Raw genomic sequence first — 57,097 nt, 5'->3', positions numbered from 1 at the left:
CGAGCGACCACTCCGCGTCGAGATCCTCCGCGAGGAACGGGAAGATCGTGTTCGGGAAGGCGAAGAACATCGCCGCCATGTCGATCGCGTACGTGCCGAGCAGCACCGGCCGCGACCACGCGAAACGCGCGCCCTCCGCCAGGCCCCGCAGGGACGGCTTCTGCGCGTCGTGCGCGGGAGGCGCGGGCGCGATGCGGGTGCACAGGGCCACGGAGACGACGAAGGAGAACACCGTCACCGCGTACGCGGGCGCGTGCCCGGCATAGGCGACGACCAGGCCGGCCAGGGCGGGGGCCGCGATCGCGCCGACGTTCCAGCGCAGGGAGTTGAGCGCCGCCGCGGCGGTGAGCTGGTCGTGCGGCACGATGCGGGCCATCAGGGAGTCGAGCGCGGGACGTTGCAGACCCGCGAGCGCGGAGACGCCCGCCGCCACCACGTACAGCGGCCACAGCAGCGGCTCCGGAAGGAGCGCGTTCACCAACAGGACGGCGGCCAGCAGGCCCAGCCCCGCCTCGGTCAGGAGAATCACCCGGCGCCGGTCGACCGCGTCGGCCAGCGCGCCCCCGTAGAGGCCGAAGACGATCAGCGGCACCAGCTCGACCGCGCCCATCGCGCCGACGGCGAGCGGCGAGTCCGTGAGGTCCTTGATCTGCAACGGCAGCGCGACCAGGGCCATGAAGCTGCCGAAGGTCGTGACAAGACCCTGTATCCAGAGCAGCCGGAAGTCACGCGTGGAGCGCCAGGGGGAGAGGTCGGGAAGTATCGAGGAGATGGACACGAACAGCCATGGTCAGTGCTGCTCATGAGCCGGGGCAACCGAATTCTCCGGGCGGGGCGCCTCCTGCGCAGGACTGAACCGCCGCTTCGCGGCGGATGTCTCCCGCCCACCCACCCGTTTGCCCTGCGGGGTAATCGGGTGGGTGGGGGGGGGAAGATCCGCCGCGAAGCGGCGGCTCAGTTCCCCGCAGAAGGCGCCCCCGCCAGAAACCTCACCACCGCGCCGGCGGCGGCGCCGTCAGCTGATCCGCCAGCCGTGACAGCCGGTCACGCAAGCGCCTGCGGCCCCGTGCCGCCGGAAGCGAGTTCTCCCCCGCCGCCGCGCTCACCAGATGCTGGACCATGTCCAGGTCCAGTTCGGGCGAGTCCGGCACGGTCAGCGCTTCGTGAGCCATGGCCCGCAGATCACCGTGTCCCGAACCCAGGGAGAGCACCGTGGCTCCAGCGGTGCGGGCGTCGTGGACGCGCTCCAGGAGCTCGGCCCCCGGCGACGCGGAGGGCGCGTCCGGCGCCACCACCAGGAGGGTCTCTCCGCGCCTCGCCGCCTCGATCCGGCCGAGCCCGGTCGACAGATGCGCGGGATCGCCCTCCCGCACCCGGTGGCGCACGAGCGTCGGCGTCAGTTCCGGCGTCCCGGACCAGGCCGCCTCGTCCACGAGATGCGCGGCCAGATGCCACGGCTCGTACTCCTGCGTGCCCACAAGGAGCAGCCCGCCCCCGTGCGGCACCACGGAGGACCGCAGCGCCCCCGCGAAGCGGCGCGTCGCGCCCACCCACTCGGTTCCCGCGAGCACTTCGCGCAGCAGCGCGACCCGTACGGCGTCCATGGGGTCGCATCCTGCCCCAACGAGTGAGTCGTCAGGCGGAGTTCACCTGGAATTCGTCCGGGGTGGGGACTGACCGGGGATGGCTGATGAGACAACTGTTCCCTTCCGCGCCGGACGTGAGGGCTACGCGAGCTTCCGGATCCCCGCCGTCGTACGGTCCGCCTCCGGCACCCTGCTGGCCTTCTGCGAGGGAAGGGTCGGCTCGCAGGAGGACTTCGGCAACATCGACGTGGTGCTGAAGCGCTCCGGCGACGGCGGCCGCACCTGGGGTCCGCTCCAGGTCGTCGCCCACAACGGCACCGGCCTCGCGGGCAACCCCGCCCCCGTCGTCCTGGCCACCGGCCGGATTCTCCTCGTCCACGTCCGCAACGCCGCCGCGGCGACCGAGGACGCCATCCGGCGCGGCCAGGTCTCCGCCGCGAACGGGCGGCGGATCTGGGTGCGGCACAGCGACGACGACGGGCTGACCTGGTCGGCGTCCCGGGAGATCACCGGGCAGGTGAAGAAGGCGAACTGGCGGTGGTACGCGACCACGCCGGGCCACGCGATCCAGCTGGCCGGAGGCGGCGCCCCCGGCCGTGTCGTCGTGCCCGCCAACCACTCCCTGCCCCCGACCGGCACCGACAACGGCACCGAGGGCAAGTACAACGGCGGCCACTGCCTGCTCAGTGACGACCTCGGCCAGACCTGGCGCATCGGCTACGTCGACGACAACACCAACGGCTATGTGAACGTGAACGAGACCACCGCGGCCGAACTCCCCGACGGGCGGATCTACTTCAACACCCGCAACGACTCCCCGTCCCCCGGCACCCGCGCCGACGCCCACTCCCGCGACGGCGGCCAGAGCCTGCTCAAGCCCTTCCGGCCGCAGGCCGGGCTCGTCGGCCCGGTCGTCGAGTGCAGCGTGCTGCACCTGCGTACGCCGGACCTGCTGCTGTTCTCCGGGCCCGCCGACCCGGGCTTCCGTGCCCTGATGACGGTGCGCCGCAGCCGCGACGGCGGCACCACGTGGCAGGACGCGTACACGGTGGACGGGCTGCCCGCCGCGTACTCCGACCTCGTCCGTGTCGACGACGAGACCGTCGGACTCCTCTACGAGACGGGAGACTTCAGCGCATACGAGACGATCACGTTCCGGCGCATACCGGTGGCGGCGCTCACCTGACTCGGGCGGCGGCCGGGCGGTGAGTAAGGTCGGCCGCATGACCTCCAACGACAGTGTGCAGAAGCCTCCGGCCAAGGACCCCTGGGAGCTGCCCGACGTCTCCGGGCTCGTCGTCGGCGTGCTCGGCGGCACCGGCGACCAGGGCCGCGGCCTCGCCTACCGCCTGGCCCGCGCCGGCCAGAAGGTGATCATCGGCTCCCGCGCGGCCGAGCGGGCGCAGAGCGCCGCCGACGAGCTCGGCCTCGGCGTCGAGGGTGCCGAGAACGCCGAGTGCGCGCGGCGCAGCGACATCGTGATCGTCGCCGTGCCGTGGGACGGGCACGGCAAGACGCTCGAGGCGCTGCGCGACGAGCTGAGCGGCAAGCTCGTCATCGACTGCGTGAACCCGCTCGGCTTCGACAAGAAGGGCGCCTACGCCCTGAAGCCCGAGGAGGGCAGCGCCGCCGAGCAGGCCGCCGCCCTGCTGCCGGACTCCCGCGTCACGGCCGCCTTCCACCACCTGTCGGCGGTCCTGCTCCAGGACCCGGCCGTCGAGGAGATCGACACCGACGTGATGGTGCTCGGGGAGGTCCGCGCCGACACGGACATCGTGCAGGCGCTCGCCGGGCGTATCCCCGGGATGCGGGGCGTCTTCGCGGGGCGGCTTCGTAATGCGCACCAGGTCGAGTCCCTGGTGGCCAACCTGATCTCCGTGAACCGGCGCTACAAGGCCCACGCGGGGCTGCGCGTGACCGACGTCTAGGACGTAGCGGGCATGGGGGACACTGGGTCCGGACGCCGTCGCGTACGGCGGCCCGCCCAGAACCCGGACCGACCCCCGACAGGAGCCGACCCCCATGCCCCGCCTCGCTCTCTACGCCCTCACGGTCTGCGCCCTCGCCGTCGTGGCGGCCGTCGTCTCCTTCGTCCAGGGTTACTGGATCGGCGTCGTCTGGGTGCTGCTCGCCGGGCTCTCCTCGAACATGGCGTGGTACTACCTGCGCCGCGCGAAGGCCGAGCGGGACGCGCGCGCCGCTACGGGCTGAGCGTGCAGTACTGGCTCGGGTCGCCGTCCCAGAAGCGGTAGAAGTCCTGGCCGCAGTACGTCTCCAGGTCATGGACGCCGAGGCCGCGCAGGATCGCGTCGACCGCGTCGAAGAAGGCGCCGTTGACCTCGGGAATCCACAGGATGCCGAAGACGGCGATCAGACCGAACGGCGCGAACGGCTCCACCTGACGGCGGATCTTGTGCGAGAGCCAGGGCTCGATGACGCCGTACCCGTCCAGGCCCGGGACGGGCAGCGAGTTCAGGATCGCGGCCGTCACCTGGAGCAGCGCCAGGAAGGCGAGCGCGAAGCGGAAGGTGTCCGGGACGCCGGAGAGGGCGTCGAGCCAGAAGGGCGCGGTGCAGACGACCGCGAAAGCCACGTTCGTGAGCGGCCCGGCGGCCGAGATCAGACTGTGCTTCCACTTGCCCTGGATCCGGGCCCGCTCGATGAAGACGGCACCGCCGGGCAGGCCGATTCCACCCATGATCACGAAGAGCACCGGAAGGACGATGCTGAGCAGCGCGTGCGTGTACTTCAGCGGGTTGAGGGTCAGATAGCCCTTCGCGCCGATGGAGATGTCACCGCTGTGCAGGGCGGTGCGGGCGTGCGCGTACTCGTGCAGACAGAGCGAGACGATCCAGGCCGCCGTCACGAAGAGGAAGACCGCGAGCCCGGGATTGTCCGCGAATCCAGTCCACGCGGCCCAGCCGGAGACCGCGGTGACGGCGGCGATCCCGAGGAAGACCGGGCTGATCCGCCGGTCGCTTCGTCGGATGGGAGCGGTGGTCATGGGGCGGGGCTCCTGGAGATGGCGGGCCGGTTGTCGTACGGGACCGTACCCCGGCGTACGGCGAAAACGTCTCGCACTCGGTGGGGAGTTCCGGGGAGGGTGGGGGCATGGCGCTACGGAACGTGATGTACGACGACTGGCAGATGGAGTGCTGCGGGACACCGTTCTCCGTGGGGGACGAGGTGGCGTGGCAGTTGGAGGGCGGGCCGTCGCTGTACACCGTGGAGCGGCACGGGGAAGAGGGGCCCGACACCGTGGGCAGGGTGCGGTCGATCCAGATGGCGACACAGGCGTTCGAGCCGCGGCCCGGCTCGGACGCGTTCGAGCCGGTGGAGGGGGAGCGGTGGCTCCGTCCGGTGGAGAAGTGTCCGAAGTGGTTCGTCGACCCGGTGGAAGGGAGCTGGGAACAGGGGTACTTCCGGCGGGAAGTCGGGGTGCTCGTCTCCCTGGAGGTGTCGGAGGAGGACGTATGACCAGCGGCTCTCCATTCCCGCGGACCGGATGAAACTGTCCCGCGGCCAGACCGAAACCCGGCGGACAGACGGAAACCCGCGGACAGAATGAACAGAGCCCGTCCGGTGCTTGCGGACGGGCTCGGCGAAGCCGGTGATCAGCGGTGCGCACAGGCCTGGCGCGGCACCCGGCACCGGCTCTCACCCCCACCGGAGACAATGGACCCCGTGCGCTACCGCATTCTCGGCACCACCCAGGCATTCCGCGCCGACGGCACGACCGTCGCCGTCGGCGGTTCAAGGCTGCGCGCTCTCCTGACCGTCCTCGCCCTCCGCTCCCCCCGGCCCGTCCCGGCGCCCGTACTCGTCGACGAGGTGTGGCACGGCGACCCGCCCGCCGACGCGACCGGCGCGCTCCAGGCCCTGGTGGGCCGCCTGCGCCGGGCCATCGGAGCAGAGGCGATCGTGTCCGTCGACGGCGGCTATCGGCTGTACGCCGCGCCGGACGACATCGACCTGTATCGCTTCGACCGCCTCGCGGCCGAGGGCGCGAACGCCCTCGCCGACGGTGACGCGCCCAAGGCGGCGGCGATCCTCGACGACGCGCTGGCCCTCTGGCAGGGCCCCGTGCTCGCCGACCTGCCGGACCGCACGGCGGAGGCGGCCCGGTGGGAGGCCCGCCGCCTGGAGGCCCGCCGCGCCAGGCTGGCCGCGGCCCTCGCGCTCGGCCGGGCCGAGCAGGTGCTGCCCGAGCTCGCCGCCCTGTGCGAAGCGCACCCCCTCGACGAGCCGCTCCAGGCCCTGCGGCTGCGGGCACTGCGCGACGCCGGCCGCCCGGCGCAGGCACTCGCCGCGTACGACGAAGTGCGCCGTCTCATCGCGGACCGCATCGGCGCCGACCCCGGCCCCGAACTCCGCGCCCTGCACGCAGAGTTGCTGCACGCCGACGCCTCTCCGCCCGCCGCCCGGAGCCACCCGCCGAAGCGAGCGCAGGGCAACCTGCGGGCCAGACTCACCTCCTTCGTCGGCCGCGAGGACGACATCGAGGCGATCCGGGGCGACCTGGCGCGGGCCCGACTCGTCACGCTGCTCGGACCCGGCGGCGCCGGGAAGACACGGCTCTCGCAGGAGGCGGCCGAGGCCCATGCCGACGGCGTGCCCGACGGCGTATGGCTGGCCGAGCTCGCGCCGGTCGAATCCCCGGACGCGGTGCCGGAGGCGGTCCTCACCGCGCTCGGTGCCCGCGAGACGGTGCTGCGCGGCGCGGGCGCCGAAGAGCTGCGGGCGGTCTCGGAGTGGCACGGCGACGACCCCGTCGTCCGCCTCACCGAGCACTGCGGGCCGCGCCGCATGCTCCTGATCCTCGACAACTGCGAGCACGTCATCGATGCCGCGGCCCGCCTGGCGGACCGGCTGCTTGCGCACTGCCCAGGCCTCACGATCCTCGCCACCAGCCGTGAACCCCTCGGCGTACCGGGGGAGTTGCTGCGTCCCGTGGAGCCGCTGCCGGAGCCGATCGCGCTGCGCCTGCTCGCGGACCGCGGCGCGGCGGCGCGCCCCGGCTTCCGCGTCGAGGACGACCGGGCCGCGGCGGCGGAGATCTGCCGGCGCCTGGACGGTCTGCCCCTGGCCATCGAGCTGGCCGCGGCCCGCCTGCGCATGCTCACCCCCCGGCAGATCGCCGACCGCCTGGACGACCGCTTCCGCCTCCTGACGAACGGCGCCCGCACGGTCCTGCCCCGCCAGCAGACCCTGCGCGCGGTCGTCGACTGGTCCTGGGACCTCCTGGACACCCCCGAACGCACCGTCCTGCGCCGCCTCTCCGTCTTCGCGGGCGGCTGCGACCTGGCCGCCGCGGAGGCGGTGTGCGGGGCCCCGGGCGAGTCGCCCGACGTGGCCGACGCGCTCGGCTCCCTCGTCGACAAGTCCCTTGTCGTCGCCGCCCCTTCGGTGCAGGGCGTCATGCGCTACCGACTCCTGGAGACCGTGGGGGAGTACGCGGGGGAGCGGCTCGACGAGGCCGGCGACCGCGGCGCCGCCGAGCGGGCCCACCTGGTGTACTTCCGCGAGCTGGCCCGGGTGACCGAACCGCGCCTGCGGGGCGGCGGGCAGCGGGAGGCCGTCGAACGGCTGGAGATCGAGTACGAGAATCTGCGCACCGCCCTGCGGCACGCCGTCGCCGCCAAGGACGAGCAGGAGGCGCTCTGCCTGGTCCTCTCGCTCTCCTGGTACTGGACGATCCGTGACCTGCGCATAGAGATCCGCAACTGGTCCCGCGATGTCGTCGCCCTCGGCCCCGACCCCTTCACGCGCCCGGTCACCCCGGTGGAACCGCTCTACGAACGCTGCACGGACAACCCGCCGCCCATGCGCCCCGAGGTCCTTCAGGAGGCGCGGCGCGGTGTCCACCTCATCCAGCTCTCCTGCATGGACATGAACCTGGAGTCCTGGCACACGCCGGAGGCCGTGGAGAAGCTCGCGGGCATCAGAGAGGCCTACCGGCCGGGGCTGCCGCAGACCTGCTGGTCGCCCGGGAGCCTGTGGTTCTTCGCGGTGCTGCTCGACGGTGACATCGACAAGCTGCACGACATCGTCGACGCGACCATCGCCACCTGCCGCGAGCGGGGGTACGACTGGGAGCTCGCCGCGTCCTTGCAGCAGCGCGCCAACATCCTCGCCAACCGCGCCGACCGGGCGGGCGACGCGCGCCGTGACGCCGACGAGTCCCTGGAGATCTTCACCCGGCTCGGCGATGTGTGGGGCATGGCCGAGGCGCTCTCCTCGCGGGGCGAGGCCCATGAGCGGCGCGGCCGGTTCGTCCTGGCCGCCGAGGACTTCGCGGCCGCCATCGGGCACGCGGAGCGGCTCGGTGCCCCCGCGCAGGTGAGCGTGCTCACGGCGCGGCTCGGGTCGGTGCTCGCCGAGGGGGGCGATCCGGTACGGGGCGAGGAGCTGCTCTGGTCGGTCCTGGAGCATGACGGCAAGGCCGCCGCGCATTCCGGCGAGGCCATGCCCGCCGCCCGTTTCTTCCTCGTCGACCTGCTCGCCCGCACCGGCCGCACCGCCGCGGCGCGGGAACAACTCCGGCTGCTCGAGCGAGACTTCGAGGCCGTCGAGTTCGTCATCTTCGAGGGTTTCATGCTGGGCGCCGAGGCCTGGATCGACACCGTGGAGGGCCGTCATGCCGAGGGGCTCACCACCGCGCGCGCCGCGCTCGACAAGTCTCTCGACCCGCTGGTCAAAATGATGGCGCCGCAGATGACGTCCGTCCACCTCACCACCGCCGCCCTCGCCCTGGCCGCACTCGACGACGGCCGGTACGCCCACGACGCCGCCCGGCTGATCGCGGTGGGCGACCGTGAGCTGCCGGCCGGTCACTTCGCGCCCGCCGCGGAGCGCGGAATCCGCGACGGTGCCGTGGAGTCGGCCCGCGGGGCACTGGGTGACACCGCGTACGACGCCGCGTACGCGGAAGGCGGCCGCCTCTCCGTGGAGGAGGCAGCCGCCCTCTGCGACAGGTACATCGGTTAGCGCGTCCGCACTCAGTTCTTCGTGCGGAACTTGTGGATCGCGATCGGGGCCATGGTCAGGGTGAGCACCGCCGACCAGCCGACCGTCACCCAGATGTCGTGCGCGACCGGGCCGCCCACCATCAGGCCGCGCGCGGAGTCCGCGAGCGAGGAGAGCGGGTTGTAGTCGGTGAAGCCCTGAAGCCAGCCCGGCATCGACTGGGTCGGCGCGAAGATCGACGAACCGAACTGCAGCGGCATCAGGACCAGGAAGCCCATCGCCTGCACGGACTGGGCGCTCTTCATCGTGACGCCGAGGACCAGGAAGATCCACATGATCGACGTGCCGAAGAGGGCGGAGAGGCCCACGGCGCCCAGAAGCCCGCCCCAGTTCGTGATGTCGAAGCCCACCAGGACGCCGACGATCATCATGATCGTCGTCGCGATGAGCAGTCGCATCAGCTCCACCACGATCTTGGCGAAGAGGACCGAGCCCTGGCCGATCGGCAGGGTGCGGAAACGGTCCATGATGCCGTTCTGGAAGTCCTGGTTGAAGCCGGTGCCGACGGCCATGGCGATGTTCATGCTCATCATCGCCATCATGCCCGGGACCACGTACTGCACGTACTGGTCCTGACCGCCGCCCAGCGCCTGGCCGATGGAGCCGCCGAAGACGTACACGAACAGGAGCGTGAAGACGATCGGCATCAGGACCGCGTCGAACATCGACTCCGGGTCCTGGCGGATCCACAGCAGATTGCGGCGGACCAGCGCGCTGGTGTGCCGCACGTGGTCGCGCAGCCCGATGCGGGCGTCGGCCACCGGCTGGTGGAGGGGCGGCGTGAGAGTGGTGCTGCTCATACGGCAACCTCCTCGAGTTCGGGGCGGGCGTCCTGCGGGGCGCTGGCCTTCTGGCCGGTGATGGAGAGGAACACCTCGTCCAGGCTGGGCAGTTCGGTGCCGATCGAGCCGATCGTGATGCCGCGCGCGGTGACGGCGCCGACCACGGCGGTGAGCTGCTCGTCGCTGAGGATCGGCACCAGGACCGTGCCGGACTCGGAGTCCACGGTGGAGGTGGCGAGGCCGGTCAGGCCCATGTCGTCGAGCGCGTCGGCCAGCGGGTGCAGCTCCAGCGGGTCGGCCGGGCGGATGCGCAGGGTGCGACCGCCGACCTTCGCCTTCAGCTCGTCGATGCCGCCGTTGGCGATGACCTTGCCGCGGTCGATGACGGTCAGCTCGGAGGCGAGCTGCTCGGCCTCCTCCATGTACTGCGTGGTGAGCAGCACCGTGACGCCCTCGGTGACCATGCGCTTGACCTCGGCCCACACCTCGTTGCGGGTGCGGGGGTCCAGGCCGGTGGTCGGCTCGTCCAGGTAGAGGACGGAGGGGCTGCCGATCATCGACGCCGCCAGGTCGAGGCGGCGGCGCATGCCACCGGAGTACGTCTTGGCCGGGCGGCTCGCCGCCTCGGTGAGCGAGAACCGCTCGAGGAGGCCGTCGGCCCTCGACCTGGCCTCCTTGCGGGAGAGGTCGAGGAGCCGCCCGATCATGTAGAGGTTCTCGCGCCCGGAGAGCTTCTCGTCCACGGAGGCGTACTGACCGGTGAGACCTATGACCCGGCGGAGCTGGCGGGGTTGTCTGGCGACGTCGTACCCGGCCACGAAGGCCGTGCCCGAGTCGGGGGTGACGAGGGTGGAGAGGCAGCGCACGAGGGTGGTCTTGCCGGCGCCGTTCGGGCCGAGCACGCCGAGGACGGTGCCTTCGCGTACGTCGAGGTCCACGCCGTCCAGTGCTTTGGTCTCGCCGTAGTGCTTGACCAGTCCCCTCACGGTGACGGCGCTTCCGGCGCCGCCGGGGATGTTGTCGATTCGCGTCATGCCGCAAGACTGTCAGGCACCACCGACAAACCACCGACAGCCTGCCTACATGCGGGGTGACGGGTGGGTGGGAAACATCGCCGCGAAGCGGCGAACAAAAAAGCCCGCGTCGACCCGCAGGGAAAACGGACAGCCCGTCGACGGGGGAAGTTCGACGGGCTGCCGGTGGTGCCGCTATGGCTCATACGGCGGTGAAAAACCGCCTCGCGGTACTAGTGGACCGCATGCTCCTCGGAGGGGAACGCCCCGCCCACCACATCCTCCGCGAACGCCTTGGCCGCGCCGCTCATCACGCCCCGCAGGTCCGCGTACTGCTTCACGAAGCGCGGCATCTTGCCGCCGGTCAGGCCCAGCATGTCCGTCCAGACCAGGACCTGCGCGTCGCACGCGGCCCCGGCGCCGATCCCGACCGTCGGGATGTGCAGGGAGCGGGTGACCTCGGCCGCCAGCTCCGCGGGAACCAGTTCGAGGACCACCGCGAAAGCGCCCGCGTCCTGCGCGGCCTTCGCGTCGCTGAGCAGCCGGTGCGCGGCCTCGTCGCCGCGGCCCTGGACGCGGTAGCCCATGGTGTTCACGGACTGCGGCGTGAGACCGAGGTGGGACATGACGGGGATGCCGGACGAGACGAGCAGCTCGGTCTGGGGGAGCGAGCGCTCGCCGCCCTCCAGCTTCACCGCGCCGACCCCGGCCTCCTTCACCAGGCGCGTCGCCGAGCGAAGGGCCTGGACCGGGCCTTCCTGGTACGACCCGAAGGGCAGGTCGCCGACGATCAGGGCACGCGACGTGCCCCTGACGACGGCCGCCGACAGCATGGTCATCTCGTCGAGGGTGACGGGCACGGTCGTCTCGTACCCGAGGTGGCAGTTGCCCGCCGAGTCGCCGACCAGCATCACGGGGATGCCGGCCTCGTCGAAGACGGAGGCGGTCATCGCGTCGTACGCGGTCAGCATGGGCCACTTCTCGCCGCGCTCCTTGGCGGCGGTGATGTCCCGGACGGTGATGCGGCGAGTGCTCTTGCCTCCGTACAGCGCCTTGCTGCTGTCGGTGGACTGGCTCGCGGCAGGGCCCGCAGGCTGGTTCTGGGCAGCCGGAAGTTGCGTCATCGCAACGGCTCCTTCTCTCATCTCGAGGCGCCCTGACGGCGTCCCCGGATCACCTCCATGGTGGCACCGCGCGGCGCCCGTCGGCTAGTGGCCCCTTCGGTAAAGTCTTTACAATACGAGACGGTCTCGTATCGAAATGGCTCTACGGTGGAAGCCATGACTACTCCCGCCGCCACTCCACGGATACCGGAAGCCGTCCACCGGCGCCGGTGGGCGATCCTCGGCGTCCTGATGCTGAGCCTGTTGATCGTGGTGCTCGACAACTCGATCCTGAACGTCGCCATCAAGACGATCTCGACCCCGGAGCCCACGGGCCTGGGTGCCACCCAGGGCGACCTGGAGTGGGCCATCAACTCCTACACCCTGGTCTTCGCGGGGCTCCTCTTCACCGCGGGCCTGCTCGGGGACCGGCTCGGCCGCAAGAAGGTGCTGCTCGCGGGCCTCGCCGTCTTCGGCATCGGCTCGGCGCTCGCCGCGGAGTCCGGCTCGCCCGTCCAACTCATCCTGTTCCGCGCGGTGATGGGCTTCGGTGCCGCCTTCGTGATGCCCGCCACCCTCGCCGTCCTGATGAACGTCTTCGAGCGCGAGGAGCAGCCCAAGGCCATCGGCATCTGGGCCGGCGGCGTCGGCCTCGCCATCGCGATCGGGCCCATCACCGGCGGCGTACTCCTCGACCACTTCTGGTGGGGGTCGGTCTTCCTGGTGAACGTGCCGATCGTGATCGTCGCGATCGGCCTGATGATCTGGCTCGTGCCCGAGTCGCGCGACCCGAAGCCGGGCCGGATCGACCTGGTGGGCGTGGGCCTGTCCGTCGTCGGCCTCGTCCTGCTCGTCTACGGCATCATCAAGGGCGGCCAGCTCGCCGACTTCACCGACCCCGCCGTCGTCGCGACCGTCGTCGCGGGCCTCGCCGTACTCGTCGGCTTCGTGCTGTACGAGAAGCGCAGCGACCACCCCTCCATCGACATCTCGTACTTCAGGAACCGCGTCTTCTCGGCGGCGATCAGCAGTCTGGCGCTCGTCTTCTTCGCGCTGATGGGCGTGACGTTCTTCGCGGTCTTCTACACGCAGAGCGTGCGCGGCTACTCGCCGCTGCAGACCGGCCTTCTGATGCTTCCGCTCGCCGCGGCGCAGCTCATCTTCGCGCCGCGCGCCCGCCTCGTCGTGGACCGCTTCGGCGTCCGCGCCGTGTGCACGGGCGGGCTGCTGCTGCTCGCCGCGATGCTCGCCGCCTTCACGATCCTGGAGGCCGACACGCCGATCTGGATCCTGGAGGTCGTCTTCTTCCTGATGGGCACCGGTATGGCGCACATCATGACCCCCGCCAGCGTCGTCATCATGCAGGCCCTGCCCCGCGAGAAGGCGGGCTCCGCCTCCGCGCTGAGCAACACCTTCCGGCAGGTCGGCGGCGCCCTCGGTATCGCGGTCCTCGGCTCCGTGCTCTCCGCGGCCTATCGCAGCGGCGTCGAGGACAAGCTCACCCTCCTGCCGGCCGACGCGCGGCACGCGGCGGGCGAGTCCATCGAGGCCACCCTCGGCGTCGCCGCCGAGCTCGGCCCGCGCGGCGAACCGCTGGTGACAGCGGCCCACGACTCCTTCCTGCACGCCATGCACGTCACGGCGCTCTGTGGCGCGGGCGTCGCCCTGATCGGCGTCGTGGTCGTCGCCCTGTTCCTGCCGGGCCGCGCGCCCCAGGAGCCGGAGGCTCAGCGGCCGGAGGCCGACCCGGTGGGCGCGGAGCGCTGATCGGAGCAGGGGAGAATCGGTCCGGCAGAGCGCCGGACGACCAGAGACGGAGTTGACGTGGGCCACATCGCCAAAGGCGTCCGGGGGCGCCCCCGCAGCGAGGCCGTGGAGCGGTCGATCGTCGAGGGCGTCCTGAAGCTGATCGAGGACGGCGTGCCCCTGGCCGATCTCTCCATCGAGCGGATCGCACGCACGGCGGGTGTCGGCAAGGCCACGATCTACCGCCGCTGGAGCGGCAAGGAGGAACTCTTCGTCGACATCCTGCGGGGCATCGACGAACCGCCGCCCCAGCCGGCGGGGGAGTCGATGCGCGACGACATCATCATCCTCCTCGACCACCTGCGCAGGCGCGGCGTGAACATGAGGTCCTCCGCGTTCCTGCACAACGTGTTCGCGCAGATGAAGAGCCTGCCGAAACTGTGGGAGGCGTACCACGCCACCGTCGTCGAGCCCCAGCGCCGCGTCATGCTCGGCGTGCTGCGCAGGGGCGTGGAGAACGGCGAACTCCGCACCGACGTGGACATCGCCTTGGCCTACGACCTCTTCGCCGGCCCCATGCTCGTACGCACCGTCCTGCGCTCCGACGCGCCGCTCGACGAGGACCTCGCCGAGCGGATCGTGGACACCGTCCTCGCGGGGCTGCGGCCCACGGGGTGAATGTGCGCGTTTTGTCACAGCGGCCCGTTGTGCGGCGAGACGCGGAACCCGCCGCGCCGCACCACTCGTCCTCGTCCCGTACGGCCGTCACGGACGGCGGAAAGGACACCCGATCATCGCCTAGGGTTTCAGGGGCGAGGACGGTTGCACGGCACCAGTGAGGCGACGAGCGTATGGCGCAGGCTTATGTGACGGAGACGGGCAGTGGCGCCCCGGAACCCGGCCGCCAGGGGTCTCGGTTCCGGCGCCTGGTCGACGGCTGGCGGGGCGACCGGGGCATCTGGCGGCGCGGGCTCGTCACGGCCGGGGTCGCGGTGCTGCTCGCGCTGGTGATGCTCTTCCACGCGCAGATCCCGAACGGCGTCGGCAACCTCGGCAGCCTCATCGAGACGTTCCTGCCCTGGCTCGGCGTCCTGATCCCGGTGCTGCTCGTCATCGGCTTCGTGCGCAAGTCCGCCGTCGCGCTGATCGCCGTGCTGCTGCCCGCGGTCATCTGGGTGAGTTCCTTCGGCGGCCTGATCAGCGACAAGTCGGGCGCGGGCGGGGACCTGACGGTCGCCACCCACAACGTGAACGCGGACAACGCCGACCCGGCGGGCACCGCCCGTGACGTCGCCGCTTCCGGCGCCGACGTCGTGGCCCTGGAGGAGCTCACGGCGGACGCCGTCCCGACGTACGAGAAGGCCCTCGCAGGCACGTACAAGTACCACTCGGTACAGGGCACGGTCGGCCTGTGGAGCAAATATCCCCTGACCGGCACCAAGCCCGTCGACATCAAGCTGGGCTGGACGCGCGCGATGCGCACGACGGTCGCCAGCCCCAAGGGCGAGGTCGCCGTCTACGTCGCCCACCTGCCGTCGGTGCGGGTGAAGCTGGACGCGGGCTTCACCGCCAACCAGCGTGACGACAGCGCGGACGCGCTGGGCGAGGCGATCGCCGACGAGCAGGTCTCCAAGGTCGTGCTGCTCGGTGACCTGAACGGCACCATGAACGACCGCGCCCTGAACGCGGTCACCTCCCAGATGCGGTCCACGCAGGGCGCGGCGGGCGACGGCTTCGGCTTCAGCTGGCCCGCTTCGTTCCCGATGGCGCGGATCGACCAGATCATGGTGAAGGGCGTCGAGCCGACGTCGTCATGGACACTGCCGGAGACGAGCAGCGACCATCTGCCGGTCGCGGCGCGGATCGAGTTGTAGCGCGTTGCCGCCGGTGGGGCCGGTGTTTCTTGGCGCGCCGCACATCTGCTCTTAACCTCACGGAATACTGGGCCGGAGAGACTTTGTTCCGTACGTAAACTTACGGAACACCCATCCCTCATGCGCTCCACCGGAAGGTTCTTCATGCCCCTGGCCCTGCTCGCCCTAGCCGTGGGCGCCTTCGGCATCGGTACGACCGAGTTCGTGATGATGGGCCTGCTGCCCAACGTCGCGGACGACCTGCACATATCCATCCCCACCGCCGGACACCTGGTCTCGGCGTACGCACTGGGTGTCGTCATCGGCGCCCCGCTGCTCGCCGCGGTCACCGCGCGCATGCCGCGCCGCCGGGTCCTCATCGGCCTGATGGTGCTCTTCGTCGCGGGCAACGCGCTGTCGGCAGCCGCTCCCGACTACCACTGGCTGATGGCCGCCCGCTTCCTGAGCGGCCTCCCGCACGGCGCGTTCTTCGGCGTCGGCGCGGTGGTGGCCACGGGGCTCGTCGCCCCCGAGCGCAAGGCGCGCTCCGTCTCGCTCATGTTTCTCGGCCTGACCGTCGCCAACATCGTCGGCGTGCCCGTCGCCACGGCGATGGGACAGCAGCTCGGCTGGCGCGCGACGTTCCTCGCGGTCAGCGCGATCGGTCTCGCGGCCATCGCCGCGCTTGCCTTCCTCGTCCCCGCCGACCAAGCCCACAGCGAGAGCGGCGGGCTGCGCGGGGAGATCCGGGCGCTCGGCAGCGTCCCGGTGTGGCTCGCGCTCGGCACGACCGTCGCGGGCTTCGGGGCGCTGTTCTCCGCGTACAGCTATGTGACGCCGATGCTGACCGACGCCGCGGGCTACACCGAATCCAGCGTTACGTTGCTCCTGGCGCTGTTCGGCGTGGGCGCGACCGCGGGCAACCTGCTCGGCGGCAGGCTCGCCGACCACTCGCTGCGGGGCACGCTCTTCGGCGGCCTCACGGCGCTTGTCGTGGTCCTCGCCCTGTTCCCGGTCCTGATGGGGACGGCGTGGAGCGCGGCGCTCGCGGTGACGCTGCTCGGCATGGCGGCGTTCACGACGGGCTCGCCCCTGCAGCTCATGGTCATGGAGAAGGCGTCGGCGGCCCCGTCCCTGGCCTCCTCCGCCAACCAGGCCGCGTTCAACCTCGCCAACGCGGGCGGCGCGTGGGTCGGCGGCCTCGCCCTGGCCGCGGGCTTCGGCGTGACGTCACCGGCCGTGGTGGGCGCGGGGCTCGCGGTGCTCGGCCTCGCCGTGGCGGGCGTGGCGTATCTGGTGGACCTGCGGTCGCCCGTGTCCGCCGGTGGCCGTCTGGTGGCGGCGCACTCGGTGTCCGACCGCGAGACGTCTCACGTTGGGTGACCAGGTGACCAGGTGACCGAGTCACCGGGTTATCGGGTGGAGGGGCGGGACCGGTCCGCCGCCAAGCGGCGGTACGGAGCGGTCCCGGCCCACCCCCGGGTCAGACGGACTCCCGCCAACGATTGGTGATCGGGAGCCGACGGTCCTTGCCGAAGCCCTTCGCGGAGATCTTCGTGCCCGGCGGGTACTGCCGCCGCTTGTACTCGGCGGTGTCCACCATCCGCAGGGTCTTCACGACCAGCTCCTGGTCGTAACCGGCCGCGACGATCGTGTCCGCGCCCTGGTCCCGGTCGACGTACATCTCCAGGATCGCGTCGAGGACGGGGTAGTCCGGCAGCGAGTCCGTGTCCACCTGGTCGGGACGCAGCTCGGCGCTCGGCGGCTTGCTGATGGAGTTCTCCGGGATCGGCGGCGTCTGGCCACGGTCGACGGCCGCGCGGTTGCGCCAGTCGGCGAGCCGGAAGATCAGGGACTTGTAGACGTCCTTGATCGGGCCGTACGCCCCGACCGAGTCGCCGTAGAGCGTCGAATACCCCACCGCCAGCTCGGACTTGTTGCCCGGGGCGAGGACGATGTGGCCCTCCTGGTTGGAGAGGGCCATCAGCATCGTGCCGCGCAGCCGCGACTGGAGGTTCTCCTCGGCGAGCCCGGTGAGACCCAGCGACCCCATGTAGGCGTCGAACATCGGGGCGATCGGCACGGTACGGAAGTTGAGCCCCGTACGCCGGGCCAGCTCCTCGGCGTCGCTGATGGAGTGGTCCGAGGAGTAACGGGAGGGCATGGCGACGCCGTACACGTTCTGCGCGCCGAGCGCGTCGCAGGCGATCGCGGCGGTGAGGGCGGAGTCGATGCCTCCGGAGAGACCGATGAGGACGCTGCTGAATCCGTTCTTCGCGGTGTAGGCACGCAGCCCGACGACCAGCGCCGAGTACACCTCTTCCTCGTCGTCCAGCCGCTCGGCGTACCCACCGGTGAGTTCCGGCACGTACGCGGCGAGGGGCTCCTGCGAGACGGTGACGTGCTCGATGCGCAGCCCGTCGTCCACGATGCCCGACGGCGGCTCCGCGGCGGCGGCCGGCAGGTCCAGATCGAGGACGATGCAGCCCTCGGCGAACTGCGGCGCGCGCGCGATGACTTCGCCGTCCCGGTCCACGACGACCGAGTCACCGTCGAAGACGATCTCGTCCTGGCCGCCGATCATGGCGAGGTAGGCGGTGGTGCAGCCGGCCTCCTGCGCGCGCTTGCGCACGAGCTCAAGGCGTACGTCGTCCTTGTTCTGCTCGTACGGCGACGCGTTGATGGACAGCAGCAGCCCCGCGCCCGCGGTCCGTGTCGCGGGGACACGGCCGCCGTCCTGCCAGAGGTCCTCGCAGATGGCGAGCGCGACGTCGACGCCGTGCACCCGCAGGATCGGCAGGGTCTCACCCGGCACGAAGTAGCGGAACTCGTCGAAGACGCCGTAGTTCGGCAGGTGGTGCTTGGAGTACGTGAGGACGGCCTCGCCGCGGTGCAGTACGGCGGCGGCGTCACGCGGGGCCCCCGCGGGCTGGCCGTACTTCGGCTTGGCCTCCTCGGTGCGGTCGAGATAGCCGACGACGACGGGAAGCTCGCCGTACCCCTCGTCGTTCAGCCGCACGGCCAGCGCGCGCAGCGCCTCCCGTGAGGCGTCGACGAAGGACGACCGCAGGGCGAGGTCCTCGACGGGATAGCCGGTCAGCGCCATCTCGGGGAACGCGACGAGGTGCGCTCCCTGTTCGGCGGAGTGCCGGGTCCAATGGACGATCGCCTCGACGTTCCCGGCGAGATCGCCGACGGTCGAGTCGATCTGATTCAGGGCGAGGCGTAGTTGAGGCACGAGGTTCAGTGTAATCGTCAGAGAGACGCGATGCCCTGCGGGGCGGGGGGTGGGGCGCCCCGCCGGGGGCGCCCCACGGTCTCGCCGCCGGTCAGCCGCGATGGACCGGCGGCGAGACCGCGATGGACCGGAACGGTCAGCCGCGACGGCCGGGGACGGTCAGCCGCTACAGCCCGCGACGGTCAGCCGCGGTAGCCCAGGACCGTCATCATTCCTGCCTCCGAGTGGTACACGTTGTGACAGTGGATCATCCACAGGCCCGGGTTGTCGGCCTCGAAGTCCACGGTCAGGGTGCCGTTCGGCAAGACGACCGCGGTGTCCTTGCGGGGGCCGCCCGCCGCGTTCGCCAGGGCGAACGTGTGGCCGTGCAGGTGGACCGGGTGCCACATCGCCGTCGAGTTGGCGAAGACCAGGCGGACCCGCTCGCCCGCGCGGACCGGGTGGCGGCGGTCGGGGGAGTAGGGGCTCTTGTCGAAGGCCCAGTCGTACTTCGCCATACCGCCGGTCAGTCGCAGCCTGATCGTACGGTCCGGCTTACGGGCCGGGAGGGCCACCGACCGTGCCGCCCGGAGCTTGTCGGCCGTCAGAAGGCGGCCCTTCAGCTCCTTGGGGCGCGTGGCGGGAGCGGGCGCCGCGCCGCCGCCCGTGCGCAGGATCGCGAGTGCCGCCGCCTTCTTGCCCTCGGCCGCCGCGGTCAGCGGGAAGGCGCCGTCCTTGGCGGTGACCAGGACGTCATAGCGCTCGCCCATGCCGAGCAGCAGTGCGTCCGTCTTCGCGTGCTCCACCGGGAAGCCGTCCGTGTGCGTCACGGTCATCTCGTGGCCGCCGAGCGCCACCCGGAAGGCCGTGTCCCCGCCCGCGTTGATGATGCGCAGGCGGATGCGGTCGCCGGGGCGGGCCTTGAACGAGGACGGGGCGTCCGGTGTGCGGCCGTTGATCAAGTAGTGCGGGTAGGCCACGTCTCCCGCGTCGCCGCCCAGCAGGTCGCTCCTGGCGCCCATCATCATGCGGGAGGGGGCGCTCGACGTCGCGGAGGGATTCGGCGTCGCGGCCGTGCGCAGCGCCATGCCGGACATGTCGTGGCCGCCGTGGTCCATGCCGCCCTCGCCGGAGCTGCCTCCTTCCTCGCCGTCGCCGCCCATGTCATGCCCGCCCATGCCCTTGCTGAGCTCGGCGAGCACGGCGTCCGGGGCGGAACCGTCCACCCCGTCGACCCAGTCGTCCAGGACGACGACCCACTCCTTGTCGTACCGCAAGGGCTCCTCGGGGTCCTCGACGATCAGTGGTGCGTACAGGCCGCGGTCCTGCTGGGTGCCCGAGTGGGGATGGAACCAGTACGTCCCCGGGTGCGGCACCGCGAAGCGGTAGGTGAAGTCCGCGCCGGGTTTGACGGCCCTCTGGGTCAGGCCGGGGACGCCGTCCATGTCGTTGCGCAGCGCCAGGCCGTGCCAGTGCAGGGACGTGGCCTCGGGGAGGTGGTTGGCGAGCGTGAGGGCGAGGGTGTCACCCGCGGTGACGCGGACCTCCTTGCCGGGGAGCCGGTCGCCGTACGCCCAGGTCCTGACCGTGCGGCCACCGAGGTCGAGCCTGGCCGCCGTGGCCGTGAGCTTCACCTCGCGGACCGTGCCGCCGCCGGCTCGCTTCTTCTCCGCGGCGGCGACTTCCTTGCCGGCGGGGTCGACATAGCCCTCGGGCTCGGAGCCGCCGCCGTGCCCGGCGTGTCCGGAGTCCGCGCCGGAGCCGGTGCAGGCTGTCAGGATTCCCGTACCGGCGACGGCTGTCACGGCGCCGAGCAGGGCACGGCGCGAAGGGGTGCGCAGGGGGTGAGTGCGCAGGGGTTGAGTGCGCATGGCTGAGTACACCTCGTCGTAGTGGTGCGTGCGAATGGGCGCATCTGCCGCCTCTGACGCGCCGCTCGACGCCCGGCGGTTCCCATCGAGGTCCCACCAGGACGCGGGCAGCGTGAAGCAGCCGGTGCGCCGGCCTAAATGCGCAGCACCGAGAGACGGGAGAGGAGTATGCGGGGCGGCGGCTCGGCCCGCGGCCCGCCGAGCAGCCGGGCGAACGGACGCGTGGGGACGACGAAGCCGCCGGGACGCAGCAGGCCCGCCTTCAGGAGCAGTACGAGGACGAGTGCGGTGAGGACCGCGAGGCAGACGGACAATGGGTCCATCCCGTCCATCCCGGCCGGGGCGTCCACGGCTGCCGCCACGCGCGCGTGGCCGGTGACTCCGGGCATGCCCGGCGGTGCTGAGTCGCGCACGCTCATCTCACGCTGCCCGGCAGCCTTTTCGGACCCGCTCGGGAGGCCCGACGCGTGGCCTGTCGTAGAGCGCGACATGTGCTGCGGCGGGTTACCCGTCGCAGGGTGCGACATGTGCTGCGACGAGTGGCCCGTCGCGGTGCTCGGCACCTGGTTCGGCGAGTGGTCCGTCGCGGTGCTCGACACCTGGCTCGACAAGTGGCCCGTCGCAGGACTCGACGCGTGACCCGTCGGGTGGCCCAGCGTATGCATCGTCACGATGCCGAAGAGCAGGGCGGCGAGCAGCAGGAGCTGCCTGCCGTTCACTGATCTCCTCGTGGCCGCCATGGACGAAATCTTACCCCCGGCGGGTATGGGACGACATGCGGACCCCCGGTGCTCCACTGATCATGAATCTATGACAAGTACGGACAAAGCCGGGCGCGGAGTGGTGATCGCGGACGGCGGGGGCGCGCGTGCCGTCGCCGTCTAGCGCCGTCCGCCCCGCCGCGCCGACCACACGGACGAAGCCCTGCCCCGCCCGTGCTCGCACTCGCACTCGCGCCGTCACCGTAGCGGCGCTCCTGACGCTCGGCGCGGTCGCCTACAGCACATGGCTCCTCGAAGCCTTCCTCGGCACGGGACTGTCGCCGCTGAGTTCGTACGTCAGCGAACTCGGAGCCCGGGACCAGCCGTACGGCACGCTCTTCCGCACGGCCGACCTGACAGCGGGGCTGCTCGTCCTCGTGGGCGCGGCCGGCGCCCTGCTATGGCTGCCGCGTCGGTGGAGCACGGTCGTGGGGTGGGCAGGGCTCGCCCTGTTCGGGGCTGCCACCGCGGTCGACTCCCGGCTGCCGCTGAGCTGCGCGCCGACCGCCGACGCGGCCTGCGTGGCCAGGGAGCGGGCGGGGCTCGTCCCCACGGCGCACGCGGCGCATGCGGTGAGCAGCAGTGTCGCGGTGGCAGGGGCGCTGGTGGCGCTGGTGGCGCTGACGTTCGCGGCGCGCAGGCACGGGCTCCTGCCGCCCCTCGCGGGCAGCCTCGGCCCGCTCGTCGTACTCCTCGAACTAGCCGCGACCGCCTGGACCTTGACCGCGATCGCCGCCTTCGACGCCGGGCACGGCACGTGGGCGCTGGGGGCGGGGCAGCGGTTCCAGGTACTGCTGATCGCCGTCTGGCTGGGGCTGCTCGCGCGTGCGGTGGTGCGGCGCGGGTGAGTTTCGTACGGATCGGGGGAGTGCCGCATCACGTGCGGGTGACGGGGCGCGGGCCGGTGTGCGTGCTGAGCGCGGGGCTCGGGCTCGCGTGGTTCGACTGGGACGCGGTGGTGGAGCGCCTCGCCCCGTGGCGGACCGTCGTGCGCTTCGACCGGCCGGGGGCGGGGCTGAGCGGGCACGCGCGCGTGGCGCCCACGCTCGCGGGCGAGGCGGAGCGGATCGCGCGGATGCTGGACGCGCTGGGCCTCGCCGGAGCGGCCACCGTGGTGGGGCACTCCCTCGCGGGCTTCCACTGCGAGGCGTTCGCCCGCCTCTTCCCGGGACGTACGGCGGGCCTGGTCCTGGTCGACTCCAGCGTCGAGGAACAGCCGAGGGTGCGGGTCCCGCGCCGCCTCCGGGTCGGGGTGGCCCGGGCGAGCGGGGCGGTACTGGGCGCGGTGGGGCTGCCGCGGGCGATGGGGCCCTCGGCGCGGAGGCTGGCGGTGCGGGGTGACGGGGCGTCGGCGGGTGCGGTGAGGCAGGTGTACGGGGCGAGCCGGGTGCTGCGGGGCGCGCTGCTGGAGTACGCGACGTACGGCGACCTGGCGATCGAACTCACCGCCTTGCGCCGGGAGTCCCCCCTCCGCGAAGGCCTCCCTGTGACGGTACTTGCGGCGTACTCGCGCTCCACGACGACCTGGCTCACCCGGCAGCGGAATCTCGCCGCGTCACTCGAAGCGACCTTCCGCGTGGCGAGTCCCTCGGGGCACCTCGTCATGCGGGACGCTCCCGGGGCCTTGGCGGAGGCGATTCTCGGCACCGCCCACTGAAGCAACATGGGCCCGCCGCTGCGCGACGGCTCTCTCCCGCTCACGTGGCAGCGGGTCCGCGCCCGCCCGGTTGTCCGGCAGGGGTGGGTGTTTGGGTGCGTGGTCGGCTGTCGGTGGTCTCTGGCCGCCGCTTTGCGGCGGGTTTTTCCCGCCCACCCGCCCGGTTGCCCGGCAGGGGTGGGCGTTTGGGTGCGTGGTCGGCTGCCGGTGGTCTCTGGCCGCCGCTTCGTGGCGGATCTTTCCCGCCCACCCACCCGATTACCCCGCGGTGCGCGTTCCGCCGCCGCACTCCTGCCTGGCGCACGCGGATCACGCAAGCGGCCACCTCGCCGATGCGGGGCAATCGGGTGGGTGGGCGGGAGACACCCGCCGCGAAGCGGCGGTTCAGGGGATACCGCCGGGTCACTGGGGAGCGGCGTGTCTCCATGCTCGGGGATACTGCCGGGTCACTGCAGAGTGGCGTACCTCCGGGCCCGGGACTCGCCGAGTCACAAGGCAGCGGCGTACCCTCAGGCTCCCCGGCCCCGCCGAGTCACGAAGAACCGCAGCCCCCCGGGCCCCCGGCCCCGCCGAGTCACGAAGAACCGCAGCCCCCCGGGCCCCCGGCCCCGCCGAGTCACGAAGAACCGCAGCCCCCCCGGGCCCCCGGCCCCGCCGGGTCACGAAGAACCGCAGTCCCCCCGGGTCCCCCGGACCCCCCGCACGCTCTCCCGGATCACGATGTGCGTCCCCAGGAGATGCCTCTCCTGCCCTGCCCTGGGCGTCCCCGCCAGAGCGAGGCGGACCGCTGTGCGGCCCATTTCCTCCGCGGGGATGTGCACCGTCGTCAGGCCGGGGGTGATGTCCGCCGCCACCGGGTCGTCGTTGTAGCCGACCACCGAGATGTCCTCCGGGACCCGGAGCCCGTGCTCCCGCAGGGCGATCACCGTGGCCGCAGCCACCCTGTCGTCGCCCGCGAACACCGCGGTGAAGTCAGGCCGGCCGTCCGCCTTCTTGAGGAGGTCCTTGATCGCCTCGTACCCGTGATTCTGACCGAAGCCGATGCCGTGCAGGATCGCCTCCTCGCGCGGCACCCCGTGGTCGGCCAGCGCGCGCAGGTACCCCGCGACACGGTCCTCACCCGTGGTGTGGCCGGGCTGGTAGCCGATCAGGGCTATCTTGCGGTGCCCTGCGCCCAGCAGGTGGCTCGTGATCGCGTACGCGCCCGCCTCGTTGTCGTACTCGACGACCAGCGCGGGGACGTCCGGCGCCGGCGCGGGACGCCCGCACAGGACAAGCCGGGAGCCCGCCGCGGCGAGGGCCTCCGCGTACCGCGCCATCCGCTCGCGGTACTCGTCGTCCTCGACGACCCCGCCCACCAGGACCACCGCCTCCGCGGCCTGCTCACGCATCATCTGGACCAGGGCCAGTTCGCGGGCCGGATCGCTGTTCGTGGACGAGATCAGCGTGAGCCGCCCCCGCTGGGCGGCCTCCATCTCCACGCCCTGCGCGACGTGGGCGTAGAAGGAGCTCACCACGTCGAACATCAGCACCGCGATCGTCTTGCGGCCCGCACCCGCCAGCGCCCGCGCGTGCGCGTTCGCGACGTAGTCGAGGTCCTTGACGGCCCGCAGCACCTTCGCGCGTGACGCCGTCGACGTCGGGTAGTTGCCCGCGAGAACCCGCGAAACGGTCGCGACCGAGACGCCCGCCCGCGCCGCCACATCGCGGATGGTGACCCGCTCACCCACTGTTTCTCCCTCAAGTAGCAGAATCCGGGGCGGCGTTGCCCCACGGCAGCCCGTGCTCCACAGCTGCCCGCCCCGGACCATCATCCCGCGCCCGCGCCGGATCAGTGCGCGGCTTCGTACTCCTTCGCGAACTCCTCGCGTGCCTTCTCGCCGCCCTGCGTCTGCCACTTCTTGTAGACGGCGTCCCAGTCGGACAGCTTCTTGCGGCCCGAGACGATCGCCGTCACACCGTCCTCGATGACCTGCTGCATGGACGCGCCCTGGCGGTTGTACGTGTCCGACATCAGACCCCAGTGATCGTCCCGGACGAGGTTCGGCACGACCGCCTTCTGCCAGGTGTGCAGCCGCTTGGTCAGGTCGGGGAAGCCGGGGTAGTACAGCGGCTGCGGCGCGTCCATGAGGTAGGCGAAGGGGAGGTTCGTGCGGTTCTCCACCAGGCCGAGCGAGGTCGGGATCGGGTCGCCGTTCTTGTCGTACTCGAAATGCTTGCCCTCGACGCCCGAGTGCATCAGCTCGTACTCCTTGGAGCCGAAGGGGGACGCCAGCCAGTCCAGGACCCGCAGCATCAGCTTGACGCGGTCCTTGGACGCCTTCTTGATGACGGTGTAGCCGAAACAGCCGCGGTTCTGCTGGTAGACGGGCGTCGCGCCGTCCACCACGTACGGCACGGCGGCGTCAAGGGTGAACTCGTCCTTGATGCCCTGCGCGTTGGAGATGACAGCGCCCCAGCCGTCCGTCATCGAGCGGACCGTGCCGTTGTAGAACTGCGTCTTGAGGTCGACCTGGGAGATCGAGGTGGCGTCGGAGTTGTACGAGCCGGCCTTGCGCATCTTGGACATGTACTCCAGGGCGGCCTTGAACTCGTCGGTCCCGAACATGTCGGTGACCTTGCCGTTCTTGATCTGCCACTGGTTCGGCGCGCCGTGCCACATCGCGTGGTAGAGGTAGCCGAAGAAGCCGACCGAGGAGGCGCCGAGCGCGTACTTCTTGTCCCGCGAGGCCTCCCTGGCCATCGCCTGGAAGTCGGCCGCCGCCATGCCCGGCTGGTAACCCGCCTTGTCGAACGCCTCGCGGTTGATGAACATCGCGCCCTGCACCTTGGCGCGCTCGACCGGGAGGCCGTAGATGCGGCCCGCGACGCGGCCCATGCCCTCCCAGGCGTACGTGGGGATGTTGGCGAGGTTCGGGTAGTCCTTGACCGCGTCGCCGGACAGGTGCTCCGAAAGGTCCGCGCAGCGCGCCTTCACGAACTGCGACTCGCGCGGCAGGACGTACCCGCCACCGAAGTTGATCATGTCGGGCAGGTCGTCGCCGGACATCAGGGTGGACATCTTGGAGCGGAAGTCCGCGTCCGGCACGACCGAGAACTCGACCTCGACACCGAGGGCCTCGTTCATCGCCTGCCAGAACTTGTTCGATCCGACCGGCTTCGGCGGGGTGCCGTAGGTGATGGTCATGACCTTGATCTTCTGCTTGCCGGTGCCCGGCTTCTCGGCCGTCGCGGCGACCAGCTTCTGCGGGTACTCGGTGAACCCGGGCTGTACGCCCGCGGCGGACGGCGCGAGGTCGGGCTTGGGGCCCTTGGCGGGCGTGAACGTCGGCCAGGGCGCCGCCTTCTTGTCGGCGTTGCTGACCGAACCGCCACCACCCGAGCCGGTGGAGCAGGCGGTGAGCAGGGAGGGGGCCGCGACCGCGGCCCCGCCGACGGCTATGGAACGCAGCAGCGTACGGCGCGACATCGAGGAACCGGACACAGTGTCAACCTTTCGGAGTTTCGGGGGAGTTGGCTCAGCTCTTGATGGCGCCCGTGAGCACGCCCTTGGTGAAGTACTTCTGCAGGAAGGGATAGACGATCAGGATCGGCACGGTGGCGATCACCAGGACGGCCATCTGCATCGTCTGCGGGGCCGAGACGTTCGCGGCGTCGCTCAGGCCGGTGTCCGCGATCTGCGAGCCGCCCATGACGTACGTACGCAGCACCTGCTGGAGCGGCCAGTGGTCGGACTCCAGATAGATCGAGGCATGGAACCAGGCGTTCCAGTAACTCACCGCGTAGAAGAGGCCGACCACCGCGAGGGCCGCCTTGGAGAGCGGCAGCACGACCCGCCACAGGATCTGCCAGTCGTTCGCGCCGTCGAGCCGCGCCGCCTCGTACAGCTCTTCGGGTACACCCTGGAAGAAGCCGCGCAGGACGACCAGATTGAAGACGTTGATGAGGACGGGGACGATCAGGGCGCTGTAGCTCTCCAGCATCCCCGCCCCCTTGACCAGCAGGAACGCGGGGATCATGCCGGGCGGGAAGAGGAACGTGAACAGGACGATCAGCAGGATCGGCTTGCCGCCGTACACCTTGGGGCGGCTCAGCGCGTACGCCAGGAACGTGGTGCAGGCGAGGGAGGCGAGGGTGCCGATGACCGTGATGCCGGCGCTGACGCCGAGCGCCTTGGTGACGATGCCGCCCTCGAAGACCTGCTCGTAGGCGCGCAGGGTCGGGTGTGTCGGCCACAGGACCCAGCCGCCGTTCTCGATGACCTCGCGGTTGGAGGCGAACGAGGTCGAGACGATGACCAGGAACGGCACGAAGACCATGGCCAGGATGGTGACGATGGCCAGCGCCTTGGCCACCTGGGTGACCGGCTTCGGCTTCTCCATCCAGGAGGGGCGTACGGGGCGTACTGGGCGAGCGGAGTTTCCGGGGTGCGTGGGGCTTGGACGTCCGGGGCGTATCCCGGCGGTTTCCGTGCTCACTTGTAGACCCCCTGCTCGCCGAGGCGATGGGCGACCTTGTTGGCCGCGAAGACGAGAATCGCGCCGACCACGCCCTTGAACAGGCCCGCCGCCGCGGCGTATCCGGTGTCGCCGCCGACGATGCCCTGCCAGAAGACGAAGGTGTCGAGCACCTCACCGGCCTCGGGCCCCACCGACTGGCGTTGCAGCAGCATCTGTTCGAAGCCGACGGAGAGGATGTCGCCGAGCCGCATGATCAGCAGCAGGATGACGACCGGCCGGATCGACGGCAGCGTCACGTGCCAGAAGCGGCGCCAGGGACCCGCCCCGTCGATGGCGGCGGCCTCGTACTGCTGCTCGTCCACCTGCATCAGCGCGGCGAGGAAGATGATCGTGCCCCAGCCCGCGTCCTTCCAGACGACCTGCGCGACGACGAGCGCCGGGTAGGCGTCCGGGTTGCCGATGATGTCGACGGAGTGCAGGCCCGCCTGCCCGAGCACGGAGTTGAGAAGGCCGGTGTCGGCGAGCACCTGCTGGAAGAGGGCGACGACGATGACCCACGACAGGAAGTGCGGCAGATAGACCACCGACTGCACGAAGCGGCGCGTCAGGTCCGAGGTCAGGCTGTGCAGGAGCAGGGCGAGGCCGAGCGGAACCGGGAAGAAGAAGACCAGTTGGAGCACCGCGAGGAAGAGCGTGTTCCAGGTCGCGTGCCAGAAGTCCGGGTCGCCGAACATCCGGTCGAAGTTCTCGACGCCGACCCAGGGGCTGGCCCAGAGGCCGTCGAAGGGGACGTACTCCTTGAAGGCGACGGCGTTCCCGATGAACGCGCCGTAGTGGAACACCAGGAAGTACGCGACTCCCGGAGCCATGAGCAGCAGGAGGACTCGCGAGGAGTGAAACCGTTTCCATCGCTCATCACGCTCTGGTTTGTTGCCATTTGGCCTATTGCTGCGCTTGCCGGGCGGCTTCACCGCCTCGGTTTCCGTCCGGTCCTTCGTCACCGCTGACACGGCAGCCCCTCCGTTGTCGGAACAAGGTGACCGGAATCTAAAGCGGTTACTAACCCCGGTCAACCCCCTTGCCCCGGCGATCTCTTGACCACCGTCCCGACTTCGGCCTAGCCTCCAGGCGCTGTTGGGTAACCGGTTACTACGAGGGATGGTCACGCGTGGCAGACCAGGCAGAGTTGAGAGGCCGACCGAACGCGGTGCTCGCCATGAGCGCGGACGTGGCGCAACGGGTCTTCGCCCCCGACATCCGTGAACGGCTCGCCCGCAGCGTGGCGCTGGCGCCCACCCTGCTCACCGGGCCGCTCACCGGAGCCGAGGCGCTCGCGGTGCTCGCCGAGGCGGAGATCCTGGTCACCGGCTGGAACTGCCCGCCCGTCACGGCCGATGTCCTCGCCCGCGCCCCTCGGCTCCGGGTCCTGGTGCACGCGGCCGGATCGGTGAAACCCGTGGTGACGGACGCGCTGTGGGACCGGGACGTGGTGGTCTCGTCGGCGGCCGACGCCAACGCGGGGCCAGTCGTGGCCTACACGCTCGCCGCGATCACCTTCGCGGCGAAGGGCGCGCTGTCGACCGCGGCGGGGTACGCGGCGGGGTGGCCGCCCTTCGCCGAGCGGACCGGCGCCGACGCCCGCACCGTCGGCATCATCGGGGCGTCCCGCATCGGCCGCGGGGTCATCACCGCGCTGCGCGCGTCCGACGTGGGGTGGCGCGTCCTGCTCACCGATCCGTACGTCACCGGGGAGGAGGCGGCCGGACTCGGCGTGGAACTGGTCGAACTCTCGGAACTGTGCCGCCGCAGCTCGATCGTGAGCGTCCACGCGCCCCAACTCCCGCAGACGCGGGGCATGGTGAGCGAGGAGATGCTGAAGCTGATCCCGGACGGCGGCACGGTCATCAACACGGCACGCGGCTCACTCGTCGACACGGAGGCGCTGGCCAGGGAGTGCGGGGCGGGGCGCCTGGACGCCTTCCTGGACGTGACGGACCCGGAGCCGCTGCCCGCCGGACATCCCTTGCTGGTGCTGCCGAACGTACTGGTGACTCCCCATGTCGCCGGGGCGCAGGGCAGCGAGGTGCGCAGGCTGGGGGAGTTCGCGGTGGGGGAGGTGGAACGGTATCTGGCGGGGGCGCCTTTGCGGGGGCGGCTCCGGAGGGAGGAGCTTGCGCGGCTGGCGTAGGGCGGTTGCCGGCCCCTGGGCCCTGCTGGTTCGGCCCTGCTTGCCCCCCCCCGGGTGCTGCTTGCTCCGGGTGCTGCTTGCCCCCGGGTAGTGCTTGTCCCGGGTAGTGCTTGTCCCGGATCCTGCTTGTCCCGGGTCCCTGCTCACCCGGGTTTGCGTCCCCGCATCACCGGCTGCGCCGAGCTCGTCCTCAAACGCCGGACGGGCTGAAACTCGCCGACCGGGCCGAGAGCCGCTGGCTGAGGCGACACTTCACCAGCCGAACCACCTCGCCCCGACCGCAACCGAAACTCTCCCGACCGCAGCCGAGCCGAACCCCCGGCCGAAGGCGCCCCTACCGCAGCCGAAACTCGCCCCGACCGAAAGCGCCCCCGCCCGAAAGCAACAGTCCCGCCGCCCCCCCCGGCCCGGAGCTACGGCTTCGCGCCCCGCGCTCTCAGCAGGTCCGTCATCAGCTTGATCTCTGACTCCTGCGACTCCACCATCCCCCGCGCGAGCCGCACCTCCGCCCCCACCTCGCACCGGTCCACACACCCCTCGGCCATGTGGACCCCGCCCTTGTGATGCTTGATCATCAGTTGCAGGTAGCGCACCTCGGCGGCCCGCCCGTTCAGCTCGCCGAGCTTCTTCAGCTCCGTGTTCGTCGCCATCCCCGGCATCAGGGCGCCGTCCTCACCCGGCGGCATGTCCCCCATGCCCATCCACTCCATCGGACCCTTCTCGGGCACCTTCGGCAGCTCCCACAGGTCGAGCCAGCCGAGCAGCATGCCCCGCTGGTTCGCCTGGGTCTGGGCGATGTCGTACGCGAGGCGACGGATCTCCTCGTCCTTCGTGCGGTCGCGCACGATGTACGACATCTCCACGGCCTGCTGGTGATGCGTCGCCATGTCCCGGGCGAAGCCGGCGTCGGCCGACTCCGTCGTGGGGGAGGACGTGCCGGACGAGCCGTCCGACGACGCGACCGCGACCGTGATCCCGCCGGCGGCCACGGCGACCGCGGCGACGGCCCCCACCACCCAGCGGGAGCGCCGCCTCACTGCGACTTGCCGCCCGTGCAGGCGGCCCCCGGCTCAGGGGTCTGCTTGCCCTGCACGTAGGTGGAGAAGAAGGAGTCGACCTTCGGGTCGGACGCGCCGGTCACCGTGCGCTGGTGGCCCCAGGCCGTCAGCGTGATCGGGTCCTTCTGGTCCTTGACGGGACTCATCATCGAGTACGGCGTCTGCTTGACCTTCGCCTCCAGCTTCTTCAGGTCCGCTGCCTTCGCCTTGTCGTTGTACGTCACCCAGACCGCGCCGTGCTCCAGGGAGTGCACGGCATGGCGGTCCGGGAGCTCGTCCTTGTAGACGTCGCCGTTGCAGTTCATCCACGCCTGGTCGTGGTCGCCGCCCACCGGCGGGGTCATCGCGTAACTGACGTCCTTGGTGACGTGCGTGCGGCCCAGCTTCTTCGCGTCCCAGACCTTCTCGCCGTCCGCGGTCGTCCGAAACGTCGGCGCGGACTTCGCGTCGGCGGCCGAGTCGGAGTCGTCGGACTTCTGGAAGAGGACGACACCGCCCACGGCGAGCGCGGCGACCACCACCGCGCTCAGGGTGATCGTGATGACGCGGCCACGGCGGTCGCGTGCGCGCTCTGCCCGGCGCATCTCCTCTATTCGGGCCTTGCGGGACGAGCTGCTCGTGTTCTTGGCGGAACCCATGATGTGTCCTTCGGCGATGCGGCGATACGACGGAAAGGGCGGGACGCGCGTTGCGGAACAGTGTGGAGCGGTTCGCTGATCGTAATGGGCGAGCCCGGCTGGCTGTAGGGCCAGTCTGAGCCGCCCGCTGTTACGGGCGCGCCGATCAACAGGCACTATGGGCACAGGGCGGCACATGGCCCGCAACGTGCTCGAAACGGTGTGGTGGGATGCTCATGTGCCCCGATGTGTCCCCGGACGAGAACACGGCGTGAACACAGCGCGAGCAAAGGCGCGGACGCAGGCGGCCTGACCAGCAAGGATGGGTGGAAGCGGAAGATGGACAAGCAGCAGGAATTCGTGCTCCGGACACTTGAGGAGCGCGACATCCGGTTCGTACGCCTGTGGTTCACGGATGTCCTCGGCTTCCTGAAATCGGTCGCGGTGGCTCCCGCGGAGCTGGAGCAGGCCTTCGACGAAGGCATCGGCTTCGACGGCTCGGCGATCGAGGGTTTCGCCCGGGTGTACGAGTCGGACATGATCGCCAAGCCGGACCCCTCCACCTTCCAGGTGCTGCCCTGGCGCGCGGAGGCCCCGGGCACGGCCCGCATGTTCTGCGACATCCTGATGCCGGACGGCTCGCCGTCCTTCGCGGACCCGCGTTATGTCCTCAAGCGCGCCCTGGCGAAGACCTCCGACCTCGGGTTCACCTTCTACACCCACCCCGAGATCGAGTTCTTCCTCCTGAAGGACAAGCCGCTGGACGGCTCGCGACCCACCCCCGCCGACAACTCCGGCTACTTCGACCACACCCCGCAGAACGTCGGGATGGACTTCCGCCGCCAGGCGATCACGATGCTCGAATCCATGGGCATCTCGGTCGAGTTCAGCCACCACGAGGGCGCCCCCGGCCAGCAGGAGATCGACCTCCGTTACGCGGACGCGCTCTCCACGGCCGACAACATCATGACGTTCCGCCTGGTCATGAAGCAGGTCGCGCTGGAGCAGGGGGTCAACGCGACCTTCATGCCCAAGCCCTTCTCCGAGCACCCGGGCTCGGGCATGCACACGCACCTCTCCCTCTTCGAGGGCGACCGCAACGCGTTCTACGAGTCCGGCTCCGAGTACCAGCTCTCCAAGGTCGGCCGCTCCTTCATCGCGGGCCTGCTGCGGCACGCCGCGGAGATCTCCGCCGTCACCAACCAGTGGGTGAACTCCTACAAGCGCATCTGGGGCGGCTCGGAGCGCACGGCGGGCGCGGGCGGCGAGGCACCCTCGTACATCTGCTGGGGCCACAACAACCGCTCGGCGCTGATCCGCGTCCCGATGTACAAGCCCGGCAAGACCGGCTCGGCACGGGTGGAGGTCCGCTCGATCGACTCGGGCGCGAACCCGTACCTGACGTACGCGGTGCTGCTGGCCGCGGGCCTCAAGGGCATCGAGGAGGGCTACGAACTCCCGCCGGGCGCCGACGACGACGTGTGGGCCCTGAGCGACGCCGAGCGCCGCGCGATGGGCATCGAGCCGCTGCCGCAGAACCTGGGCGAGGCGATCGCGCTGATGGAGCGCTCGGAGCTGGTCGCCGAGACGCTCGGCGAGCACGTGTACGACTTCTTCCTGCGCAACAAGAAGCAGGAGTGGGAGGAGTACAGGTCAGAGGTCACGGCCTTCGAGCTGCGGAAGAATCTTCCGGTGCTGTAGGGCCTCTGCAAGGGGCGCGGGGAACTGCGTGCTCAGCTCACGAAAGGCCGCAGACGCATCTGCCAGGTTGCTCGGCAGATGCGTCTGCGGCCTTTTTGTGGTTGCTCGCGCAGCTCCCCGCGCCCCTTACGGGGCGCTGACGATCGCTTCCCGCAGCGGCGTCTTCGCCCGAACCGTGTACTCCTGGATCGCCCAGCCGTTGCCGTCCGGGTCCTTGAAGTACATGAACGTCCCGCCGTCCTGCGGCGCGTGCGCCACCGGCTCCGAGACGTCCAGGCCGCGCGCGGTCAGCTCGGCGTGCGCGGCCTTCGCGTCGGCGACGCACAGCTGGAGGCCCTGGTAGGAACCGGGGGCCGGGGTCGGTCCGTCCATCGTGTCCCAGAGGGTGTCCGCCAGGGCGATGGAACAGCCGGATCCCGGCGGGGTCAGCTGGACGATGCGCATGCCCGGCATGACCTCCGTGTCGATGTCGACGTGGAAGCCCAGCTTGTCGCGGTAGAACTCCTTGGCCCGGTCGACGTCACTGACGGGGAGCGGGATGACCTCGAGTGTGTATTCCATGGGCCGAGTAGATCAGGGCTCACGGCCCCTGTCAGCGTTCCGCCACACCCCGCGTCACCGCTCGGAAAGCGGAGTTGGCGCCTCCTGCACCGACCGGCTCGGCCCGCGCCGCCACCCGGGGCGACCACGCTGTCGGTCGGGTCCCCTCGGTGGCTTGTCAGGCCTCTTCTCAGGCCTCTTCTCGTGTGTCCGTGAAGCGCCAGCGCGTCTGGCTGAACGGTTCGCCCTTGCCGAAGCCGAACGCGGTGCGGGGGGCCACCTCGAAGACGTACGCGTGGCCGGGGCCGTGGTGGAAGCAGCCGTCCCGCACCTCGTAATGCCAGAAGCTGCCGTACTTGTCCTCCCAGGCCACCGCGAGGCGCCGCAGCCTGTCCTCGTCGGTGATCCGGACCGCGGCGCCCTCGACGACCAGGTCGTGGCCCTTGTCCCAGAGGTTGACGCCCGTGGTCAGGACGGTCTCGGGGTTGGCCGCCAGATTCCGGGCCTTGCGCTCCTGCGGGCCCGTGCAGAAGTACAGCGCGCCGTCCAGCCAGACCGCGGGGAGCGGGGTGACGTGCGGGCGCCCGTCGGGGCGTACGGTCGAGATCCAGAAGAGCTCGGCCGCCTTGAGCTGCCGCACGGCGTCGGACCACGAGGTGGCGACGGCCCCCGCACTGCTGTACCGGGCATCGAGTTCCGTACGGGGTTCCTTGCTCGGCATGGTCCGCCTCCTGAAGTCGCCATCGATGCTCCGTCCAAGTACGGACTCCGAGCGCGGGCAGAACTCATCGGTCAGGCCGTAGGCTCGGGCCAGGAATGATCGAACGGAGGCGCGGGGATGACGGTGCCGCAAGGGCGCAGAAGCAGTACGTTCACGCGGCTGCTGCGGCATGGCTTCACCGATCCGTCCGCGGCGGAGCGGCTGCTCGGCGCCCCGGAGCTGTCCGCGGTGCGGTCCGGCCCGGTGCTCCTGGACGCCCTCGGCGCCGTCGCGGACCCGGACCTGGCACTTCTGGGCCTCGTACGCCTGGTCGAGGGCCAGCCCGACGACACCAGCCGCCAGGAGCTGCTCGACACCCTGGTCAGCGCCAAGCCGCTGCGTGACCGGCTGCTCGGCGTGCTCGGCGCGTCGGAGGCCCTCGCCGACCACCTGGCCCGGCATCCCCGCGACTGGCAGGCCCTGGTCACGTACGAACTGGCCGACCTGCACCCCGGCGTCGAGGAGTTCGAGCGCGGCCTCGCCGATGCCACCGACCCGGTCTCGCTCCGCGTCTCCTACCGCCGCTGCCTGCTGGCCATAGCGGCCCGTGACGTCTGCGGCACCACCGACCTGGCCGAGACGGCCGCCGAGCTCGCGGACCTCGCCACCGCGACCCTGCGCGCCGCGCTCACCATGGCCCAGCGAGACGCCCCCGAGGACGCCGCGCTGTGCAGGCTCGCCGTCATCGCGATGGGCAAGTGCGGTGGCCACGAGCTGAATTACGTGTCGGACGTCGACGTCATCTTCGTCGGTGAGCCCGTGGAGGGCACGGACGCCGCGGACGAGGCCAAGGCGATCCAGGCCGCCACCCGGCTCGCCTCGCACATGATGCGGATCTGCTCGGAGACCACGGTCGAGGGCACCATCTGGCCGGTGGATGCCAACCTCCGCCCGGAGGGCCGCAACGGCCCCCTGGTGCGCACCCTCAGCAGCCACCTCGCCTACTACCAGCGCTGGGCCAAGACCTGGGAGTTCCAGGCGCTGCTCAAGGCCCGCCCGGTCGCCGGTGACCTGGAGCTCGGCGCCGCGTACGTCGAGACCCTCGCGCCCCTGGTCTGGCACGCCGCCGAGCGCGACAACTTCGTGCCGGACGTGCAGAAGATGCGCCGCCGCGTCGTGGAGAACATCCCGGCGGGGGAGGTGGACCGCGAGGTGAAGCTGGGCCCCGGCGGGTTGCGGGACGTCGAATTCGCCGTGCAGCTCCTGCAGTTGGTGCACGGCCGCGGTGACACCTCGATCCGCAGCGGCTCGACCCTGGCGGCCCTGGAGGCGCTCGCCGCCGGCGGCTATGTGGGGCGGGTGGACGCGGTCCAGCTCGACGACGCCTACCGCTTCCTGCGCTCCCTGGAGCACCGCATCCAGCTCTTCAAACTGCGGCGCACCCATCTGATCCCGGAGGACGACGCGGACCTGCGGCGCATCGGCCGCTCCCTGGGCATGCGCACGGAGCCGATCACCGAGCTGAACCGCGCGTGGAAGCGGCACACCTCGGTCGTGCGCCGCCTGCACGAGAAGCTCTTCTACCGCCCGCTCCTGGACGCCGTGGCCCAACTGGCCCCCGTAGAAACCAGGTTGAGCACGGAAGCCGCTCGCGAACGCCTGGTGGCTCTCGGCTACCACGACCCATCGGCCGCCCTGCGTCACCTGGAGGCCCTCGCGTCGGGCGTCACCCGCAAGGCAGCCATCCAGCGCACCCTGCTGCCCGTCCTCCTCGGCTGGTTCGCGGACTCGGCGGACCCGGACGCGGGCCTCCTGAACTTCCGCAAGGTGTCGGACGCCCTCGGCAAGACCCCCTGGTATCTGCGGCTCCTGCGCGACGAGGGGGCGGCGGCCGAGAACCTGGCCCGCGTCCTGTCCGCCGGGCGCCTGGCCCCCGATCTCCTCCTGCGCGCCCCCGAAGCGGTGGCCCTGCTCGGCGACCAGCGCGGCCTCGAACCGCGCGACCACGCCCACCTGGAGCAGGAGGTCCTGGCCGCGGTGGGCCGCGCGGACGGCGCCGAACAGGCCGTGACGGCGGCGCGGGGCGTGCGCCGCCGCGAGCTGTTCCGTACGACGGCGGCGGACATCATCGGCTCGTACGGCACGGAGGAGAAACCCGTGGCCGCCGATCCCGGCGCCCTCCTCGACCGGGTGGGCGACGCGGTCTCCGACCTCACGGCGGCCACCATCGCGGGAACCCTGCGCGCGGTGGTCCGCGAGGGCTGGGGCGACACGCTGCCGGTGCGGTTCGCGGTGATCGGCATGGGCCGCTTCGGCGGCCATGAACTGAGTTACGGCTCGGACGCGGACGTCCTGTTCGTCCATGAGCCGCGCGAGGGCGTCGGCGAGCAGGAGGCGGCGAAGGCGGCCGCCCAGGTGGTCTCCGAGATGCGCAGGCTCCTCCAACTCCCCACCGCCGACCCGCCGTTGCTGATCGACGCGGACCTGCGCCCGGAGGGCAGGAGCGGCCCGCTGGTGCGCACCCTCGGCTCGTACGAGGCCTACTACCGCCGCTGGTCAATGGTCTGGGAGTCCCAGGCGCTGCTGCGGGCCGAGCCGGTCGCGGGCGACGCCGAGCTGGGCCGGGCCTTCATCGAGCTCGTGGACCCGATGCGCTACCCGGCGCAGGGGCTGCACGAGGACGCCGTCCGCGAGATCCGCCGCCTGAAGGCCCGCATGGAGGCGGAGCGCATGCCGCGCGGCGCCGACGCCACCCTGCACACCAAGCTGGGCCGCGGCGGCCTCTCGGACGTCGAGTGGACCGTCCAGCTCATGCAGCTGACCCACGGCTGGGCCGAACCGGGCCTGCGTACGACCCGCACCCGTCAGGCCCTCGCCGCGGCCTGCGCGGCCGAGCTGATCCCGACCGAGGAGGCGGCGATCCTCGACGAGGCGTGGGTCCTTGCCGCCCGGGTGCGCAACGCGGTGATGCTGGTACGCGGCCGGGCCGGCGACACGTTCCCCTCGGACGGGCGGGAACTGGCGGCGGTCGGCCGGTATCTGGGATACGACCCCGGCCATGTGGGAGACATGCTCGACGACTACCGAAGGACCACACGCAGGGCACGGGCCGTGATGGAGGAGAGGTTCTACGGGTCGTAGAGGACCGCGCTCAGGCCTTGAACCTGGCCCTGACCTTGGCCGGCAGGAGCGAAGGCCGGTCCTCCTGCGGCGCGACGTCTCGCGGCAGCCTCTGCGGCATCGCCCCGTACCACGCCCAGGCCACCGCGATGCCGAACGCCAGGCAGATCATGCCGCCCACCGCGTCCAGCCAGAAGTGGTTGGCGGTGGCCACGATCACCACCAGCGTCGCCGTGGGGTAGAGCAGGCCGAGGATCTTCGCCCACGGCGCCGAGGCCAGAGCGAAGATCGTCAGGCCGCACCACAGGGACCAGCCGATGTGCATCGACGGCATCGCCGCGTACTGGTTCGACATGTGCTTGAGGTCGCCCGAGGCCATGGAACCCCAGGTCTGGTGGACCAGGACCGTGTCGATGAAGTCGTGGCCGTTCATCAGGCGCGGGGGAGCCAGGGGATACAGGTAGTAACCGAGCAGGGCCACCGCCGTGGTCGCGAAGAGTACGGTGCGCGTGGCCGCGTAACGTCCCGGATGGCTGCGGAACAGCCAGACGAGGACACCGAGAGTCACCACGAAGTGCAGCGTCGCGTAGTAGTAGTTCATGCCGACGATGAGCCATGTCACCGAGTTCACGGCGTGGTTGACGCTCTGTTCCACGGCGATCCCGAGGTGCTGCTCCGCCTGCCAGATCCAGTCGGCGTTGCGCAGGGCCTGGGACTTCTGTTCCGGCACCGCGTTCCGGATCAGGGAGTACGTCCAGTAACTCACCGCGATCAGGAGGATCTCGAACCAGAGCCGGGGGCGCCGGGGCGTGCGGAGGCGACGCACGAATGTCCGCCCATTGCGGTCTTCCTGCTCGCCCGCGATGGGTGATGTGGTGGGCCGCTGCTGGCCTTCCAGTGTCGTCACAGTCATCTCACCCATAGGCACAGAGTCTGCCAGATACCGACCCTTCGACCGATCATCCCAAGGTCTGGTTCGGGTCGCATTCTCTACGCCCTACGGACGAGTCCGTCCCCGAGGGGCGGAGGCGGTTGAACCTCGAACGACCAGCTCCGGCATGAAGACGAATTCGCTGTGCGGCGCGGGGGTGCCGCCGATCTCCTCCAGGAGCGTTCGCACCGCCGCCTGCCCCATCGACGGAACGGGCTTGCGCACCGTGGTCAGGGGCGGATCGGTGAACGCTATCAGCGGGGAGTCGTCGAACCCCACCACCGATATGTCGTCCGGGACCTCGAAGCCGCGCTGCCGTGCCATCCGTATCGCCCCCAGGGCCATCATGTCGCTCGCGCACACCACCGCCGTACAGCCGCGGTCCATCAGCGCGGACGCCGCGGCCTGCCCGCCCTCCAGCGTGTACAGCGAGTGCTGGACGAGCTCCGACTCGATCTCCTCGGGGGTCAGTGCCAGCTGGTCCTGCACCGTGCGTACGAAGCCCTCGATCTTCCGCTGTACCGGCACGAACCGCTTGGGGCCGAGGGCGAGTCCGATGCGTGTATGACCCAGGGAGACGAGGTGGGTGACGGCGAGGCGCATCGCCGCCCGGTCGTCCGGTGAGATGAAGGGCGCCTGCACCTTGGGGGAGAAGCCGTCCACCAGGACGAACGGCACGCCCTGCGCGCGCAGCTGCTCATAGCGCTGCATGTCGGCGGAGGTGTCCGCGTGCAGGCCCGAGACGAAGATGATGCCGCAGACGCCGCGGTCCACGAGCATCTCCGTCAGCTCGTCCTCCGTGGAGCCGCCCGGTGTCTGGGTGGCGAGGACCGGCGTGAAGCCCTGCCGGGTCAGGGCCTGCCCGATGACCTGGGCGAGCGCGGGGAATATCGGGTTCTCGAGCTCCGGCGTGATCAGCCCGACCAGGCCCGCGCTGCGTTGGCGCAGCCGCACCGGGCGTTCGTAGCCGAGCACGTCGAGTGCGGCAAGCACTGACTGACGGGTGGCCCCGGCGACGCCCGGTTTGCCGTTGAGCACCCGGCTGACCGTCGCCTCGCTGACCCCCGCCTGCGCTGCGATGTCGGCCAGTCGCGCGGTCACAGGATTGGACTGTACCGGTCACATCTCAGGCTGCCCACCAGACCGTTGAATCCGCGGGGAGGATCGTCGCGTCGGTGCCGGGCTCGGCGTCGGCGCTCGACACGAGCACGGTGCCGGGGGTGGGGACGGCGACGGGGCCGGCGGTGAGGTTCACCGTGCAGACCACCGCACCGCGCGGGGACGTGCGGCGGAAGGACAGGACGCCCTCGGGAGCGTCGAGCCACTCCAGGTCGCGGCCGGCGCCGAGCGCCGGATGCTCGCGGCGCACGGCGAGCGCGCGGCGGTAGAACTCCAGGGTCGACGCGGGGTCGCCCTCCTGCGCCTCGACCGAGAGGTCCTTCCACTCCGCGGGCTGCGGCAGCCAGCTCGGGCCGCCCTCGACCGGCCCGAAGCCGAACGGCGCCCGCTCCCCGGACCAGGGCAGCGGCACCCGGCACCCGTCCCGCGTCCCGTCCTGTCCCGTGCTGCGGAAGAACGCCGGGTCCTGGCGCACCTCGTCCGGCAGTTCGGTCACCTCGGGCAGGCCGAGCTCCTCGCCCTGGTAGATGTAGGCCGAGCCGGGCAGGGCCAGCATCAGCAGCGTGGCGGCCTTCGCCCGGCGCAGACCGCGTGCCGCGTCGCCGTCCGCGAGGCGGGTGGAGTGGCGTACGACGTCGTGGTTGGACAGCACCCAGGTGGCGGGCGCCCCCACGGCGTTCATCGCGACGAGGGAGCGGTCGATGACGGCACGCAGCGCGCCCGCGTCCCAACCGGTCGTCAGATACTCGAAGTTGAACGCCTGATGCAACTCGCCCGGGCGCAGATACCGCGCGCTGCGCTCCACCGTCGGCGTCCACGCCTCGGCGACGGCGATCCGCTCGCCCGCGTACTCGTCGAGGATCTGCCGCCAGTCGCGGTAGATCTCGTGCACGCCGTCCTGGTCGAAGTAGGGGACGGACTGCATGCCCAGCAGCTTCACCTGTTCCTCGTGGCCGATGTCGGGCAGACCCGCGGCCTTGACAAGCCCGTGGGCCACGTCGATGCGGAAGCCGTCGATGCCGAGGTCCAGCCAGTAACGCAGGACGGAGCGGAACTCGTCGCGCACCGCAGGGTGATCCCAGTTGAAGTCGGGCTGCTCGGGCGCGAAGAGGTGGAGGTACCACTCGCCGTCCGACACCCGCGTCCAGGCGGGACCGCCGAACACGGACTCCCAGTCGTTGGGCGGCAGTTGGCCGTCCTCGCCCTTGCCGGCCCGGAAGTGGAAACGTTCGCGCAGCGGCGACCGCCTGCCGTCGCGCAGCGCCTGCCTGAACCACTCGTGCTGGTCCGAACAGTGGTTCGGCACCAGGTCGACGATCACCCGCAGGCCGAGCGCGTGCGCTTCCCGTACGAGATCGTCGGCGTCCGGCAGGGAGCCGAACATGGGGTCGACCGCGCGGTAGTCGGCCACGTCGTACCCGGCGTCGGCCTGCGGCGACGCGTAGAACGGGGAGAGCCAGACGGCGTCCACGCCGAGCCGGTGGAGGTAGGGGAGGCGGGACGTGACGCCCGGCAGATCGCCCATGCCGTCGCCGTTTCCGTCGGCGAAGCTGCGTGGATAGACCTGGTAGATGACGGCATCGCGCCACCACTCGTGGCGCGCGGAGCCGTCGGCCGATGCGTCTGCGGGAAGGGCGGTGGTGACGTGCTGGGTCATGAAGTCCTCGGGAGTACGGGGGCGGGCGGCACTTTGTTGAACGCCGCGCGGAAGGTGAAGGTCACGAGGATGTCCTCCTCACCAGTGGTGTGCTGTCCGGGTGGCCCGCGGATCGCCCGTCGAGGAGACGCGGAGCCCGTGCCGCGAGCCGCTGGCGACGCGTGCGGTCGGCCGCGGGCATCGAGAAGGGCAGCGAGAAGGGCATCGGGCCCGCCGCCACGCTCTTCACGCAGGCCGAAGCCAGAAATTCTACTGCCGGGCACGCCGCGTGTGAGGGCTGATCGCCGACCTCCACCGGTCCGGGTAGTACTGCCGCGGTCTTCTCCCGGCGTGCGCCGCAGCGCGCTAACTTGATGAGGCAGGCACGAGTCGGCCTGCCCCGTTTTGCGCCGAGGGGCTGTCCCGCGTGAGCGTCAAGGGCAAGGCAGTGAGCACAGTGAGTACGGTTCTGGTGGTCGACGATGCGCCCGCCAGCAGGTACGCGCTGAGCGCCGTCCTGCGCAGGGACGGCCACCGCGTCCTGCTCGCCGCGAGCGCGAGCGAGGCGCTCATCGAACTCGACGTGCGGATGCGGGCCGGTGATCTGCCGGACGTCGCGCTCGTCGACGTGGGGCTGCCCGACATGAGCGGCTATGAACTGTGCCGCCGCATGAAACAGTTGCCGCCCATCGCCGGCCTGCCCGTCGTCCACTTCTCGGCGGCGGCCCGCCCGCCGGCCGACCGGTGCCGGGGACTCGACGCGGGCGGCGAGTCCTACCTGACGGTGCCCGCGGAACCCGAGGAGATCCAGGCGGTCGTACGGGCCGCCGCGCGCGGGGCCCGTTCCCGCACTGACGCCCAACTCAAGGCCGGACGGCTCGCGTTGCTCGCCGGGACGATTCTGGCCGTGCAGTCCGCACGCTGTCTCGGCGAGCTGGCGGACGCGGCGGCCACCGGCACGGAACGGCTCACCGAGTGCCCCGCGACGGTGTTCGTGCTCGGCGGGGACGGAGAGATCCACCGGGGGCTCTCCCGGCGCCGGGCCGCCGCCTCGCTGCCGGACCCCGAGGCGCACGACGCGGTGGCACGGCTGATGCGGCGCGTGATGTCGGGGCGTACGGGCGTGCGCCGTACGGTCGTGCCCGCCCCGCTGTGGCCCGCGGGATTCTTCCGCTCGGTGGGAGGCGCCGGGCAGTGGGGCGAAGGGGGTCCGGAGGAGGCCGAGATCGTCCTCGCCCGCCTCGGCGAAGGGCGCACGCTCGTGTGCCTCGCGACGCCCTCGTACCGGGAGGGCCTCTGTGACGAGACGGGACACCTCGTCGAGCGGCTCGCCCACGCCACCGCGCTGGCCGCGGAACCGCTGCAGATGTACGAGAAGGAGCGCCATGTCGCGCTGACCCTCCAGCGCAGCTTTCTGCCGTCGAGGCTGCCGGAGCTGCCCGGCACGGACGTCGTCGTCCGCTATGAACCCGCGTCGCGCCAGGCGGAGATCGGTGGTGACTTCTACGCGGCGCTTCCCACGCCCGCCGGCGTCCTGACCGGCATCGGTGACGTCGTCGGGCATTCACTGGAAGCGGCCACCGTGATGGTCGAGATCCGGCACGCGCTGCGCGCGTACTGCGTCGAGGACCCCGACCCCGGCGCGCTCGCCGTACGCCTCGACCGGATGCTGCAGCACTACCACCCGGGCGTGACGGCCACGATGTGCCTGAGCCTGATCGAACCGGCCACCGGACGCGTCCGGATCGCCAACGCGGGTCACATCCCGCCGATCGTGGTGCGGGACGAGGGCACGGCCGGGTACGTCGACGTGCGGGGGCCGCTGCTCGGCCTTGGCCTCTCCCGGCCGCGGCCGAGCGAGTTGGTGCTGCGACGGAGCGAGCGACTGCTGATGGTCACGGACGGGCTCATCGAGACGCGGGGCATGGATCTCGCGGTGTCGATGGAGCAGCTGCGGATCGCGGCGGCGGGCGCGCCGCGGGGCGTCGCCGACCTGTGCGACACGCTCCTCGCGTGCTTCGGCCACGAACGCGAGGACGACATCGCGCTCCTCGCGCTGCGCAGGACGAACTGACCCTGACGCCGCCCGGCGTCCTGCGCCGGGCCGGGCCGGGAAAATCAACCGTCGCACGGACCTGTACCCGTGCGCCTACCCGTCAGTACATTGACGCCATGTCTAATACGCAGAGCCGGGAGCCGAAACCCCTCGCGTCCGAGCACATACCGCTCAAGGCGCGCAAAGTCTCCTTCTCCTGGGAGGACACCCCGCTGCACTGGGTGCCGGGCGACCCCTTCGCCACGCACACGATCAACGTGCTGCATCTGCTCCTGCCGGCGGGCGAACGCTGGTTCGTCCACGTGTACAAGCAGATCCTGCCGCACATTCGGGACGACCGGCTCCGCGAGGACGTGATCGGCTTCATCGGCCAGGAGGCCATGCACGCGCAGGCCCACGACGAGGTCCTGCCGCACCTCAAGGAACAGGGCCTCGACCCCACGCCCTACACCGCCCAGGTCGACTGGCTCTTCGAGAAGATGCTCGGCGACAGGACGCTGCCGCCCGGCAAGGCCCGCACATGGTGGCTGATGGAGCGCGTCGCGATGATCGCGGCCATCGAGCACTACACGGCCTTCCTCGGCAACTGGGTCCTCAACGCGGACGAGCTGGACCGCAGGGGCGCCGACCCGACGATGCTGGACCTGTTGCGCTGGCACGGCGCCGAAGAGGTCGAGCACCGGTCCGTCGCCTTCGAGGTCTTCATGCACGTCGACGGTGGTTACCGCCGCCGCGCACGCACCTGGGCCACCGCCTTCACCGCCCTGGTCTTCCTCTGGCAGCGCGGCGCACGCTTCTTCATGGAGAACGACCCGACACTCATCGGCGGGAAGGCGTCGTTCAAGGACTTCTACCGGGGCGGCAAGCAGGGCACGCTGCCCACGACACCGGACATGATCCGCTCCATACCCCGCTACTTGAGCCGCTCCTATCACCCCTCCCACGAGGGCAGCACCGCACAGGCCGTCGCCTATCTCGCCTCGTCCCCGGCGGCCACCGCCGCCGAGGCCGCGACGCTCCCGCCGCACGAGGGAGCGCGCTGACATGCCCCGCATCCGCACCGTCCTGCTCGTCACGGGCGCCGCCCTGCTCGCCAAGCGGGCGATGCGGCGCCGCATCGACGCCTCCCCGTTGTGGCCGCTGCCCGCCCTGGAGGAACCGGTCTCGGGCCGTCCGCGCTCCCGCGCGCTGCGCCTCGTCGTCACCCGGCGCGAGACGGTCGCCGACGGGGTCGTACAACTGCGCCTGGAGGGCGACCACTTGCCCGCCTGGAAGCCGGGCGCCCACCTGGACCTCGTCCTGCCATCCGGTCTCGTCCGCCAGTACTCGCTGTGCGGGGACCCCGAGGACACCTCCTCGTACACGGTCGCGACCCGCCTCATCGGCGAGGAGCAGGGCGGCCGCGGCGGTTCGCGCGAGGTGCACGAGCAGCTCCAGGAGGGCCGGGAAGTCGAGGTGCGCGGCCCGCGCAACCGGTTCCCGCTGGCCGACGCCGACGCGTACACCTTCGTGGCGGGCGGCATCGGGATCACGCCGATCCTCCCCATGCTGCGGGAAGCCGAGGCCGCGGGCCGCGCGTGGCGGCTGCTGTACGGGGGGCGCTCCCGGGCCTCGATGCCGTTCCTGGAGGACGTGGAGAAACTGGCGGGCACCACACCGGACCGGGTCACGGTCGTCGCGGAGGACGAGGACGGCCGCCCGGATCTCGCCACGTTCCTCGCCGACCTGGCGCCCTCCACCGCGGTCCATGTCTGCGGCCCCGAGGGCCTGATGGAGGCGGTGGCCGCGACGCTGCCGGACGGCGCCGAGCTGCGTCTGGAGCGTTTCGCGCCGCACACCTCCACGGAGGGCAACGGCACCTTCGAGGTGGAACTGCGCCGCAGCGGGCGGACCCTCACCGTGGCCCCGGACACCACGGTCCTGGCCGCGGTGCGCGCGGAGCTGCCCCATACCGCCTACTCCTGCGAGCAGGGTTTCTGCGGTACCTGCCAACAGCGGGTCCTGGCAGGGGAGATCGACCACCGGGACGAACTGCTCACGGACGCCGAGCGCGCCGACTCGATGCTGATCTGTGTGTCGAGGGCGGGCGGTGACCGAATCGTCCTGGACATGTGAGACAGGGGACGAGAGATGTGAACGGTCGGGTGGTCCAGCCCCTTGGACGGCTGGATCTGCTCGGTAAGGTGTTCGCATGACTACCGGGGTGCGTCGCAGGATGGGTGTCGAGGAGCGGCGGCAGCAGTTGATCGGGGTCGCGCTCGACCTGTTCAGCCACCGCTCGCCCGACGACGTGTCCATCGACGAGATAGCGGCGGCCGCGGGCATCTCGCGACCGCTGGTCTACCACTACTTCCCGGGCAAACTCAGCCTGTACGAGGCGGCGTTGCAGCGGGCCGCCGACGATCTCGCCGACCGCTTCGTGGAGCCGAGGGAAGGCCCGCTCGGCGCGCGCCTGCTGCGGGTGATGGGCCGCTTCCTGGACTTCGTGGACGGCCACGGCCCCGGCTTCTCCGCACTGATGCGCGGCGGCCCCGCCGTCGGCTCGTCCACCACCAACGCGCTCATCGACTCGGTGCGCCAGGCCGCGTACGTCCAGATCCTCACGCACCTGGGCATCACCGACCCGCCCACCAGGCTCGAACTGGTGATCCGCTCCTGGATCTCGCTCGCCGAGTCCACGGCGCTCATCTGGCTCGACGGACGCCGCATTCCGCGCGCCGAACTCGAACGGCAACTGGTGCACGACTTCGCGGCGCTCGCGGCGGTGAGCGCCGCGTACGACGAGGAGATGGCCGCGATCCTGCGCCGCATCCTCGCCGAGGAACCGCCGGAAGGCCCGTTCGCCGAGCTGATCACCCGCCTGATCGCACTCGTCCCGCAGGAGCAGAGCAGTTGACCCACCGCCTGGCCGACGAGAACGACATCCCCACCCTCGTCGCGCTCTACGACGGGGCCGCGCACTGGATGCGGGCCCGGGGGATCGAGCAGTGGAAGCCGGGCGAGAAGGGCGCGGAGCACTTCCGCGGGCGGATCGCGTCGGACGAGGTGTGGCTCGCGTACGACGGCGAGATGGTCACCGGGGCGTACGAGGTGTGGTGGGCGGACGAGCCGGCCTGGGGCGAACAGCCGCCCGTCGCGGGCTATGTGCACCGTCTGATGACACGACGCGGCGCCCCGGCGGGAACGGGCCGCGCGATGCTGGCGCGGGCGGAACAGCGGATCGCGGAGGCGGGCCGGGACCGTTGCCGCCTGGACTGCGTGTCGTCCAACCCGCGGCTGCGGGAGTACTACGAGGCGGCCGGGTATGCGGTCGTGGGGGAGCTGCCGGGAAAGGTGGCGGCGGACGGGAGCACGTACGGCGTGATGCTCCTGGAGAAGGATCTGCGGACCCCGCTCCCGTCCGACGCCTGAGGCTCAACGCAGCGTCGACACCTTCGTGCCGTCCGCGAGCCGCCCGGTGAGACCGGCGCGAGCGCCCCGCTCCACGGGCGCGGCCACGGTGTTGCCGGGGGTCCGGGACCCGCCGGAAACCCTGACCGAGACGACGTCCTTGCTGCCGGCCCCCAGCAGGTACCAGTTCCCGCCCCGGGACTTCCACCGCACTCCGGCGAGCACCGACGGCTGCCGTGCGCCGCACGCCGCGGAGTCCTGTGCCTTCGCCGCGACCGCTGCCGCGCCCGCCGCCTGGAACTGCGCGAGCGCCAGGCCTCCGTCACCACGCCAGGTGTCGGCCCGGGTGCAGAGCCAGGCCGCGGCGCCGTTCGCCTCGGGCAGCGCCTGGCGCGCGTACTGCCAGGAGTTGACGGAACGCACGCCGTTCGAGCGTGCGTCGGCGAGCGAGCAGGCGGCCGACGACCAGCTCGCGGCCGTGGCCTCGCGCGGGGCCTGCGGGCGGCCCGCGGTGAGATGGGCGGGGACGAGTTCCCCGAGGTCGGTGGAGAGACGGTTCACCCCCGCGTTGTCCCGCAGCTGCAGGGCGTTCCAGGAGGTGCACGCGCGGGCCTGCGCCGGACTGGCGAACGGCTCCGTGACACCCTCGGCGTCCCGCTTCAGGGCGTCGGCGTTCCCTTGCGGTTTCAGCAGGTCGCGTACGGCGGCACCGTCCACCCATGGCGCGGTCAGATAGCGCACGTTGCCGTCGACGCGGCTCACCACCAGGGCTCCCGCCTCCGCGCCGGTCGCGCCGTCCACGCGCGCGAGGTCGAGTCCGGCTCCGCCGGTGCCCTCCTTGGGCTCGGCGTACCGCACGATGCGCAGTCCGTCGTACAGCAGCACGACCCGTGCCGCGTCGACCTCACCGGCGAAGAGCAGTTGCGCGGGGCCGGGGGGCGCACCGGCCGCCGTGCCCGGCGTGGCGGAGACCTGCACCGATTCCCCGGGACGGGCCCAGACGGCCAGGGCGCGCCGCAGCAGGGCGTCGTCGCCGGTGAGCGTGCCTCTGGCGGGCCACACGGAGAAGTCCGCGCGGGCGGACCGCTTCCACGTACCGGCCGCGACCTTTGTCAACTTCCCCGGGTCGAGGGCGGCCTGCCCCGCCGGATTCCTCGCGTACGCGGGCGCGGCGGGCCCGTCCGGACCCCAGCCGTCGCCCGGCAGACCGAGCAGCGCACCGCAGACCAGGGCGGCGGCCAGCGCGACACCCGCGGCCTTCATGTGCTGCCTGCGGCGCATCAGATCGGTGGGGCGCGCCTGCACCGAGCAGGGGTCGAACTCGGGGGACCTGAGCAGCCCGTAGGCCGCGGCCACGCCGTCCGCCTCGGCGAGCGCTCCGGCCGGGTCGTCGACTCCGGCGGCGGCGAGCACCTTGCGTACGTCGTCGTCGGCGAGTCGCTCAAGACCGCGTAGCACGTACGCGGCTCGTGCGGGGGCCGAGAGCGCCGAGAGCCGCTGGTCCAGGGCGAGTTCGTCGGCGCCTCCAGACCGCGGGAAGAGCCTCAGTCCCCAGACCTGGGGCAGCAGCGGCGGCAACTGCGCGCGCTTGGGCCAGGCCTTGCGCCGCAGCGGGAGGCCCGCGTCGAGCGCGGTGCCGACGACCCGCAGCCGTACGTACGCGTACCCGGGGTCGCCGTTGCGTCCGTTCCCCGAGCGCTGCTCCGGGATGACCTCCGCGTCGCCCGTCCTGCGGCTGCGGGGCAGCGCGCGCTGGGTCAGGGCGTGGGCGGTCAGGACCCGCCGGTTGCGCCCGAGGCTGGGCGGAAGCACCAGGTAGGCGAGGCGCACCAGGCGTGGGTAGTGCTCGACGAGGGCGGCCTCGGCCTGCTCGACGTCGACTACGGCGGAGGGATCCCGCGGCGGGGAGGGGGACTTCACATTCGACGACACGTTCAGCAAAACGAGCGAATCGTCCGATGGTCACCCGTCTGTGAGCTGTCGAGCATAGTTGCCCATTGACCGCTGGTAGCGCGGGAGGTGGGGCGCGAGGGCGCCGAGGACCAGCGCCAGGCCTTCGCGTTCGCGCCCGAGGCTGGCGAGGCAGAGGGCGAGGGTGGCGCGCACGGCGTCGTCCAACTCGTCGCTCGGGGCGTCGAGTTCGGCTTCGAGCAGCGTTACGCCTTCTTCGGGCTGCCCGATGTTCCGTAGGGAGCTGGAGAGTTGGATGGCGGTACGCCGCCGCCGGTATCCGTCGAGCCCTTTCTCCAGGGCTTCCCGGTACAGGGGGACCGCGCGGTCCGAGTGTCCCGTGGAGTCGAAGGCGCAGGCCCTTTCGAAGGGGGCGACAGGGCTTTCGTCCGGCAACTCCGCGACGAGCGTGTCGATGATCTCCCGGAACTCCGCGCCCCGGTCGTCGTACTCCTCGACCGAGGCCCACGCCTTGGCCAGGCGCTGCTCCCACGCAATATCCATGGCCACACTTTCGCATGGCGTCACCCCGCCCCGCTGACGCCTCCGCGAACCGTGCTCCCCACAGGCCCCGCGATTCACTTCCCCCGCATCAACCTCTGGCCGAACAGGCCTTTCCCACCCACCCGCCCGATTGCCCCGCAGTGACCTCTGGACGAACAGGCCTTCCCGCCCACCCGCCCGATTGCCCCGCGGTGTTGGGGGTGGGGCAGGGCGGGGAGTGCACGGTCGGGGTGGAGCTCTAAGCCTCAGCCTTGGGGCCGGACCCTGCGCATCGGCAGTCGGCAGTCGGCAGTCGGTGGTCGGCAGTCGGCGACGAGACGTGAGGGGACGTGTCGGTTTGTCCGCCCGGAGCACGGTTCGCGGCGCTCCGGCGCCGAAGCAACCCCACGGCCACCGGACGATAGCGAGGACGGACACACCGGCGCGGCCCCGCCCCACCGACGGACCAGCCCCGCGGCCACCGGACGATAGCGAGGACGGACACACCGGCGCGGCCCCGCCCCACAGACGGACCAGCCCCGCAGACCACCCCAGCCCCCAGCTCCAGCCCCCGGTTCGCGGCGCTCCAGGGCCGAAGCAGCCCCGCGGCCACCCGCCCCCCCCGGTTCGCCGCACTCCGGGGCCGAAGCAGCCCGCAGAACCGCCCCAGCCCCGCAGGGAACCCTCAAGCAACCCCCCACCCACTGAACTCCACCGTCCCCCGCCCCCCATCGCCCCCATTGGTCGCGCTCATGAACAACCCCACATCCTGCGCCGCCGCAACCCCCGGCATCGCCACACTCGCCACCACCCGCCAACTGCCCCCGCCGTCCGTCGAGCACGAGCCCGTCACCGAGTCTCCCGACCGTTCGAGGCGCAACAGCACCGGCGCCTTGATTCCCGTGATGCGCTGGTACGTGTCCAGGGTTCCGTCGCCGTTCGTGTCGTACGACAGGACCACTCCGTTCGACGGCGTGACCGCGAGGTCGACGAAGCCCCGGGAGCCCGCGACACCCATCTCGTTGCGTGCGATCAGGCCCGCCCTCGCCCATGGGCCCGTCACCGCCTGGCTGTCGACGCGGACCGTCACCGAGACGCCGTCGCGCAGCGCCCCCTGCCGGTACAGCGTGCCGAACTCCGTGGTGCCCTTCCACAGGTCCGCGCCCCCGCCGTTGATCGCTTGACGGCCGTCCAGCTCGCCGAAGACGGCGGCGTTGTTGCTGTACTTCTTCCAGTCCGCCCCCACTGGGCCCGCCTCGAACAGCACGCCCTCGTGGACCGCCTCGATCCTCCGCTCGCCCGCCGGGCCGTACCGCACGGCGATCTCGTACGGAAGCGGCCGCAACGGACGGTCCAGCGGCGTTCCCGGCGCGCTCACACGCCACGCCACCTTGCCCGTGCCCGCGGGAGCGACCCGGGGCAACGACTGCGGGCCGGAAGGCGTCGCGTCGACGCCGGTCAGCCGGAAGTCGACACGGCCGGTGGCCCGCAGGCCGTTGACGTTGCGGAAGACCGCCTCGACACGTGCCTGCCCGCCGGGCGGCAGCGACGGCGGGTCGGCGTCGACCTCCAGGGACCCCTGGTAGGGCGCCCGTGCCAGCACGTCCCGTACCCGGGAAGCGGTGCGGTACGGATCGCCGATCCCCCGCAGGGGATAGTCCTTGCGCTCCCGGGTCCACGGCTCCTCCACCGCGAACCAGTCCACCGCCCGCGGCTCACGCCCCGCGGCCAACGCGTCGGCCAGCTCGTCTAGCCACTTCTGCCACCGGGGCACGTAGAAGTCGGCCATCAGACCGGACCACTCCCGGTTCCCGTACTCGTGCAGCCTCCCGCCGTCGGACGTCGCCCGGTCGCCCCACACCGTGATCAGCACCTTGGCGGTCCGTTCGAACTCCGCACGCTCCGCCTCGGTCGTACCCATCCTGCGCGCCGAATCGATCCAAGGGCCCAGCAGGAAGGCCGAGTTGGTGGCCGTCAGATCGTCCGAGAGCCGCATCAGCCGCAGCCACAGCGTCGACAGCGTACGGAAGGTGTCCGTGTCCTTCCGGCGGTACGCGGACCGGAGCTGCGGCAGCAGTTGCCGGCTCCGGTGCGCGAGCGCCTGCCGGGCCACGTCCACCAGGTCGTACCGGTAGGCCGCACTGCGCCGCAGCTCGCCACGGACCCCGAGCAGCCCGGCGAACGCCGCGTCGAAGCGGCCCGGGTCGTACGTCAGCGCACGAGGCGCGTACTCGGCGGCGCGGTTCGCCGCCAGATCGGGACGGGCCGCGAACAGGGAGTCGTGCGGGTCGCTGCGCTCGACGGCGGTGTGCCGATACGCGGTGTCGTGCAACGCCCGCCACGCGCCCCGGGCATCGGCGTCCCGCCCGCCGTAGCGGAAGCCCGCGTAGCCGTCGAACCAGCTTGCCAGGTCCAACTTCGTCTTCGACCAGGCGAGTTCGGAGAACAGCTCGAAGGCGGCCGGGTCCCGGTCCGTCGCCTCCGGCATGAACGCCGTGCCGACGAGCGCGCTGCCGCCCTTGTCCCGCCACGCGAAGAACTTCTCGTTCCAGATGTGGGCGCGGGCGCCGATCGTCGTACGGCCGCCGAAGTTCGGGATGGTCCCGAACGCGTACGGAGTGCCGCCCCAGTCCTTCTCGCGGTCGGTGACGCTCGTGAACCGGTCGGACACCCCGTCCACGATCAGCATCCGCCGCCGGTCGATCGCGTCGAGCAGCTCGGGCAGCGGATTGGCCTCCCAGCCGAGGATCACCCAGGTCGCACCGGGGCGGGCCTTGCGCAGGGCCGCCTCCACGCCGCGCGCCGCGTCCGGCACCGGGACGTCCCCCGGGGTGCCGCCCTCGTGCAGCAGGTCCATCTTGAAGTTGTCGGCGGCCCCGAAGAGCTGCTCCTGGTGCCGGTAGAAGGAAGCGGCGACCTTGGCGAAGGACGAGGTCCGGGGGTCGAGCCAGTCGGGGCGTTTGAACCCGTGCCAGATCCCCTGCGGCACCACCCGCGCGTCCCCGCCGTTGCGGGCGACGAACCCGTCGGGCACGTGCCCGTAGTAGCCGGGGAGCACCGGCGCCATCCCCAGCGAGCGCAGCCGGTCCACGATCTTCGCGCCAAGCTCCGCCCGGTCCGCGATGACCGCGGGGGACAGCGGCCCGCCGTACCCCGACAGGTTCTGCAGCAGCCACCACGCCTGGTGCGAAGGCGCCGGCAGCCACGCGCGTGCCTCCGCGTCGCTGTAGCCGAAGTCCTGGAGAACCCGGTGGTAGACGGCCTCCGCCCCCGCGATCACCAGGACCTCGTTGCAGCCGTGCAGCGCGAGGACGTCGATCATCCGCTCCCAGTACGCCCAGTCGGCGTACGGCGCGGTGTACCCGTCGTTCGTGTCGTTCAGGGCGAACCGGTGCGCGAGCGCGGTGGACCGCTCCAGGGGGCGCGAGGGCGCGGGGAGTCTGCGCGGCAGGTCCAACTGGCTGCCGTTCCAGGTGATGTGGGCCCCGCACACGTACTTCAGATACCAGTGGACCCCGGTGAGCAGCACGGCGGGCGTCGTGCCGGACACATCGATGCGCCCCGTCGTGCCCGAAACGCGGAAACGGTCCGTGCCGCCCTTCGCGGGGACGAGTCTGAGGCGGAACTGTTCCGCGTGTTGCGGCAGGAGTCTGTTGAGTGCTGAGCGCGCGGAATCCGTATCGAGGGCGACGGCGGGGCCCTGGACGGGCCCCTCGGCGGCGTGGGACGGAACGGCCACCCCGCCGACGGCGGCACCGAGGCCGATGGCCCCGGCGGTGCCGAGCACGGAACGTCGGGACGGATCGGTCATGTGTACCCCCTGGGTCGAATGGTGCGGCGCACGGTATCCGTGCGGCGCCCGGTGCTCAACGGTGCATGCGGAGATGGCGAGTTCACCTCGCCTGAAGGGACTGGTGGGGCGATGAAGGCAGCGCGAAAGACGCTTGCGGGCGTGAGCATGGGCATGCGCGGACGCAGGCGGGTGGGCATGCGGCCGGGCATGGGGGTGGGAATGGGTGTCGGACTGCTGATGATGCTCGTGGCGTGCGGCTCGGACGGCGACGACGCACAGCCGGACACGGCGAGCGGCAGCCTGGAGCAGCTGGCGGCCAAGGCGCGCTGCAAGCCCGACATCCAGACGGATGCGGCCGAACTGCGGCAGGCCACCTGTGACAAAGGTGCCCGCCGCTACGTCCTAGTAACCTTTACAAACGCCCGTGGCCAGGCCGAATGGTTCGACGAGGCGACCGATTACGGCGGTACGTACCTCGTCGGCGAGAAGTGGATCGCGGTCGGCGACGAGAAAGTGGTCATGCGGCTGCGCGGCCGGCTCGGTGGGACGGTGGAGAAGTCCTCGCACCACTCGGGGAGTAGCGGTGGTGGGGATCACGAGGACAAAGGCCCGGGGCACTCGGGCCACTCCGGTCACCACACGAGCTGACCGCGCAGCGGTAGGGGGGTCGGCCTGCGGTACTGAGCCGGAGAGCTCGGCTCAGTACCGCTCACGCCGGGTCACTTGCAGCGCTGACCGCTGTTGATGCACTTGGCCATGCGGTTCATCAGCCTCTCGTCGAAGACGTTGATGAAGTCACCGTGATCGGTGATCGGCTTGTGCAGCTGCTCGGGGAACGAGTCGACGGCGAACCCCGGCCCCGGCGGTACGTCGTACACGATGCGCTGCACCAGCTGCGGAATGGCCTTGAAGCCTTGCGGGCACGCGCCGGTCCGCGCGTCGGCGAAGGCCACATGCGTGCGGTGATTGGCGCTGTCGGTGTTCTGGCCGTCCCAGCAGCTCTGGAAGTTGAACGTCCGGACGACCTGACTGCCCTCGGGGCAGATCGGGTACTTGTCCTTCAGCTGCCGGTTCTCGAAACCGGTGCAGCTCCAGGACGCGTTGGCGTTCGCGTCACCGTTCGTCAGCGACTTCGCGTCACCGGTGATGATGCGCAGGAACCGCGGCATCGCGACGACCTTGCCCGTCGGATTTCCGGCGAACTTCAGCGTGACCGAGGTCGGAGTCTGGATCTGGCCGACGTTCTGGTCCTTGCCTCCGCCGTCCGCGTCGGCGTCGTTCTCGTCCTCTCCGTTCTGCAGCCTCAGAACCGGCCAGTAATAGGTCGACTTGTCCCCTTGATTGCGGCACGTGGTGTCGCCGTTCGCGAGGTCGTCGTCGCCGGAGAAAGCGTCCGTCGCCTGATTTCCGACGTAATCGTGCATGTGGTGGGCGCCATTGCTCACGCCGGGCGCGGCGATGACATTGTCCGGATTGAACTTGCCGTTCTCGTTCGTCCCGCATTTCGTGGTGAAGGTGCCGCGCGACGCGCCGCGCCGTTTGTCCGGGCGGTCGACGTTGGGCTGGACGGATTGGATGTCGACGAAGTCGGCGGCCTCGGGACCGTTGCCGTTCTGCTGGTCCGGTGGCTGCTGCGCACCGTCGCCGGGCGGCTGCTCACCCCCCTCGCCGTCGCCGGGCGGCTGTTCGCCCCCGTCCCCGTCCTGCGGTGGCTGCTGCCCGCCGTCCCCGTTCTGGGGAGGCTGCTGCCCGGCCGAGTCGTCGGCCCGCATGGTGCACGGCGCCATGCCGTCGATGCCCTGCGGCGGCTGTCCGCCCGCCTGGTCGATCGACGATCCGATGCCTTCGATGATCGGCCGCCGCTGCTCCTCGAGGGGTTTCAGCACGGCCTCGGCCTGCTCGGTGTTGGCCGCGTCGGCGAACTTCTCGTACGCGGCGGTGATCTGGGTGTCCAGCTCCGCGAGCCGCCGGTCGACGTCCTTGCGGGCGCCGTCCGGTACGTCCGAGAGCTGGGTGCCCACGTCCGGGCAGCTGATGGTCGCCATTCCCACCCCCGGCCCGCCGCCCTGCTCGCCTGCCTGGGTCCTGGCCGACGGCGAACCGGAGCTTTCCCCGGCGTTCGCGTAGACATTCACCGCGACCATTCCGCCGCCGCCCAGGATGAGCGCAGCCGAGGCGGCGATCGCGCGCCCGGCGAGTTTTGATCGTTTTCGTGATGTGCGTCGTGGTGTGCGTCCCATGGGACTACGTACGCAACAGGAGTCGGCCCCGTTCAATCAGGCACGGAATTCCCCCGGCAATCTCCCCGGCGATCTTCGGGTTTCCGCTCAGCGTTCTTGATCCAGATAGGCGAGTACGGCGAGAACCCGCCGGTTGTCGTCGTCCGAGACCGAAAGGTCCAGCTTCCCGAAGATATTGGACGTGTGCTTGGCGATCGCCCGCTCCGTCACGACGAGCTCCGCCGCGATCGCCGCGTTCGACCGCCCCTGCGCCATCAGTTCGAGCACCTCGCGCTCGCGCGGGGTCAGCTTGCCGAGCGGCTGGTCCGCCGACCGGCGCGACAGGAGCTGCTGGATCACCTGCGGGTCCATCGCGGTGCCGCCCGACGCGACCCGGCGCACGGCGTCGATGAACTGTTCGGCGTCGAAGACCCGGTCCTTCAGGAGGTAGCCGACCCCGCCGTTCCCGTCGGCGAGCAGCTCGCGCGCGTACAACTGCTCCACGTGCTGGGAGAGCACGAGCACGGGAAGTCCCGGCCGTGCCCTCCGCGCGGCGAGCGCGCACTGCAGTCCCTCGTCCGTGTGGGACGGCGGAAGCCGGACGTCCACGACAGCGACGTCCGGCTCCAACTCGGCCAGGGCCTTGGTGAGTTCGGGCCCCGTCTCGACCGCTGCGGCGATCTCGAAGTCGAATGCCTCCAGCATCCGGACCAGGCCGTCACGCAGCAGGAAGAGATCTTCGGCTAGGACAACTCGCAAGGGATCTCCATGGTCACCATGGTCGGGCCGCCCGCGGGACTGCTGACGGCCAGTACGCCGTCGAATGTACCGAGTCGGCGTTCGATCCCGCTCAGCCCGGACCCCGCCCCGATGGACGCGCCGCCCTTGCCGTTGTCGGTGACCGCGACGCGCAGCATGCCCTGCGCGTGGTGGATGTCCACCCAGATACGGTCCGCGCCCGCGTGCTTGATGGCGTTGGTGAGCGCCTCGCTCACCGCGAAGTACGCCGCCGACTCCACCGGCTCCTCGGCCCGGCCGAACAGCTCCACGTCCACCTCTGTCCGCACCGGAAGCCGCAGGGCGAGGGCCTTCACCGCATCGCCCAGGCCGCGCTCGGCGAGCACCGGCGGGTGGATGCCGCGGACCAGGTCACGCAGCTCGGTCAGTGCCTCGCCGGAGTTCTGCCGGGCTTTGGCGATCATCTCCTTGGCCTTCGCCGGGTCCTTCTCGATCATCGCCTCGATGGTGCCGAGGTCCATGCCCATCGCGACGAGCCGGGCCTGCGCCCCGTCGTGCAGGTCCCGCTCGATGCGGCGCAGTTCGGCGGCGGAGGTGTCCACGGCGTCGTTGCGGGTCTCGGTCAGCCGGTCGACGCGCCGGGCCAGTTCACGCTCCCGCATGGAGGAGGTGGGCGCGAGCAGGGTCCGGGCCAGGAGGAAGTGGCCGCGCACGATGGAGGGGTTGGCGAAGACGCCGGTGATGCCGAGCGCGGTGCCGAGCAGGGCGGCCATGTTGGCGGAGCCCTGCGAGGTGACGTGGATGAAGGCGTACCACTCGCCGCCGCCCGCGTTGTAGATCGGCTCCCAGACGCCGAAGGCGAGGACGTACCCGTACAGCATGTACAGGAGCAGCGCGGGCGCGAAGATCACCGTGACGAACCCGGCGGTCATGTCGACGAGCAGCCACTGCAGATCCCGCCAGGTCGCCGGGTCCTTGAGCATCAGCGAGGTGCGCTCCACCTGCCCGGTGACGCCGCTGCGCAGGTCGGCGGGGAAGGGGCGGTAGGGAGACGGGATGGTGACGTCCGACCACGCCCCGGCCTGGGCGCGGCGCAGGTCCGCCCACTTGCGTACGCCGGTCAGGACCGCCGGGGTCGTGAAGACGCCGATGCCCAGCAGGATGAAGGCGATCGAGAGCACCGACAGCACGAAGAGCGTGATCGAACCGGCGAGCGTGACGACCGCCAGATAGAGCCCTCGGGCTCCCGCGATCACGGATTCACGGACCCTCGTCATTTTCTGATCCCCATCTCTTCCAGCGGCATGAACACATTCTCTCCGCTGGGCTCCGCGCCGGTCATTGGGTCGGGCACCCGAGCAGGGGGTGTACCTGACGACACCCCTGTACCTCGCTCTGTGCTTCGGACAGTGGGGGCTTGTGCGGCTGGGTGGGACGGCCCCGGATTTCTAGCGTTGTCCTCGTCATCAACCGGCTTATCCGTTGCTTACTTATGGGGGCGAAACGCCATGAGGCCAAACCTCGCGGCACGACTCGGAGTGTGGAGCGCACACCATCGCAAGACGGCCATCCTCGGCTGGCTGCTCTTCGTCGTGCTCGCCACGACCATCGGCGGGGCCTCGGGCATGGTCACCGCGTCCGACGAAGAGATGGGGGTCGGCGACTCCGGCCGGGCCGCGACGATCCTCAAGGACGCGGGCGTCGAAGAGCCCGCCGGCGAGCTCGTCATGGTCAGCTCCAAGGCCGCGGACGGCTGGCGCGACGCGGCGAGCGACCTCTCCAA

General features: G+C 71.1%; 47 protein-coding genes (2 of these 47 cut by a window edge). 21 read left to right on the top strand and 26 right to left on the bottom strand.

All coding sequences use genetic code 11. The annotated features are described in order from the left end of the window. Both AB0I94_RS01535 and AB0I94_RS01530 read right to left on the bottom strand, forming a co-directional pair. Positions 1-772, bottom strand: partial view of an MFS transporter gene (locus AB0I94_RS01535; RefSeq protein WP_363307725.1) — the 5' portion only. Its footprint begins 488 nt before the window's first position; the window shows 772 of its 1,260 coding nt (coding positions 1-772); it begins with the start codon at positions 770-772; its stop codon lies off the left edge, out of view. A gap of 217 nt (positions 773-989) precedes the next feature. Then, positions 990-1,604 carry a hypothetical protein gene (locus tag AB0I94_RS01530; RefSeq protein ID WP_363307332.1) on the bottom strand — a complete coding sequence of 205 codons (615 nt, stop codon included), beginning with the start codon at positions 1,602-1,604 and terminating at the stop codon, positions 990-992. A gap of 79 nt (positions 1,605-1,683) precedes the next feature. Between AB0I94_RS01530 and AB0I94_RS01525 the strand changes: the two genes are divergently transcribed. From AB0I94_RS01525 to AB0I94_RS01515, 3 genes are all read left to right on the top strand, one after another. Then, the gene (locus AB0I94_RS01525; protein ID WP_363307331.1) at positions 1,684-2,772 is read left to right on the top strand and encodes a sialidase family protein; all 1,089 of its coding nucleotides are present in this window, start codon (positions 1,684-1,686) and stop codon (positions 2,770-2,772) included. 37 nt (positions 2,773-2,809) lie between these two features. Then, a complete protein-coding gene (npdG, locus tag AB0I94_RS01520) occupies positions 2,810-3,514 on the top strand; it encodes an NADPH-dependent F420 reductase (RefSeq protein WP_363307330.1) in 705 nt (234 codons plus the stop codon). A 94-nt stretch (positions 3,515-3,608) separates the two neighbouring features. Continuing rightward, positions 3,609-3,797 carry a hypothetical protein gene (locus tag AB0I94_RS01515; RefSeq protein ID WP_363307329.1) on the top strand — a complete coding sequence of 63 codons (189 nt, stop codon included), beginning with the start codon at positions 3,609-3,611 and terminating at the stop codon, positions 3,795-3,797. Here the strand turns inward: AB0I94_RS01515 and AB0I94_RS01510 are convergent. Further along, positions 3,787-4,590, bottom strand: coding sequence for a site-2 protease family protein (locus AB0I94_RS01510; protein WP_363307328.1), 804 nt, complete (start codon positions 4,588-4,590; stop codon positions 3,787-3,789). The genes AB0I94_RS01515 and AB0I94_RS01510 overlap by 11 nt on opposite strands. Positions 4,591-4,697: 107 nt before the next feature. On the opposite strand from AB0I94_RS01510, the gene AB0I94_RS01505 reads away from it, so the two are divergent. After that, complete coding sequence (locus tag AB0I94_RS01505; protein WP_363307327.1) at positions 4,698-5,063, top strand: DUF6578 domain-containing protein; 366 nt, start codon at positions 4,698-4,700, stop codon at positions 5,061-5,063. Positions 5,064-5,261: 198 nt separating this feature from the next. Next, the gene (locus tag AB0I94_RS01500) at positions 5,262-8,573 is read left to right on the top strand and encodes a BTAD domain-containing putative transcriptional regulator (RefSeq protein ID WP_363307724.1); all 3,312 of its coding nucleotides are present in this window, start codon (positions 5,262-5,264) and stop codon (positions 8,571-8,573) included. A gap of 11 nt (positions 8,574-8,584) precedes the next feature. Here the strand turns inward: AB0I94_RS01500 and AB0I94_RS01495 are convergent, their stop codons facing one another. The 3 genes from AB0I94_RS01495 to panB all read right to left on the bottom strand — a co-directional run bounded on the left by AB0I94_RS01495 (position 8,585) and on the right by panB (position 11,531). Continuing rightward, entirely contained in the window at positions 8,585-9,412 is an 828-nt protein-coding gene (locus AB0I94_RS01495; RefSeq protein WP_363307326.1) for an ABC transporter permease, read from the bottom strand. Continuing rightward, on the bottom strand, positions 9,409-10,428 hold the full coding sequence (locus tag AB0I94_RS01490) for an ATP-binding cassette domain-containing protein (RefSeq protein ID WP_363307325.1): 1,020 nt from the start codon (positions 10,426-10,428) through the stop codon (positions 9,409-9,411). Before AB0I94_RS01490 ends, AB0I94_RS01495 begins: the two co-directional genes overlap by 4 nt. Positions 10,429-10,640: 212 nt before the next feature. Next, complete coding sequence (gene panB, locus AB0I94_RS01485) at positions 10,641-11,531, bottom strand: 3-methyl-2-oxobutanoate hydroxymethyltransferase (RefSeq protein WP_363307324.1); 891 nt, start codon at positions 11,529-11,531, stop codon at positions 10,641-10,643. A gap of 156 nt (positions 11,532-11,687) precedes the next feature. On the opposite strand from panB, the gene AB0I94_RS01480 reads away from it, so the two are divergent. The 4 genes from AB0I94_RS01480 (at position 11,688) to AB0I94_RS01465 (ending at position 16,492) form a co-directional block, all read left to right on the top strand. After that, complete coding sequence (locus AB0I94_RS01480; protein WP_363307323.1) at positions 11,688-13,277, top strand: MFS transporter; 1,590 nt, start codon at positions 11,688-11,690, stop codon at positions 13,275-13,277. A 57-nt stretch (positions 13,278-13,334) separates the two neighbouring features. Then, a complete protein-coding gene (locus AB0I94_RS01475) occupies positions 13,335-13,934 on the top strand; it encodes a TetR/AcrR family transcriptional regulator (protein WP_363307322.1) in 600 nt (199 codons plus the stop codon). A gap of 173 nt (positions 13,935-14,107) precedes the next feature. Continuing rightward, positions 14,108-15,130 carry an endonuclease/exonuclease/phosphatase family protein gene (locus tag AB0I94_RS01470; RefSeq protein ID WP_363307321.1) on the top strand — a complete coding sequence of 341 codons (1,023 nt, stop codon included), beginning with the start codon at positions 14,108-14,110 and terminating at the stop codon, positions 15,128-15,130. A 144-nt stretch (positions 15,131-15,274) separates the two neighbouring features. Next, positions 15,275-16,492 (top strand): MFS transporter, encoded by a 1,218-nt coding sequence (locus AB0I94_RS01465; RefSeq protein WP_363307723.1) that lies wholly within the window; start codon positions 15,275-15,277, stop codon positions 16,490-16,492. Between the two features lie 100 nt (positions 16,493-16,592). Here the strand turns inward: AB0I94_RS01465 and AB0I94_RS01460 are convergent, their stop codons facing one another. From AB0I94_RS01460 to AB0I94_RS01450, 3 genes are all read right to left on the bottom strand, one after another. After that, positions 16,593-18,347: an NAD+ synthase gene (locus tag AB0I94_RS01460; protein WP_363307320.1), complete on the bottom strand. Its 1,755-nt coding sequence runs from the start codon at positions 18,345-18,347 to the stop codon at positions 16,593-16,595. 182 nt (positions 18,348-18,529) lie between these two features. Next, entirely contained in the window at positions 18,530-20,167 is a 1,638-nt protein-coding gene (locus AB0I94_RS01455; protein WP_363307722.1) for a multicopper oxidase family protein, read from the bottom strand. Positions 20,168-20,331: 164 nt separating this feature from the next. Then, positions 20,332-20,610, bottom strand: a complete 279-nt coding sequence (locus AB0I94_RS01450) for a hypothetical protein (RefSeq protein WP_363307319.1) — start codon at positions 20,608-20,610, stop codon at positions 20,332-20,334. A gap of 563 nt (positions 20,611-21,173) precedes the next feature. Here AB0I94_RS01450 and AB0I94_RS01445 point away from each other — a divergent pair. Both AB0I94_RS01445 and AB0I94_RS01440 read left to right on the top strand, forming a co-directional pair. Then, positions 21,174-21,806: a DUF998 domain-containing protein gene (locus tag AB0I94_RS01445; RefSeq protein WP_363307721.1), complete on the top strand. Its 633-nt coding sequence runs from the start codon at positions 21,174-21,176 to the stop codon at positions 21,804-21,806. Then, on the top strand, positions 21,803-22,615 hold the full coding sequence (locus AB0I94_RS01440) for an alpha/beta hydrolase (RefSeq protein WP_363307318.1): 813 nt from the start codon (positions 21,803-21,805) through the stop codon (positions 22,613-22,615). The genes AB0I94_RS01445 and AB0I94_RS01440 overlap by 4 nt, the downstream gene beginning before the upstream one ends. A 659-nt stretch (positions 22,616-23,274) precedes the next feature. Here the strand turns inward: AB0I94_RS01440 and AB0I94_RS01435 are convergent. From AB0I94_RS01435 to AB0I94_RS01420, 4 genes are all read right to left on the bottom strand, one after another. After that, on the bottom strand, positions 23,275-24,345 hold the full coding sequence (locus tag AB0I94_RS01435; protein WP_363307317.1) for a LacI family DNA-binding transcriptional regulator: 1,071 nt from the start codon (positions 24,343-24,345) through the stop codon (positions 23,275-23,277). A gap of 101 nt (positions 24,346-24,446) precedes the next feature. After that, positions 24,447-26,084 carry an extracellular solute-binding protein gene (locus AB0I94_RS01430; RefSeq protein ID WP_363307316.1) on the bottom strand — a complete coding sequence of 546 codons (1,638 nt, stop codon included), beginning with the start codon at positions 26,082-26,084 and terminating at the stop codon, positions 24,447-24,449. Between the two features lie 49 nt (positions 26,085-26,133). Beyond that, positions 26,134-26,997 (bottom strand): carbohydrate ABC transporter permease, encoded by an 864-nt coding sequence (locus AB0I94_RS01425; RefSeq protein ID WP_363307315.1) that lies wholly within the window; start codon positions 26,995-26,997, stop codon positions 26,134-26,136. Positions 26,998-27,089: 92 nt separating this feature from the next. Further along, positions 27,090-27,944: an ABC transporter permease subunit gene (locus AB0I94_RS01420; RefSeq protein ID WP_363307314.1), complete on the bottom strand. Its 855-nt coding sequence runs from the start codon at positions 27,942-27,944 to the stop codon at positions 27,090-27,092. 347 nt (positions 27,945-28,291) lie between these two features. Between AB0I94_RS01420 and AB0I94_RS01415 the strand changes: the two genes are divergently transcribed. Beyond that, on the top strand, positions 28,292-29,263 hold the full coding sequence (locus AB0I94_RS01415; RefSeq protein ID WP_363307720.1) for a hydroxyacid dehydrogenase: 972 nt from the start codon (positions 28,292-28,294) through the stop codon (positions 29,261-29,263). 413 nt (positions 29,264-29,676) lie between these two features. On the opposite strand, the gene AB0I94_RS01410 is transcribed toward AB0I94_RS01415, so the two are convergent. Then, positions 29,677-30,300 (bottom strand): DUF305 domain-containing protein, encoded by a 624-nt coding sequence (locus AB0I94_RS01410; protein WP_363307313.1) that lies wholly within the window; start codon positions 30,298-30,300, stop codon positions 29,677-29,679. Then, entirely contained in the window at positions 30,297-30,959 is a 663-nt protein-coding gene (locus AB0I94_RS01405; RefSeq protein ID WP_363307312.1) for a DUF3105 domain-containing protein, read from the bottom strand. Before AB0I94_RS01405 ends, AB0I94_RS01410 begins: the two co-directional genes overlap by 4 nt. 318 nt (positions 30,960-31,277) lie before the next feature. On the opposite strand from AB0I94_RS01405, the gene AB0I94_RS01400 reads away from it, so the two are divergent. Continuing rightward, positions 31,278-32,639 carry a glutamine synthetase family protein gene (locus tag AB0I94_RS01400; protein ID WP_361200875.1) on the top strand — a complete coding sequence of 454 codons (1,362 nt, stop codon included), beginning with the start codon at positions 31,278-31,280 and terminating at the stop codon, positions 32,637-32,639. 126 nt (positions 32,640-32,765) lie between these two features. Here the strand turns inward: AB0I94_RS01400 and AB0I94_RS01395 are convergent, their stop codons facing one another. Both AB0I94_RS01395 and AB0I94_RS01390 read right to left on the bottom strand, forming a co-directional pair. Continuing rightward, on the bottom strand, positions 32,766-33,200 hold the full coding sequence (locus tag AB0I94_RS01395; protein ID WP_363307311.1) for a VOC family protein: 435 nt from the start codon (positions 33,198-33,200) through the stop codon (positions 32,766-32,768). Between the two features lie 169 nt (positions 33,201-33,369). Next, positions 33,370-33,900 carry a pyridoxamine 5'-phosphate oxidase family protein gene (locus AB0I94_RS01390; RefSeq protein ID WP_363307310.1) on the bottom strand — a complete coding sequence of 177 codons (531 nt, stop codon included), beginning with the start codon at positions 33,898-33,900 and terminating at the stop codon, positions 33,370-33,372. Between the two features lie 117 nt (positions 33,901-34,017). Here AB0I94_RS01390 and AB0I94_RS01385 point away from each other — a divergent pair, with 117 nt between their 5' ends. Next, positions 34,018-37,020 carry a bifunctional [glutamine synthetase] adenylyltransferase/[glutamine synthetase]-adenylyl-L-tyrosine phosphorylase gene (locus AB0I94_RS01385; protein WP_363307309.1) on the top strand — a complete coding sequence of 1,001 codons (3,003 nt, stop codon included), beginning with the start codon at positions 34,018-34,020 and terminating at the stop codon, positions 37,018-37,020. A gap of 10 nt (positions 37,021-37,030) precedes the next feature. Here the strand turns inward: AB0I94_RS01385 and AB0I94_RS01380 are convergent, their stop codons facing one another. The 3 genes from AB0I94_RS01380 to AB0I94_RS01370 form a co-directional block, all read right to left on the bottom strand. After that, positions 37,031-37,921 (bottom strand): phosphatase PAP2 family protein, encoded by an 891-nt coding sequence (locus AB0I94_RS01380; RefSeq protein WP_363307308.1) that lies wholly within the window; start codon positions 37,919-37,921, stop codon positions 37,031-37,033. A 75-nt stretch (positions 37,922-37,996) separates the two neighbouring features. Next, positions 37,997-39,031, bottom strand: a complete 1,035-nt coding sequence (locus AB0I94_RS01375; RefSeq protein WP_363307307.1) for a LacI family DNA-binding transcriptional regulator — start codon at positions 39,029-39,031, stop codon at positions 37,997-37,999. A gap of 25 nt (positions 39,032-39,056) precedes the next feature. Continuing rightward, positions 39,057-40,706, bottom strand: coding sequence for a glycoside hydrolase family 13 protein (locus AB0I94_RS01370; RefSeq protein ID WP_363307306.1), 1,650 nt, complete (start codon positions 40,704-40,706; stop codon positions 39,057-39,059). A gap of 427 nt (positions 40,707-41,133) precedes the next feature. On the opposite strand from AB0I94_RS01370, the gene AB0I94_RS01365 reads away from it, so the two are divergent. The 5 genes from AB0I94_RS01365 (at position 41,134) to AB0I94_RS01345 (ending at position 46,152) form a co-directional block, all read left to right on the top strand. Continuing rightward, positions 41,134-42,759, top strand: coding sequence for a SpoIIE family protein phosphatase (locus AB0I94_RS01365; protein ID WP_363307305.1), 1,626 nt, complete (start codon positions 41,134-41,136; stop codon positions 42,757-42,759). Between the two features lie 98 nt (positions 42,760-42,857). Next, complete coding sequence (locus AB0I94_RS01360) at positions 42,858-43,784, top strand: metal-dependent hydrolase (protein WP_363307304.1); 927 nt, start codon at positions 42,858-42,860, stop codon at positions 43,782-43,784. Between the two features lies 1 nt (position 43,785). After that, positions 43,786-44,856 carry a PDR/VanB family oxidoreductase gene (locus AB0I94_RS01355; protein ID WP_363307303.1) on the top strand — a complete coding sequence of 357 codons (1,071 nt, stop codon included), beginning with the start codon at positions 43,786-43,788 and terminating at the stop codon, positions 44,854-44,856. 76 nt (positions 44,857-44,932) lie between these two features. Continuing rightward, entirely contained in the window at positions 44,933-45,637 is a 705-nt protein-coding gene (locus AB0I94_RS01350; RefSeq protein WP_363307302.1) for a TetR/AcrR family transcriptional regulator, read from the top strand. Further along, on the top strand, positions 45,634-46,152 hold the full coding sequence (locus tag AB0I94_RS01345; RefSeq protein WP_363307301.1) for an N-acetyltransferase: 519 nt from the start codon (positions 45,634-45,636) through the stop codon (positions 46,150-46,152). The genes AB0I94_RS01350 and AB0I94_RS01345 overlap by 4 nt, the downstream gene beginning before the upstream one ends. Positions 46,153-46,155: 3 nt before the next feature. Here AB0I94_RS01345 and AB0I94_RS01340 read toward each other — a convergent pair whose 3' ends face one another. The 3 genes from AB0I94_RS01340 to AB0I94_RS01330 form a co-directional block, all read right to left on the bottom strand. Further along, positions 46,156-48,051 carry a hypothetical protein gene (locus AB0I94_RS01340; RefSeq protein WP_363307300.1) on the bottom strand — a complete coding sequence of 632 codons (1,896 nt, stop codon included), beginning with the start codon at positions 48,049-48,051 and terminating at the stop codon, positions 46,156-46,158. A gap of 42 nt (positions 48,052-48,093) precedes the next feature. Next, a complete protein-coding gene (locus tag AB0I94_RS01335; protein ID WP_363307299.1) occupies positions 48,094-48,585 on the bottom strand; it encodes a tetratricopeptide repeat protein in 492 nt (163 codons plus the stop codon). A 664-nt stretch (positions 48,586-49,249) separates the two neighbouring features. After that, positions 49,250-52,375, bottom strand: a complete 3,126-nt coding sequence (locus tag AB0I94_RS01330; RefSeq protein ID WP_363307298.1) for an alpha-N-acetylglucosaminidase — start codon at positions 52,373-52,375, stop codon at positions 49,250-49,252. 219 nt (positions 52,376-52,594) lie between these two features. Between AB0I94_RS01330 and AB0I94_RS01325 the strand changes: the two genes are divergently transcribed. Then, positions 52,595-53,005 (top strand): hypothetical protein, encoded by a 411-nt coding sequence (locus AB0I94_RS01325; protein ID WP_363307719.1) that lies wholly within the window; start codon positions 52,595-52,597, stop codon positions 53,003-53,005. Positions 53,006-53,076: 71 nt separating this feature from the next. On the opposite strand, the gene AB0I94_RS01320 is transcribed toward AB0I94_RS01325, so the two are convergent. The 3 genes from AB0I94_RS01320 to AB0I94_RS01310 form a co-directional block, all read right to left on the bottom strand. Beyond that, positions 53,077-54,597, bottom strand: coding sequence for a DUF1996 domain-containing protein (locus AB0I94_RS01320; RefSeq protein WP_363307297.1), 1,521 nt, complete (start codon positions 54,595-54,597; stop codon positions 53,077-53,079). Positions 54,598-54,684: 87 nt separating this feature from the next. Continuing rightward, a complete protein-coding gene (locus AB0I94_RS01315) occupies positions 54,685-55,335 on the bottom strand; it encodes a response regulator transcription factor (protein ID WP_363307296.1) in 651 nt (216 codons plus the stop codon). Further along, positions 55,320-56,591, bottom strand: coding sequence for a sensor domain-containing protein (locus tag AB0I94_RS01310; RefSeq protein ID WP_363307295.1), 1,272 nt, complete (start codon positions 56,589-56,591; stop codon positions 55,320-55,322). Before AB0I94_RS01310 ends, AB0I94_RS01315 begins: the two co-directional genes overlap by 16 nt. Before the next feature lie 231 nt (positions 56,592-56,822). On the opposite strand from AB0I94_RS01310, the gene AB0I94_RS01305 reads away from it, so the two are divergent. Beyond that, positions 56,823-57,097, top strand: partial view of an MMPL family transporter gene (locus AB0I94_RS01305; protein WP_363307294.1) — the beginning only. 1,918 nt of this gene lie beyond the right edge of the window; the window shows 275 of its 2,193 coding nt (coding positions 1-275); the start codon lies at positions 56,823-56,825; the stop codon falls past the right edge of the window.

Origin of the sequence: Streptomyces sp. NPDC050147 (genome assembly GCF_040660195.1) — a bacterium.
Lineage (GTDB): Bacteria > Actinomycetota > Actinomycetes > Streptomycetales > Streptomycetaceae > Streptomyces.
Note: the sequence above shows the minus strand (reverse complement) of the source record. Positions and strands in the feature narration are given on the sequence as shown.

What these genes read in the sequence shown, in the direction of transcription:
- AB0I94_RS01325 (WP_363307719.1), top strand. Translation starts at nt 52,595, where the DNA reads ATGATGCTCGTGGCGTGCGGCTCGGACGGCGACGACGCACAGCCGGAC.
- AB0I94_RS01405 (WP_363307312.1), bottom strand. Translation starts at nt 30,959, where the DNA reads ATGGGTTCCGCCAAGAACACGAGCAGCTCGTCCCGCAAGGCCCGAATA.
- AB0I94_RS01350 (WP_363307302.1), top strand. Translation starts at nt 44,933, where the DNA reads ATGACTACCGGGGTGCGTCGCAGGATGGGTGTCGAGGAGCGGCGGCAG.
- npdG (WP_363307330.1), top strand. Translation starts at nt 2,810, where the DNA reads ATGACCTCCAACGACAGTGTGCAGAAGCCTCCGGCCAAGGACCCCTGG.
- AB0I94_RS01380 (WP_363307308.1), bottom strand. Translation starts at nt 37,921, where the DNA reads ATGGGTGAGATGACTGTGACGACACTGGAAGGCCAGCAGCGGCCCACC.
- AB0I94_RS01500 (WP_363307724.1), top strand. Translation starts at nt 5,262, where the DNA reads ATGGACCCCGTGCGCTACCGCATTCTCGGCACCACCCAGGCATTCCGC.
- AB0I94_RS01470 (WP_363307321.1), top strand. Translation starts at nt 14,108, where the DNA reads ATGGCGCAGGCTTATGTGACGGAGACGGGCAGTGGCGCCCCGGAACCC.
- panB (WP_363307324.1), bottom strand. Translation starts at nt 11,531, where the DNA reads ATGACGCAACTTCCGGCTGCCCAGAACCAGCCTGCGGGCCCTGCCGCG.
- AB0I94_RS01370 (WP_363307306.1), bottom strand. Translation starts at nt 40,706, where the DNA reads ATGACCCAGCACGTCACCACCGCCCTTCCCGCAGACGCATCGGCCGAC.
- AB0I94_RS01430 (WP_363307316.1), bottom strand. Translation starts at nt 26,084, where the DNA reads ATGTCGCGCCGTACGCTGCTGCGTTCCATAGCCGTCGGCGGGGCCGCG.
- AB0I94_RS01360 (WP_363307304.1), top strand. Translation starts at nt 42,858, where the DNA reads ATGTCTAATACGCAGAGCCGGGAGCCGAAACCCCTCGCGTCCGAGCAC.
- AB0I94_RS01530 (WP_363307332.1), bottom strand. Translation starts at nt 1,604, where the DNA reads ATGGACGCCGTACGGGTCGCGCTGCTGCGCGAAGTGCTCGCGGGAACC.
- AB0I94_RS01395 (WP_363307311.1), bottom strand. Translation starts at nt 33,200, where the DNA reads ATGGAATACACACTCGAGGTCATCCCGCTCCCCGTCAGTGACGTCGAC.
- AB0I94_RS01420 (WP_363307314.1), bottom strand. Translation starts at nt 27,944, where the DNA reads ATGGCTCCGGGAGTCGCGTACTTCCTGGTGTTCCACTACGGCGCGTTC.
- AB0I94_RS01330 (WP_363307298.1), bottom strand. Translation starts at nt 52,375, where the DNA reads ATGACCGATCCGTCCCGACGTTCCGTGCTCGGCACCGCCGGGGCCATC.
- AB0I94_RS01415 (WP_363307720.1), top strand. Translation starts at nt 28,292, where the DNA reads ATGAGCGCGGACGTGGCGCAACGGGTCTTCGCCCCCGACATCCGTGAA.
- AB0I94_RS01355 (WP_363307303.1), top strand. Translation starts at nt 43,786, where the DNA reads ATGCCCCGCATCCGCACCGTCCTGCTCGTCACGGGCGCCGCCCTGCTC.
- AB0I94_RS01525 (WP_363307331.1), top strand. Translation starts at nt 1,684, where the DNA reads ATGGCTGATGAGACAACTGTTCCCTTCCGCGCCGGACGTGAGGGCTAC.
- AB0I94_RS01510 (WP_363307328.1), bottom strand. Translation starts at nt 4,590, where the DNA reads ATGACCACCGCTCCCATCCGACGAAGCGACCGGCGGATCAGCCCGGTC.
- AB0I94_RS01390 (WP_363307310.1), bottom strand. Translation starts at nt 33,900, where the DNA reads ATGCCGAGCAAGGAACCCCGTACGGAACTCGATGCCCGGTACAGCAGT.
- AB0I94_RS01385 (WP_363307309.1), top strand. Translation starts at nt 34,018, where the DNA reads ATGACGGTGCCGCAAGGGCGCAGAAGCAGTACGTTCACGCGGCTGCTG.
- AB0I94_RS01425 (WP_363307315.1), bottom strand. Translation starts at nt 26,997, where the DNA reads ATGGAGAAGCCGAAGCCGGTCACCCAGGTGGCCAAGGCGCTGGCCATC.
- AB0I94_RS01400 (WP_361200875.1), top strand. Translation starts at nt 31,278, where the DNA reads ATGGACAAGCAGCAGGAATTCGTGCTCCGGACACTTGAGGAGCGCGAC.
- AB0I94_RS01495 (WP_363307326.1), bottom strand. Translation starts at nt 9,412, where the DNA reads ATGAGCAGCACCACTCTCACGCCGCCCCTCCACCAGCCGGTGGCCGAC.
- AB0I94_RS01515 (WP_363307329.1), top strand. Translation starts at nt 3,609, where the DNA reads ATGCCCCGCCTCGCTCTCTACGCCCTCACGGTCTGCGCCCTCGCCGTC.
- AB0I94_RS01490 (WP_363307325.1), bottom strand. Translation starts at nt 10,428, where the DNA reads ATGACGCGAATCGACAACATCCCCGGCGGCGCCGGAAGCGCCGTCACC.
- AB0I94_RS01320 (WP_363307297.1), bottom strand. Translation starts at nt 54,597, where the DNA reads ATGGGACGCACACCACGACGCACATCACGAAAACGATCAAAACTCGCC.
- AB0I94_RS01335 (WP_363307299.1), bottom strand. Translation starts at nt 48,585, where the DNA reads ATGGATATTGCGTGGGAGCAGCGCCTGGCCAAGGCGTGGGCCTCGGTC.
- AB0I94_RS01505 (WP_363307327.1), top strand. Translation starts at nt 4,698, where the DNA reads ATGGCGCTACGGAACGTGATGTACGACGACTGGCAGATGGAGTGCTGC.
- AB0I94_RS01465 (WP_363307723.1), top strand. Translation starts at nt 15,275, where the DNA reads ATGCCCCTGGCCCTGCTCGCCCTAGCCGTGGGCGCCTTCGGCATCGGT.
- AB0I94_RS01310 (WP_363307295.1), bottom strand. Translation starts at nt 56,591, where the DNA reads ATGACGAGGGTCCGTGAATCCGTGATCGCGGGAGCCCGAGGGCTCTAT.
- AB0I94_RS01480 (WP_363307323.1), top strand. Translation starts at nt 11,688, where the DNA reads ATGACTACTCCCGCCGCCACTCCACGGATACCGGAAGCCGTCCACCGG.